We start from the raw sequence: 48,545 nt of genomic DNA, 5'->3' as shown, positions 1-48,545 counted from the left end.
TCGTCGCCGCAGTCCGCGATCCTGTCCGCGGTCGTCTTCAACGCGCTGATCATCATCGCCCTGGTGCCGCTCGCCCTGCGCGGTGTGCGCTACCGGCCGACCGGCGCCGACCGGATGCTCCGCCGCAACCTCGGGATCTACGGAGTCGGCGGCCTGATCGCCCCCTTCGTCGGCATCAAGCTGATCGACATGCTGATCTCCCTGCTCCCCGGATTCCACTGACGAAGGCGTACGGAGAACCATGAACGCGTCCGTAGCCCCCTCTGCCCGGCTGGTCTGGAGCGCCCTGCGTGCGCTGCTGATGCTGACCGTCGTCCTCGGCGTCCTCTACCCGCTCGCGGTGTGGGGGGTGGCCCAGACGGCCTTCCACAACCAGGCAAACGGGTCCGAGGTCAGAGTCGACGGCAAGGTCGTCGGTTCCGCGCTGATCGGCCAGAACTTCGCCACGGGCAAGGACTTCGCCCCGAACCCCAAGTGGTTCCAGCCCCGTCCCTCGGCCGCCGACGCCGACGCAGGAGCCGGGCCGTACGACCCGACCTACACCGGCGCCTCCAACCTCGCGGTCACCAGCAGGACCCTCACCGGCCTGGTGAAGGAGCGCAAGGCGGAGGTCGCCGCCTTCAACGGGGTCCCGCAGTCCGAGGTGCCCGCGGACGCGGTCCAGGCCTCCGGCTCCGGTCTGGACCCCGACATCTCCCCGGCGTACGCGCACATCCAGATCGCGCGGGTGGCCAAGGCCAACGGGCTGAGCACCGCCCAGGTCGCCCGGCTGGTCGCTGCGCATACGGACGGCCGGCAGTTCGGCATCCTCGGCGAGCCGACCGTCAACGTTTTGGAACTCAACATCGCCCTGGGGCGGCTGACCGGCTGACGGCCGCGGCGGCGCGGTGGTGTGCTTGATCGACGGGCAGGGCCGGACGAGTAGATCCGAAGTTCGCCCAAGGGCGGCGATGGCGGCCGGCATCCGGCACTACGACACGATCGGTGCCCCCGGGCGCCGGGCGCCTACGGCGATTCCGTATCGGTCAACCGCCCGATCACCGGGTGGACAGGCCGCCGTGCGGGCTGTTGACCCCCAGCGACACAGACCCGCCGACGAGGTGGAGGTGGTTCGGGAAGTAGTCATGTGAAGGTGGCCGCCGTCCTCGGCGGCGGCCATGGCACGCAGATCGTCCGCGAGTGCCGCCCTGGCAGACTCGTCACCACTGATCACCTGGACATGCCGCTGGGCATCGGTGTGGATGCGGACCCCAGGGCCGGACCCTTCCTGACGGCGACGCCCGCCAGGCTGTCGTCGCCCGGCGCACGAGCGGAGCTGAACAGCCTCCCATGGTGCCGCCAAGCAAGATCGCCCGTCCACCACCCAGGCCGGCACGATCCGTGAGAAGCAACCGAGCACCTCAGCGCTCATCGTCCGGCGGTGGCGAGGGAGCGCCGGCTGACCCCGGGCATCCCGCGCCCCGCTGCGGGAACCGGGACGGACGGCGTCAGAAAGGCGTCAGGCGGGGGGACGCGGGCGTCAAGGGACCGCCAGTAACCGCCCCTGGAGCCGGCCGGCGGGAGAGAGTGAAGGCACGGAGGGAGGCCTGCGCAGGCCGCTCGGCAACGCGGAGGGGGCGGCGGAAGGGCGCACACCGCCGTCGCCGAGCAGCGGCGGCGGGCGCCACCCGGTCCGGATCCTAATGCGGTGGGGATTCCGGGCCGGGAGAGGGCACCGCGTTCCGCGAAGGCCTCCCTTCGGTGGGGGATGTGTCGGGTCGGCCCCGCGTCGTACGGTGACGGCGTCGGCGTGCGGCCGCCCCGGCAGGAACTTCTCGACGGCAGCCCGCGCCGGGGTCCCGCGAGCACCGTCCGCTCAGGCCCCTGGATCACCGGACCCCGGAAAGTGGCCGCCCCGCAACCGACGCCTTGCGACGGTTGGTGTCATGCCTCCCTCGACCGCAGCGCGCCCCACGCGCTCGCGAGCGCCCGGTTCCGGCGATGCTCCGGCCCCAGCCGCGCCCTCGGCCCCGAATACCGCGGCATCACCACCCCGACCTGCGGCGATCCGCTCGCGCAGCATCCGCGCGAAGCGTTACCCCGCCAGGCTGGTCTCCTCCGAAAGGAGGCGTCAAGGACGCGTCAACGTGTTCCCGGAAGGGGCGCCTCGCCCGATTTGTCCGCTCCTGGGACCATAGGATTCCCAGTGTCGGACGGGCCCGGAAGGGGCACGCCACGAGGCGGAACGTGGAGCCATGGCACGCGGGACTTTGCGGATATACCTGGGGGCGGCCCCAGGAGTGGGCAAGACCTACGCGATGCTCTCCGAAGCCCACCGGCGACTGGAGCGCGGCACCGATGTCGTCGTCGCCCTCGTCGAGCACCACGGCCGCGCCCGCACCGAGGTCATGCTGCACGGACTGGAGGTCGTGCGGCGCAGGGAGATCGAGTACCGCGACACCGTCTTCACCGAGATGGACGTCGACGCGGTGCTCGCGCGCCGGCCCGAGGTCGCGCTGGTCGACGAGATGGCGCACAGCAACGTGCCCGGCAGCCGCAACGAGAAGCGCTGGCAGGACATCGAGGAACTCCTCCAGGCCGGCATCGACGTCATATCGACGGTCAACATCCAGCACCTGGAGTCGCTCGGCGACGTCGTCGAATCGATCACCGGGGTGCGGCAGCGCGAGACCGTGCCCGACGAGGTGGTCCGGCGTGCCGACCAGATCGAACTGGTCGACATGTCGCCGCAGGCGCTGCGCCGCCGCATGGCGCACGGCAACATCTACGCCTCCGACAAGGTCGACGCGGCGCTGTCCAACTACTTCCGGCCCGGCAACCTGACCGCGCTGCGGGAACTGGCCCTGCTGTGGGTGGCCGACCGGGTCGACGAGTACCTGCGGCAGTACCGCACCGACCACGACATCTCCGCCACCTGGCAGGCCCGTGAGCGCATCGTGGTCGGCCTCACCGGAGGCCCGGAGGGGCGGACGCTGATCCGGCGTGCGGCGCGGATGGCGGCCAAGGGCGCGGGCGGGGAGATCCTCGCCGTCCACATCGCGCGCAGCGACGGCCTGACGGCCGGCTCGCCGAAGGAACTCGCCGTCCAGCGCACGCTCGTCGAGGACCTCGGAGGTTCCTTCCACCACGTCGTGGGCGACGACGTCCCCGGCGCCCTGCTGGACTTCGCCCGCGGCGTCAACGCCACCCAGGTGGTGCTCGGCACCAGCCGCCGGCCCGCGTGGCAGTACGTCTTCGGGCCGGGCGTCGGGGCGACCGTGGCCCGCGAGTGCGGGCCCGACCTCGACGTGCACATCGTCACGCACGAGCACGCCGCCAAGGGGCGCGGACTGCCCGTGGCGCGCGGCGCGCATCTCGGCCGCAGCCGGGTGATCGCCGGCTGGGCCACCGGTGTGCTCGGTCCCGCGCTGCTCTGCCTTTTCCTCACCCAGTTGCATCCCGCACTGGGCATCGCCACCGACATGCTGCTGTTCATGACCCTGACGGTCGCGGCGGCCCTGGTCGGCGGCCTCTACCCGGCCTTGGTCTCGGCGGTGGGCGGCTCGATACTGCTCAACTACTTCTTCGCCGCGCCCCTGCACACCTTCACCATCGCCGAGCCCGAGAACCTGATCGCCATCACGATCTTCGTGGTGGTCGGTGTCGCGGTGGCCTCCGTGGTGGACCTGGCGGCACGCCGCACCCACCAGGCCGCCAGACTCCAATCCGAGGCGGAGATCCTGTCGTACCTGGCCGGCAGCGTGCTGCGCGGCGAGCACTCGCTGGACGCCCTGCTGGAGCGGGTGCGAGAGACCTTCGGCATGGAGTCCGTCTCCCTGCTGGAGCGGGCCGACGAGCACGGAGCGTGGACCTGCGCCGCGGGCGTCGGCGACCGGAGGTGCCCGCGTCCCGAGGACGCGGACGTGGAGGTGCCGGTCAGCGACAACCTCTCCCTCGCCCTCGTCGGCCGGGTGCTGCCCGCCTCCGACCGCCGGGTGCTCTCGGCCTTCGCGGCGCAGGCCGCCGGCGTCCTGGACCGGCAGCGGCTGGAGGACGAGGCAGCCAGGGCCCGTGAGCTGGCCGAGGGCAACCGCATCCGCACCGCCCTGCTCGCCGCCGTCTCCCACGACCTGCGCACCCCCCTCGCCGCCATCAAGGCGGCCGTCACCTCACTGCGCTCCGACGACGTGGCCTGGTCGCAGGAGGACGAGGCCGAGCTGCTGGAGGGCATCGAGGACGGCGCGGACCGGCTCGACAACCTGGTCGGCAACCTCCTCGACATGTCGCGCCTGCAGACCGGCACCGTCACCGCGCTGATCCGCGAGGTGGACCTCGACGAGGTCGTCCCCAAGGCGCTGCGCGGCGTCCCCGACGACAGCGTCGTCCTGGAGGTCCCCGAGACACTCCCGATGGTCTCCGTCGACCCCGGGCTCCTCGAGCGCAGCGTCGCCAACATCGTGGAGAACGCCGTCAAGTACAGCCCGCCCGGCGCCCAGGTGCTGGTCGCCGCGAGCGCCCTGGGTGACGGTGTCGACCTGCGCGTCGTCGACCGCGGCCCCGGCGTCCCCGACGCAGCCAAGGAACGGATCTTTGAGCCCTTCCAGCGGTACGGCGACGCCCCCCGCGGCAATGGCGTGGGCCTCGGCCTCGCGGTGGCCCGCGGCTTCGCCGACGCCATGGGCGCCACCCTGCGGCCCGAGGACACCCCGGGCGGCGGACTGACGATGGTGCTCACGCTCCGGGCCGCGCCCGGCAGTGCCCCCACCGCCCCGGACCTCCCGGCCGGGGCCACGACCTGACCCGCGTCCGCACCGCAACGCACCCCCGACGCTCCACCCCGCACTCCCGCTCCACCCCGCATCGTGAAGGAAAGGCAGGCTCCATGAACCGGGTGCTCGTGGTCGACGACGAGCCGCAGATCGTGCGCGCTCTCGTGATCAACCTGCGGGCCCGCAAGTACGAGGTCGACGCCGCGCACGACGGCGCCACCGCGCTGCAGCTCGCCGCAGCCCGCCACCCCGACGTCATCGTGCTCGACCTCGGCCTGCCCGACATGGACGGCGTCGAGGTGATCCGCGGGCTGCGCGGCTGGACCCGGGTGCCGATCATCGTGCTCTCCGCCCGGCAGGCCTCCGACGAGAAGGTCGAGGCCCTCGACGCGGGAGCCGACGACTACGTCACCAAGCCCTTCGGCATGGACGAGCTGCTGGCCCGGCTCCGCGCCGCCGTCCGCAGGGCCACGCCCGGCGGCCCGGAGGACGGCGCCGCGACCGTGGAGACCGAGTCCTTCGTCGTCGACCTCGCCGCGAAGAAGGTCAACCGCGGCGGCGCCGACGTCCGGCTCACCCCCACCGAGTGGCACCTGCTGGAGGTGCTCGTACGCAACACCGGCCGCCTGGTCAGCCAGAAGCAGCTGCTCCAGGAGGTCTGGGGCCCCTCGTACGGCACCGAGAGCAACTACCTGCGGGTCTACATGGCCCAACTGCGGCGCAAGCTCGAGGCCGACCCCGCGCACCCGCGGCACTTCATCACGGAGCCGGGCATGGGCTACCGCTTCGAGAAGTGATCAGTGATTCGTCCACCCCGGCCCGGTACCCTTCCAGGTATGAGTGGTTCCACCCGTTCGGACCGGCCGGCCGGCCGCTTCCGCAAGATGCTCGACCGATGGTCCAGCTCCCAGGAGGAGCTGCACTCCGACGAGCTGCGGCAGGACACCGCGGACGTCGGGTGCACCCGGATCTGCGACTGCTCCGATCGCGACATAGTGACGGTGACGGGTACGCTACGCGCTGTCACCCTGCGGCCGCGGGCCGGCGTGCCGGCCCTGGAGGCCGAGCTCTTCGACGGCTCGGCGCCGCTGGACGTGGTGTGGCTCGGCCGGCGCAGCATCGTCGGCATCGAGCCGGGCCGCAGGATCATCGCGTCGGGGCGGATCGCCATGAACCGCGGCCGCCCGGTGCTGTTCAATCCCAGATACGAGTTGCGTCCGGTCGGACAGGAGTAGCCGGTGGTGTCGATCGACAAGCGGACCGGGGCACAGCCCACGACCGGAGCCGAGGGGAGGCCAGGGCACGACGCGGCCGCCTCCAAGGCGGCGGCCGACCGCGCGCTGCTGGAGGCCTTCGGCGGCGTGTGGGGAATGATCGACACGACGGTGCCCGGCCTCGTCTTCGTCCTGATCTACACGATCAACCGGGACATCCACACCGCGGCGATCGCGGCGCTGGGCCTGTCCCTGGTGCTGGCACTGGCCCGCCTGGTGCGTCGGCAGACCCTCAAGCACGCCTTCAGCGGCGTCTTCGGCGTCGCGTTCGGCGCTGTGTTCGCGATGATGTCGGGCGACGCGAAGAACTTCTACCTGCCGGGCATGCTCTACACCCTCGGGCTCGCGGTCGCCTACGTGGTCTCCGCGCTGCTGAAGTACCCGCTGATCGGACTGCTGCTCGGACCGATCCTCAAGGAGAACCTGTCCTGGCGCACGCGGAACCCGGGCCGGCTCGTCGCGTACACCAAGGCCACCTGGGCCTGGGGTGTCATCCTGCTCGTCAAGTCGGCGATCCTGTTCCCGCTCTACATCTGGGGGAACGCCACCCAGCTCGGCTGGGTCAAGGTCGCCCTCGGCATCCCGCCCTTCCTGCTCTGCGTCTATCTGACCTGGATCTTCCTGGCCAAGGCCCCGCCGCCGATCGACGTGATCGCGGAGATGGAGGAGGCCGAGCGGCTCGAGAAGGCCGAGCGCGCCGCCAAGGAGGCCACCGGCAGCTGACCCGGCGCCCCGCGCCCGGCGCGCCGAACGCACGAGGGGCGGCTGGAACCCACGGGTTCCGGCCGCCCCTGTCCGTAGGACTACTCCTGGGCCCCGGTCCCGGCGCTGCGCACCGAGAGCAGGTCCTCCAACTGCTCCTCGCGGTGCGGGGAGGCCACGAAGAGCAGCTCGTCGCCCGCCTCGAGCGCGTCGTCCTTGGACGGGGTGAGCACGCGGTGCCCGCGGATGATGGTGACCAGCGAGGTGTCCTCCGGCCAGGCGACCTCCCCGACCCGGGTGCCCACCAGCGCGGCCTCCTCCGGGAGGGTCAGCTCGACCAGGTTCGCGTCGCCCTGGCTGAAGCGCATCAACCGGACGAGGTCGCCGACGCTCACCGCCTCCTCCACCAGCGCCGACATCAGGCGCGGGGTGGAGACGGCCACGTCCACGCCCCAGGCCTCGTTGAAGAGCCACTCGTTCTTCGGGTTGTTGACGCGGGCGACGACCCGGGGGACGCCGTACTCCGTCTTGGCGAGCAGCGAGACGACGAGGTTGACCTTGTCGTCACCCGTGGCGGCGATCACCACGTTGCAGCGCTGCAGCGCGGCCTCGTCCAGCGACGTGATCTCGCAGGCGTCGGCCAGCAGCCACTCCGCCTGCGGGACCCGCTCCACCGAGATCGAGGTCGGATTCTTGTCGATCAGCAGGACCTCGTGGCCGTTTTCCAGCAGCTCGCCCGCGATCGAGCGGCCGACCGCACCGGCCCCGGCAATGGCGACCCTCACAGTGCTCCCTCGTTCTTCCCCTGGGCCGCCGCCCGGGAGAGGCCCCCGTCCGTGCCCGCGCGGCGACCGCGCGCCCTGCCCGTCGTCTGCGGCCCGAGGGCCGTGTGTGCGCCGCTCACCGGTGGGCCTCCTCAGGGCCCTTCGCGCACGCGGCCTCCACCTGTTCGACCTCGTCCGTGCGCATCATCACGTGCACCAGGTCGCCTTCCTGAAGGACCGTCTCCGAGGTGGGAAGCATCGCCTCGCCCAGCCGCGTGAGGAACGCCACGCGCACCCCCGTCTCCTCCTGGAGCCGGCTGATCTTGTATCCCACCCAGGCGGTGTCCGTGTGCACCTCGGCGAGCTGCACCCGCCCGCTGGGGTCGCGCCACAGCGGCTCGGCGCCGGCCGGCAGCAGGCGGCGCAGCATCTGGTCGGCCGTCCACCGGACGGTGGCGACGGTGGGAATGCCCAGACGCTGGTACACCTCGGCCCGCCGGGGGTCGTAGATGCGGGCGGCGACATTCTCGATCCCGAACATCTCCCGGGCCACCCGGGCCGCGATGATGTTGGAGTTGTCACCACTGCTGACGGCCGCGAACGCGCCCGCCTCCTCGATGCCGGCCTCGCGCAGCGTGTCCTGGTCGAACCCGACCCCGGTCACGCGGCGCCCGCTGAACCCGGCGCCCAGGCGGCGGAACGCCGTCGGGTCCTGGTCGATCACGGCCACTGTGTGACCTTGCTGCTCAAGGGAGTGCGCGAGAGTGGAACCCACTCGCCCACACCCCATAATCACGACGTGCACGACCGTCCTTCCGGCTGCCAACAATTCCGGCCCGAACCCTCTCAGGGTCTCAGACCGCGCCCAAAGCTACACACGCACGTATTCCCGTGATAGGTGGGCGGGGGATCGGGAGTCTTGACGATCCTCTAACATCGCGGGGTGTCCAAACTGACCGACCTTCCGAAACGGATCCTGATCGGGCGGGCCCTCCGCAGCGACAGGCTCGGAGAGACGCTCCTCCCCAAGAGGCTGGCGCTCCCCGTTTTCGCCTCCGACCCGCTGTCCTCCGTGGCATACGCGCCCGGAGAGGTGCTTCTCGTCCTGTCGATCGCGGGAGTGTCGGCCTACCACTTCAGCCCCTGGATCGCTGCCGCGGTCGTCGTACTGATGTTCACCGTCGTCGCCTCGTACCGGCAGAACGTGCACGCCTACCCCTCCGGCGGCGGCGACTACGAGGTCGCGACGACCAACCTCGGCCCGCGTGCGGGACGCACCGTGGCCAGCGCCCTGCTGGTCGACTACGTGCTCACCGTGGCCGTGTCGGTCGCCTCGGGCGTCGAGAACCTGGGCTCGGCCGTGCCGTTCTTCGTCGAGCACAAGGTGCTGGGCGCCATCGGCATGATCGTCCTGCTCATGGTGATGAATCTGCGCGGGGTGCGCGAGTCGGGCACGATCTTCGCCATCCCCACCTACGCCTTCGTCTTCGGCGTCTTCTGCATGCTCGCCTGGGGCATCTTCCGGATCGCCTCCGGCCACGAGATGCACGCCCCCACCTCCGACTTCACGATCAAGGCCGAGCACGGCCACCTGGCGAGCCTCGCGCTCGTCTTCCTGCTGCTGCGGGCCTTCTCCTCGGGCTGCGCCGCGCTCACCGGCGTCGAGGCGATCAGCAACGGCGTGCCCGCCTTCCGCAAGCCGAAGTCGAAGAACGCCGCCACCACGCTGGCGCTGATGGGCGTGCTGGCCGTGACGATGTTCTGCGGCATCATCGCGCTCGCCATGAACACCGGCGTGCGGATGGCCGAGAACCCTGCTGTCGACCTGCTGGTCGACGGCAGGCCGGTCGGCCCGGGCTACACCCAGGACCCGGTGATCGCGCAGGTCGCCTCCGCCGTCTTCGGCGAGGGATCGATCCCCTTCGTCTTCCTGGCCGGAGCCACCGCGCTCGTCCTGTTCCTCGCCGCGAACACCGCGTACAACGGATTCCCGGTGCTGGGCTCGATCCTTGCCCAGGACCGCTATCTGCCGCGCCAGCTGCACACCCGCGGGGACCGGCTCGCCTTCAGCAACGGCATCGTGCTGCTCGCCGCCTTCGCGTGCGTGCTGGTCTACATCTACGGCGCCGACTCCACCCGGCTGATCCAGCTCTACATCGTCGGCGTCTTCGTCTCCTTCACTCTCAGCCAGACCGGCATGGTCCGGCACTGGAACCGGCACCTGGCCACCGAGACCGACCCCGCCGTGCGCCGCCACATGATCCGCTCCCGGGCGATCAACACCTTCGGCGCCTTCCTCACCGGGCTCGTCCTCGTCGTCGTACTGCTGACCAAGTTCACGCACGGGGCCTGGGTCGCCGTCCTGGGCATGGTCCTCTTCTACGGCATGATGACGGCCATCCGGCGCCACTACGACCGCGTCTCCAACGAGCTCGCGGCCACCGAGCAGCGCGGCGAGGAGGAGGTCAAGCCCTCCCGCGTGCACTCGATCGTCCTGGTCTCCAAGGTGCACAAGCCCACGCTGCGGGCCCTGTCGTACGCCAGGCTCTTCCGGTCGGACACGCTGGAGGCGCTGAGCATCAACGTGGACCCCGCCGACACCAAGGCCCTGCAGGCCGAGTGGCAGCGGCGCGGCATCGACGTGCCCCTCAAGGTGCTGGACTCGCCGTACCGCGAGATCACCCGGCCGATCATCGACTACGTCAAGGGCCTGCGCCGCACCAGCCCCCGCGACGTCGTCTCGATCTTCATCCCGGAGTACGTGGTCGGCCACTGGTGGGAGCACCTGCTGCACAACCAGAGCGCGCTGCGGCTCAAGGGCCGGCTGCTGTTCACTCCCGGCGTCATGGTCACCTCCGTGCCCTGGCAGCTGGAGTCCTCCGAGCGTGCGAAGCTCCGCGCCCGCAAGGGAGCCGAGTGGAGCGCTCCGGGCTCCGTGCGGCGCGGAGAAGTGGGGCGGCTCACCCGGGGCCGGGAGCCCGGCGGCCGGGCGTGAAGCGCGGGCTGCCGCGAGCCGTAGACTTGTCAGCTGCTCGTTCTTCCCGTCCGCGGTTCCCCTCGTGACCCGTGTCCCTTCGTGACCCCCAGGAGCCCGTCCCGCCATGCAGCACCGTACGAAGGCCCCTGAGGCCGACGCGCTCGTCGGCGAGCGCTACGAGGTCGAGGTCGGCCCGGTCGCGCACGGCGGCCACTGCATCGCGCGGACGGTCCTGCCGGGCCACGAGCGGCCGCAGGTGATCTTCGTCCGGCACGCGCTGCCCGGCGAGCGGGTCGTCGCCGAGATCACCGAGGGCGGCCCGGACTCGCGCTTCCTGCGCGCCGACGCCGTCGAGGTCCTCAAGGCCTCCCCGGACCGCGTCGAGGCGCCCTGCCCGTTCTCCGGTCCCGGCAAGTGCGGCGGCTGCGACTGGCAGCACGCCGCCCCCGGTGCCCAGCGGCGGCTGAAGGTGCAGGTGATCACCGAGCAGTTGCAGCGGCTCGCCCACCTCACGCCCGAGGGGGCCGGCTGGGACGGCACCGTCGAGCCCGCCCCCGGCGACAAGGTCGCCAAGGGCGAGGTCCCGGCCTGGCGCACCCGCGTCCAGTACGCCGTCGACGCCGAGGGCCACGCGGGTCTGCGCCGCCACCGCTCGCACGAGGTCGAGCGCGTCGACCGCTGCCTCATCGCCGCCCCCGGTGTCTCCGAGCTCGGCGTCGAGTCGCGCGCCTGGCCCGGCATCGCCTCGGTCGAGGCCATCGCCGCCACCGGCTCCTCCGACCGCCAGGTGATCGTCACCCCCCGTCCCGGCGCCCGGCTGCCCATCGTCGAGCTGGACCGCCCCGTCTCCGTCCTGCGCGTCGACGAGCAGGGCGGCGTCCACCGCGTGCACGGTCGCGGCTTCGTGCGCGAGCGCGCGATCGACCGCACCTGGCGGGTCGGCTCCGGCGGCTTCTGGCAGGTCCACCCCATGGCCGCCGACCTTCTGGTCGAGGCCGTCATGCAGGGCCTCATGCCGCGCAAGGGCGAGACCGCACTCGACCTCTACTGCGGCGTGGGTTTGTTCGCCGGGGCGCTGGCCGATCGGGTCGGTGAGACCGGTGCCGTCCTCGGTATCGAGTCCGGCAAGCGTGCGGTGGAGGACGCCCGGCACAATCTGACCGACTTCGACCGCGTCCGCATCGAGCAGGGCAAGGTCGAGTCCGTACTGCCGCGCACCGGGATCACCGAGGCCGACCTCGTCGTCCTCGACCCGCCCCGCACCGGCGCGGGCCGCGCCACCGTGGAGCACGTCGCCTCCCTCGGCCCCCGACGCATCGCCTACGTCGCCTGCGACCCCGCGGCCCTCGCCCGCGACCTCGGCTACTTCGCGGCCGCGGGCTACACCCCGCGGCGGATGCGGGCGTTCGACCTCTTCCCGATGACGCACCACGTGGAGTGCGTGGCGATCCTTGAGCCTGCCGTGAAGGGCGCTTGACCTGAGGCTTTGTGGCGCAGGCGGCGGATTTTAGCGCGCAAGTCCAGCAGTCTCACCGCGACTCATTTGGACGTATCAGCCGATGTCCGGATCATCGGCCTCTTCGAGGAGGCGGGCCGCGAGGTCGTCGGCCCACTCCACGGCCCAAGCGCGGAGCGCGGTGATCGTGGCGTCATCGAGCCCATAGGCGGCGAAGGCTTCATCGTCGGTCCACTCGGCGCCCGTGAGGTTCGCCTGCAGATCCTCGCGCTCGAAGCGGCCGTGGGCGTGGCGACGGCCGAACTCCTCGAGCTCGGCATTGGTCCAGCGGCGGGAGGCCGCGAACACGTCGATCAGGTCGCGGGGGGCTCCGCGGTCGGCGAGGGCGCGGACCTTGGTCCCGATCACATCCTCCTCCGCGAGGACGGGACCGTACGGGCTCTGGGCGACCGGCCGCGAGAAGATCTCCTTGAGGATGTCGACTTCGCACTCCTGCCCGGTGGCGGGGTCGGACACGGTGAAGCGGGCGGACAGCGGGGCGGTTTCCAGCGCGTGCACCGTCCAACCGCGGGCTTCCAGGCCGGCGCGGAGCGTAGCGGCGATGTCGGCCATGGGCGCCGGGTTCTCGGTGGCGACGTCGAGGTCTTGGCTGGGGCGGTTCACGAGGCGATGCGCCCGCACGGCGTATCCACCGGTGAGAACCAGGGGATACGGGGAACCGAGCGCGATCACGTCCGCCAGGAGCCGCGTGTGCAGCTCCGGCATGTCAGTCACGCGGCTGCCCGGGTGCGTGAGGCCAGCTGGGGGAAGGCGTCTTCCCATACGGCGCGCACGGTGCGGCCGACGAGGGTGCGCAGTACCGGCCACAGCTGGAGGAGGAGGTCCTGGTTGAGGTAGCGGGGAAGGTCGTCGTGCAGGCCCTCGTGCAGGACGGTGCGGTACAGCCCCATGCGCTGGCGCGGTTTGCCCAGGTCGTACGAGGTCATCCCGGACCAGGCCATGTGCAGTGGTAGCTCCACGACCCCCTGGGTCGGACCGTGCAGCTCGTTCAGCGACTCCGGTAGACGCCGCCGGAACTTTTCCCGGTACAGCCCCAGGTCGTCGGCGTCCGCGCCAGGGAGGTCCCTCGGCGGGGGTGCGGCGTGCTGTGAGCTGGGGGGCATGAGTCCATTATGGCGGCCGGAGGAGGGGTGCGGGTCATGATGAGCGAGCCGAGTCTGGAGCGCGAGGGGCAGATCCTGCTGGGGGAGCCGGTTGTGACAGCTTGGTCTGCCCCGAGGTAGGCGGGATGAGCTTTCGGCCGTGACGCTCGTTTGACGCTCTGGGCCTCTGCACGCCTCGTGATGAGCCGTGAAGGCGTCTCTGACCTGGCCTTTTCCCTCACTCGCTCAGGCTGACACCTTCCCTATGACGCATCACGTGGAGTGCGTGGCGACCCTGGAGCCGGTTGAAAAGGTTCGCTGTCCTGAAGTCTTGTGGTGGTCGTGATCCGCTCACCTGTCTTTGCCAGGCCGACACATGAAGCGCTGGGCTGGGCAGGGGCCTCGGGACAGGGGCCGGCTCTCCTTGAGCGGGAGCCTTGCGCGCTGCTTCCTTCGCGGCGACCGCGGGCGGCCGCGAAGCTGAACGCCACGTACGGGACCCCCTGCACCACGAGGCGGGACACGACGGTCCGCTGCCCGGTCGGTACGCGTCGCTCATGGGGGGTCAGAGTCGACGGACATACATCATTGTGGTACATGGACTAGTCTTGGTACATGACGATGAAGCGCACCAACGTCTATGCGGATCCGGAAGACCTCGAGATCATCAAGGAGGCGGCGAAGCGGCGGGGCGTCAGTGAGGCGGAGATCATCCGCCAGGGCATCCATCTCGCGGCCATGGCCAACCGGGTATGGGACGAGCCTTTGTTCTCCCGTACCTTTCGGGGATCAGGCCGCACCCCCGGCAAGCATGACGTGCGGGACACCGTCGCCGATGCGGTATGCCGCGAGACCGGGGCCGCCGGGACCGCTGCGTGATCGTCGTCATCGCGGACACCTCCGGGCTGCTTGCGGCGCTCGACTCCGGCCACCCCAAGCACCAGGCGTCGAACGAGGCGATCATGGCTGCTGGGCTCCTGGTGATGTCCCCGCTGTTGCTCGCGGAGATCGACCACGTTGCGACGTGCGAGCTCGGCCGGGAGGCGGCGCTCAGCGCGGTCGACGACATCGGGCATTGGGTGCGTCGAGGCCGCGTCGTTCTGCCCGAGATCACGGACAGCCACCTTGGTGTCGCCCAGTCGGTGCGCGCCCGCTATCGCGACCTGGACCTGGACCTGACGGACGCGGTGAACGTGGCCCTTGCCGCCGAATACGATACCGACGCCGTACTTACGCTCGACCGTCGCGACTTCCGGGCTGTGCGCCCATTGGGCCGGCACAAGGTCTTCCGGGTGCTGCCCGATGATCTTCCGATCTGATGTCGGACGCCGCCCGAGAGTGTCATCGGATTTTTCGTGGGTCGTGACGCCCGCACACCTGTGGAGCCTTGGGTGGCAGATGCCGCTGGTGGTGTCCGTCGGCGTCCGGGGCCTTGAGGGCCCCGGGGCTCTCGACACGCGACAGGAGCCCGCACGCATACAGCCTCACCTCCGGGGGGCCGGGAGCGGCTGATGTGCCCATCACAGCCGACGCCCGGCCCGCACGCGGGGGAGCGGAGCACTCAGCGCCAGCCGAGCTCCGGTGCCACGTGTGTGAGGATGCTCTCCAAGACGTGGACGTTGTAGTCGACCCCCAGCTGGTTCGGAATCGTCAGCAATATGGTGTCCGCGGCCTGGACGGCCTCGTCCTGCTTGAGCTCCTTCACCAGCACCTCGGGTTCGGCGGCGTAGGAGCGGCCGAAGATCGCCCTGGTGTTCTCGTCGATCATGCCGACCTGGTCCCGCGAGTTGCGGTCCCGACCGAAGTAGATCCGGTCCATGTCCGTGGTCAGGGCGAAGATGCTGCGGCTGACGGACACCCGCGGTTCGCGGGTGTGGCCCGCCGCCTTGTACGCCTCGTGGTAGGCCTCGATCTGCTTGCGCTGCTGGACGTGCAACGGCTCGCCCGTCTCGTCGTCCTTCAGCGTGGAACTCTGCAGGTTCATCCCCAGCTTCCCGGCCCAGACGGCTGTCGCGTTCGAGCCGGAGCCCCACCAGATCCGCTCGCGAAGCCCCGGCGAGTGCGGTTCGACACGCAGCAGGCCCGGCGGGTTGGGAAACATCGGCCGCGGGTTCGGCTGCGCGAAGCCCTCGCCGGTGAGTGCCGTGAGGAACTCCTCGGCGTGTCGGCGCGCCATGTCGGCGTCCGTCTCGCCCTCCGCGGGGCGGTAACCGAAGTAGCGCCAGCCGTCCACCACCTGTTCCGGTGAGCCGCGGCTGATGCCGAGCTGCAGCCGGCCGCCTGAGATGAGGTCGGCGGCGCCGGCGTTCTCGGCCATGTAGAGCGGGTTCTCGTAGCGCATGTCGATGACGCCGGTACCGATCTCGATCCTCGAGGTCCGCGCACCGATGGCCGACAGCAACGGGAAGGGGCTGGCCGCCTGCCGGGCGAAGTGGTGCACGCGGAAGTACGCGCCGTCCACGCCGAGTTCCTCGGCGGCGACCGCCAGATCGATGGACTGGTGCAGGAAGTCGGCGGCCGATCTGGTGCCCGAGTGCTCGCTCGGTGACCAGTGGCCGAACGAGAGAAACCCAATCTTCTTCACCTTTGTTCGAACCGAGCGGCGACGACGTTTGATTCCCGCGCCGGCAGGGCCGACATCAGCGGACACCGCACGGTGCCTGGCACGTGAGTACGGCTGCCTGCTCGGCAGGGACAGGTCGTCGGCGTTCGCAAGAGGTGGCCCCGCTGACAAGGCTCGATGTGCGGAACTCGCTGTCGGAGCCCAGGGTTGGGGAAAACCTCAGGGAAAGACCCGATCTCCGGCGGTGGGGCCCCTGTCAGCCCCAGGGCCCGGGAACGTCGCGCCGCCGGTTCGGTCACGCACTCCGTGCAGGCGCCTGCCGTGCCCCTGGCTCGCTCCCGCCGGACAGGCGGTGGTGGCTGGGGAGCGCGTCGCGTTCCCTGGAACCGGCCGTGAAGGGCGCCCGACCAGGGCCGGGCGGTGCGCGTCGGGCGGGGCGATAAGATCACGCATGGCGTGATGGAAGTCAGCGCCTGTGCAGCACCCGGGCGGAAGCGGCTCAGCGTGCCCTCGCCGCCGGTCCGGCCGCGTGCGAGCACTGACTCGCCGGGTGGGTGCGCCCGCTCCCGCCTTGTCGGGAGCGCGTTCTTCTGACAGTGCGCCGCCGGCGTCGATCCGCACTGCCCGCACGGGCCTCGTCGATCCGTCGTCGACCGGAGCATGAGGCCCCCGTCCTGGAGACGACGTGAAGATCCTCCCCGAGATTTCCCGCACGCTCAGCGAGTACCTCCTCATCCCGGGCCTCACCACGGAAGACTGCACGCCGGACACCGTGGATCTCGGGGCGCCGATGGTGCGTCACCGGGTCGGGGAGGATCCCGCGGTCCGTGTCGCCACGCCTCTGGTGAGCGCCATCATGCAGGCGGTGTCGTCACCGGCGCTGGCTGTGGCGCTGGCGCAGGCCGGTGGCCTGTCGTTCATCCACCAGAACCAGCGGATCGAAGAGCAGGCCGCGGATGTACTGGCGGTCAAGCGGCACAAAGCCGGCTTCCGTACCGTCGACGTCACCGTCGCCGCGCAGACGCCCCTCGGTGAGCTCGCGCGCCTGCTGGCCGACACCGAGCACGGCCTGGCCGTGGTGACGGAGAACGGGGAAGCGGACGGCGCGTTCCTGGGGATCATCAGCCGGGACGACTTCCACCTGGAGCGCCACGGAGCCCTCGAGACCGCCGGCAACCGGATGCGGGGCAGGGAGGGACTGATGACCGCGCCGGCCTCGGTCTCGCTGTCGGACGCGAACGAACTGATCTGGAGGCACCACCTGGACGTCCTGCCGGTGGTCGAAGGGGGCCGGGTCGTCTCCCTGGTGCTCAAGAGCGACTACCAGGCCCACAAGACGTACCACCGGGCGAGCGTGGACGGCGAGAAGCGTCTGCGGGTCGGGGCCGGCATCAATTCCCGGGACTACAAGGACCGTATCCCCGCCCTGATGGAGGCCGGTGCCGACGTCCTGTGCCTGGACTCCTCCGACGGCTATTCCGTGTACCAGGCCAAGACCCTCGAATTCGCCCGGGACGCCTACGGCGAGGACGTCTTCGTCGGTGCGGGTAACGTCGTCGACGGTCGGGCCTTCCGCTACCTCGCCGAGGCCGGTGCGGCGTTCGTGAAGGTCGGGATCGGCGGCGGCGCCATCTGCACCACCCGGGAGCAGAAGGGCATCGGCCGCGGACAGGCCTCCGCGCTGCTCGACGTGGTCCAGGCGCGCGACGCCTACGCCCGGGAGACCGGGGTGTACGTGCCCCTGTGCTGCGACGGGGGCCTGCTGAGCGACGCGCACATGGCGGTGGCGCTGGCGATGGGAGCCGACTTCGTCATGCTCGGCCGCTACTTCGCGCGGCTCGACGAGAGCCCGTCGCGCAAGCTGCAGATCGACGGCCAGTGGTACAAGGAGTACTGGGGTGAGGGCTCGCGGCGCGCACAGAACGCCGCCCGGTACGGCCAGCGCGGCCGGATGGCGTTCGAAGAGGGCGTCGACGGCTATGTGCCCTACGCCGGCAGCCTGTACGACACGGTGGAGCGCACCCGGGCGAAGCTCACGTCGACGATGATCAGCTGCGGGTCGACGAACCTGCGGGACTTCCACCGCGACGCGGTGCTGGTCCCGGTGTCCGCCGAGTCCTTCAAGCAGACGGGGGCGGAGGTGCAGTTGCGCCGTCCCGCCATCGACGCCGGGGAGTGAGCCGAGGGGCGGGCCGCCGCGGGGACGGGACGCGATGCTCGCGCGAAGATCGCCCGGGAGGGTCCCTCAGGGACGGCCTGACGCCCCCTCGCTCACCCGTTCGGGCGTCGCTCGCGGTACCGCCTGGGCGCGCGGGCCGCGGGCGGTGACGTCCGGCTCGACCGGGCCTGCCGGCAGGTCGCCCGGCGAGCCGGCGCCCTCGATGACGCCCCGCGTCACGGCGTGCCGCTGACGCTCTGGGCCTCGATCATCAAGATCACGCGCACCTGGTCCCGGCCCCCGTACCACGGGTACGGCCCGCCGGTGTACCTGTGCGAGAGCTTCTCGATGTGCTCCTCCGCGCCCTGCGTGGTCACCTCGAGCACACGTCCGCGGACCTGGAAGTAGCGGGACGGGTCGTCGGGGTCGCACACGGCGACGGCCACCCGCGGGTCACGAGCGATGTTCCGCGTCTTCACGTGGCTCTGAACGCTGTTGACGAGCAGGTGCTCGCCGTCGGTGTCCACCCAGGTCTGCGTCACCTGCGGGGAGCCGTCCGGCATGGTGGTCGCCAGGAAGCACGGACTCGGACGGCGCAGCAGGTCCAGGAGGTCGGCGGGGGGCTTCACGGTCGTCCTTCCGTCTGCTGGGCGCAGCCTACGCTCCCGGCGGACGGGCGAGCGCCGCTCGACGCGAGAAAAACCGGTCCCCGGGTCACGATGAGTGGAAGGGCGCTACGCGCCGCGACTCCTCACACAGCGGACGGGCAATGAACTCCATGCGGGTGGCCCAGGTCTCGGAACCGGGCGGACCATTCGACATCGTCGAGCGCGAGATGCCGGAGCCGGGACCCGGCCACGTACGGATCGCCGTCGAGGCCGCGGGCGTCTGCCGCACCGACGCCGACTTCGTCCACAACGCGTTCCCGGGGCAGACCTTCCCGCTCGTCACCGGCCATGAGGTGGCCGGGCGCATCGACGCCCTCGGGGAGGGAGTGCGGTACTGGAAGGTGGGCGACCGCGTGGAGGTCGGCTGGTTCGGTGGGAACTGCGGCCACTGCCCGCCCTGCCGGGAGGGCGACTTCATCGACTGCCAGAACCTGCGGGTGCCCGGATGGGCGTACGACGGCGGCTACGCCACCCACATGGTCGCGCCGGTCAACGCGCTGGCCCGGATCCCCGACGAGCTGAGCGCTGTGGAGGCCGCCCCGCTCGGTTGCGCCGGCGTCACCACGTACAACGCCTTCAAGAGGAGTTCCGCCCGGCCCGGTGACCTCGTCGCGGTGATCGGCATCGGCGGCCTCGGTCATCTGGCGGTGCAGTACGCGGCCAAGTCCGGCTACGAGACGGTCGCCGTCGCCCGCGGCGAGGACAAGCGGGCCCTGGCCATGGAACTCGGCGCCCACCACTACGTCGACAGCGCCGCGGCCGACCCGGCGAAGGAACTGCAGGCCCTCGGCGGTGCCGCCGTCGTGCTCGCCACCGCCTCCAACTCGCAGGCCATGGCGGCCGGCGTCGACGGTCTGCGACCCCGCGGCCAGCTGATCGTCGTCGGCGTCGACGATCGGCCGCTGCCCATCAGCCCTGGCCAGCTGATCCTCGCGTCGCGTTCGGTCGTCGGCCACCCGTCCGGCACCTCGCGCGACGTCGAGCACACGATGAACTTCAGCGCGCTCACCGGGATCCGGCCGATGACCGAGACGGTACCGCTGGCGGAGGCCAATGAGGCGTTCGCCCGCATGATGTCCGGAGCAGCGCGTTTCCGCATGGTCCTCGTGCCCTGAGCGGGCCTGGGCAGCGCCGCGGTTCGCCCGGGTGCGCGGCGCGCGGTCGCGCCTGGGGCCGCCTCCAGCCGGCAGATGACCGCTCGCCAGGTCGCCGACACCGGCGCCGATCCGTCCCGGGTGTACGTCACAGGGCTCTCCGCGGGGGCGCCATGACCGCGGTGACGACGGCGGCCTACCCGGACGTCCACGCGGCGGGCGGCGTGGTCGCCGGGATGCCGTACGGCTGCGCACACGCGGCGCCCTCGCCGTACCCGTGCATGCAGCTCGGCGCGACGCGCGGGGCGGCCCCGTGCGGCACGGCAGCGGCCTCCATGCTGGACGTGGACCTCTGCGCCGCGTACCGGCTCGGGACGGGCTGGGTCCTGGGCTGAGCCGGGCATCCGGGTGGCGCCGGCCGACGGCGCGGCGGCCGGCTCACGCGCGCTCGCCGGCCCCGCCCGTCACCGCGCGGCCATCGCCACCAGGCGGGTCACGGTGTTCCAGTTGCGGGCCGTGGCCGTCAGCCTCAGATGCTTCTCCCACAGCGTGTGGGACAGCCGGGTCTTCTGCACCCCGCCGGGGCAGTGCACGTAGATCTCCCGCGCGCCCGGGCGGAACTCGTCGGGTGCGAAGCCGTCCGGGTCGAGCCCGGCGATCCGGTCCGGCTCGACCGGCCCCGACAGGAAGACGACCAGGAAACGGGCGGCGTCGACGCCCGTCATGTCGAACGGGTTGTGTTCGACGACCCGGGTGAGGTCCGCCGCCTCACGCACGAGGCACGGCACCTTCCGGCCGTCGAAGGCGGCGGCGACGGCCGACTCCAGGGCCTCGGCGAGCTTTCCCGGGTCGGCGCCCTCGTGCTCGAACAGGGCGTTGCCGCTGCGCAGATGGGTGCGTACGGACCGCCCGCCGATCTCCTCCAGCAGCCGACGCAGGTCCTGCATCGGCAGCTGGGTCGTCGGCCCGACGTTGATCCCGCGCAGGAGCGCCACGTAATCCGTCACCCGGCCACACTAACCGCCGCCTCGCCGCGGCTTACCCCCTTTCGGAGGACCACGGGCCCGGCGGAACGGTTCGGCACCGGCTCCCGCCGCTACGTTCACGTCCATGAGCACGAAGCGTGACCGCCCGATCGTCACCGAACTGCGGCTCTCCGCCTTCAAGTCGCACCGAGGCGCGAGCTTCCCGCTCGGGCCGCTCACCTTGCTGGCGGGGGCGAGCGGCACCGGCAAGTCCAGCGTCCTGGAGGGGCTGGGCCTGCTCGGCCGGCTCGCCGCCGGCGAGGAGCTGGCCATGGCGTTCGACGGCGTGCGCGGGGGAGTGGCGGCGTGCGTGCCCCACGCGGCCAGGCCGGACGCCGAGGGCCGGCGCGGTTTCCGCATCGGGTGCACGGTGGACGGCGGGGTCGGTCCCGTCGCGCTCGACGTGGCCGTGCAGACCGAACCCGAACTTCGCATCGTGGGCGAGCGGCTGACCGGCGCCGGGGAGACCCTGCTCGCGACCGCGCTGCGCGACCCGGGTCGGCGTACCGTCCAGGCGGCCTGGCACACCGCTGGGCTGGTCCAGGTGACCCGCGCCCCGCTGCCCGACGACCGGCTGGCGACGTCCCTGCTGCCGCTGCGTGTCGCGGGCACCACCGAAGGACAGCGGCTGGTGCTCGCCGCCGCCGAGCAGATGGTGCTCGCGCTGCGCGGCGTGTTCCCCGTCGATCCCCGGCCGCACACGATGCGGGAGCCCGCCCGGGTGGCCGACGGCCTGCTCCGCGGCGGCTGCGACAACCTCTCGGCGGTGCTGCGCCGCACCCAGGGCGAATGCCGCACCCGGCACGCGGCGCTGGTCGGTGCGCTGCGTGCGGTGTGCAGCCCGCCCGTCGAGGGGCTGACGGTGATCCCGGCCGCGGCGCCGCCGGAGCCGGGGACGGGGGCGTACGCGGAGTCCGTGGTGGCGGCGATCGACCGGGGAGCGCAGGGGCTGGTGCCCGTGGACCGGCTCGGGGACGGGGAGTTGCGCTTCCTGGCGCTGGCGCTGGTGCTGCTCACCGGGCCGGGCGTGCTGGAGGTGGACACCAGCGGCGAGGTGCCGGACGCGGTGCAGGTCCTCACGGTGCTGGCGGACGGGCTGGACGCCGGCCTGGACGCGGTGCAGTCGCGGCAGTTGCTGGCGCTGGCGGCGCAGGTCGCCGAGCGCGGTCACATCAGGCTGCTGGGCACGGTGCACGACCCCCGGGTGGCCGAGGGGGCGCAGGGGGTGACCCTGCTGCGTCTCGGGGACGCCGCGGCCGACCGGGAACGGGCGCCGGCGCAGGGGACGGGACCGCAGCACCACGCGGCGGCGGCGATGGGGTAGACCTGCGGGTGTGACCGAGGACCTGCACGCTCTGCAGCGCCGGCTGGCCGCCTTCGCGGCCGCCCGGCGCTGGGAGCCGTACCACACGCCCAAGAACCTGGCCGCGGCCCTGAGCGTCGAGGCCGCGGAGCTGCTGGAGATCTTCCAGTGGCTCACGCCCGAAGAGGCGCGCGCGGTCATGGAGGACGCCGACACGGCGCGGCGGGTGCGGGACGAGGTGGCGGACGTCCTCGCGTACCTGCTGCAGTTCTGCGAGGTGCTCGGCGTGGACGTGCTCGAGGCCCTGTCCGCCAAGATCGACCGCAATGAGTCGCGCTTCCCGCTGCCGGGGGACGGGGACTGAGGGGGCGGCCGCCGGTGCGCCGCGCCTACCGCGCGTGTCGGCGCCCTGTGCCGCGCGACGGTGATGCCAGGCGGGGTGCCGCGTCCTCGTCGGCCCGGTACTCCGCGCCGTTCACTCGGGCGGGTGATGGCGTTGTCCACAGGGAAAACGCACCCCTTCCCTCTCGCGTCACGGCCGGTCACTCTGAGTGAAGAACGGGATCGACGGGGAGACGGGGCGGAGGTGCGTCGACGATGGACGCGGTACGGCTGATCCGGGCCACGCGGGAGGCGCTGAGGAGCGGCGGGACCGAGCGGGAGCTGATGGCCGAGGCCTGGCAGGTGCAGGCGCTGACGGAGGCGATCGGCAGCCACCTCGCCCTCCACGGGGCCTCCGAGCTGCGGACCCCCGGCTTCTCCGTCTGCGAGGCCGGTGGCCGGGCCTGTGGCGCCGCGTGGCCGCCGGGGGTGGCGTCGGGACCGTTACGCGCGTCCATGCTCACCGGTGTGCGCGAACCGGCCGGGACCTTGCGCGAGCTGCGTGAGCTGTTGTCCGAGCTGGGGATGGCCCTGGTCTCGGTGGCCTGCACCGCCGAGAGCGAGACGGAGTACTGGCAGTGCATCGAGGCGGTCGACGCCGCCGACGAGTCCAAGGACCGGGTGGGTGTGCTCCTGCGCGCGGTCGAGGCATGGCAACGGGAGAGCGCATGACCGGCAAGTCGATCCTGCGGCGGTGGAGTTGGTTGGTCGCGGCCGTTCCGGGTGCGGGAGAGTGCCGTATGCGCGGGGGTGTCGACCGGTCCGGGGCGAACGGGTGCAGGATGGAGCCATGGATCTTCGCATCTTCACCGAGCCCCAGCAAGGGGCCTCGTACGACACCCTGCTCTCCGTCGCCAAGGCGACCGAGGAGCTCGGGTTCGACGCCTTCTTCCGCTCCGACCACTACCTCAAGATGGGTGACGTCGACGGTTCGCCGGGGCCGACCGACGCGTGGATCACCCTGGCCGGTCTCGCCCGCGAGACCAAGCGGATCCGGCTCGGCACGCTGATGACGGCCGCCACCTTCCGGCTGCCCGGTGTGCTCGCCATCCAGGTCGCGCAGGTGGATCAGATGTCGGGCGGGCGCGTCGAGCTCGGCCTGGGCGCCGGGTGGTACGCGGAGGAGCACACCGCGTACGGCATCCCGTTCCCCAAGGACAAGTTCGCCAGGCTCGAGGAGCAGCTGGCCGTCGTCACCGGCCTGTGGTCGACACCGGCGGGCGAGACCTTCGACTTCAAGGGCACCTACTACACGCTGGAGAACTCTCCGGCTCTGCCCAAGCCGGCCCAGGCCAAGATCCCCGTCCTGATCGGCGGGAACGGTCCCACGCGCACCCCGCGGCTCACCGCCCGCTACGCCGACGAGTTCAACATGCCGTTCGGCTCGCTGGAGGACACCGCCCGGCAGTTCACCCGGGTGCGGGAGGCCGCCGAGGAGTTCGGCCGGGGCAAGGACGAGATCGTCTACTCCAACGCGCTCGTCGCCTGCGTCGGCAAGGACGACGCCGAGGTCGCCCGCAGGGCCGCGGCCATCGGCCGCGAGGTCGACGAGCTCAAGGCCAACGGCCTCGCGGGTTCGCCCGCCGAGGTCGTCGACAAGATCGGCCGCTACGCCGAGCTCGGTGCCACCCGCTTCTACCTGCAGATCCTGGACCTGAGCGACCTCGGGCACCTGGAACTGATCGCCTCCGAGGTCCAGTCGCAGCTCGGCTGAGCCCCGGCACACCGCACAAGGAGCACCCGCGATGCCCGCACCCGGCCGGCCCCTGGCGCAGGCGCTTGCCGAGGGCGTCGTCGTCCTCGACGGCGGGCTGTCCAACCAGCTCGCCGACCAGGGCTGCGACCTCGGCGACGCCCTCTGGTCCGCCCGGCTGCTCGCCGACGCGCCGGAGCAGATCGAGGCGGCCCACACCGCCTATGTGCGGGCGGGCGCGCGGGTGCTCATCACCTCCAGCTACCAGGCCACCTACGAGGGCTTCGCCGCACGCGGCATCGGACGGCGGGAGGCGACCGCCCTGCTGCGGCGCAGCGTCGCCCTCGCCCGTGCCGCCGCCCGAGACCGGGACGACATATGGGTAGCGGCGTCCGTGGGACCGTACGGCGCGATGCTCGCGGACGGCGGGGAGTACCGGGGCCGCTACGGGCTGAGCGTCGCGGAGCTGGAGCGCTTCCACCGGCCCCGGATGGAGGCGCTGGCGGAGGCCGGTCCGGACGTCCTGGCGCTGGAGACCGTGCCGGACACCGACGAGGCGGAGGCGCTGCTGAGGATCGTCGAGGGCCTCGGGATGCCGGCCTGGCTGAGCTACACCGTCGCCGGCGTGGCGACCCGGGCCGGGCAGCCCCTGGAGGAGGCCTTCCGGATCGCTGCGGACACGAAGGCGGTGATCGCCGTCGGCGTCAACTGCTGTGATCCTGCGGACGCCACCCGCGCCGTGGAGACGGCGGCGGCGACCGTGGACCGGCCCGTGGTGGTCTACCCCAACAGCGGCGAGACATGGGACGAGCAGGCCCGCGACTGGCGTGGCGGATCGGTCTTCGATCCGGCCCTGGGGCCCGCCTGGCACCGGGCCGGCGCCCGGCTCATCGGGGGGTGCTGCCGGGTCGGGCCCGGGCAGATATCCGCCCTCGCCCGCTCACTCGCCCCGGGCCGCGAAAACCGCTGGTAGAAGCGGCGGCGAGCGGGCGATACTCGGGCGGTGTTCCTGACGATCACCACCACCGGCAGCGGCGGCACGCCCGCCACGGACCTCGGCTTCCTGCTGCACAAGCATCCGGAGAAGGCGCAGGTCTTCTCGACCTCCTACGGCGACGCCCACGTCTTCTACCCCGAGGCGTCCGAGCAACGGTGCACCGCCGCGCTGCTGCTGGAGGTCGATCCGGTGGCACTCGTGCGGCGCGGCAAGGGCAAGGGCAGGGGCGGAGCCCCCGACTCAGCGCTCGGCCAGTACGTCAACGACCGGCCGTACGCCGCGTCGTCGCTGCTGGCGGTCGCCCTGCGCACGGTGTTCGCCAGCGCTCTGAGGGGCGTCTGCGACGCCCGCCCCGAGCGGGCAGCGCAGCCGCTGCCCCTGCGGATCGAGATCCCCGCCGTGCCCGCGCGCGGCGGCGCCGCCCTCGTCCGCCGGCTCTTCGAGCCGTTGGGCTGGGCCGTCGAGGCGGAACCGGTCGAGCTGGACGAGCGATTCCCCGCATGGGGCGAGTCCCGCTACGTGCGGCTGGCGCTCGAAGGTGAGCTGCGGCTGTCCGTGGCCCTGCGGCACCTGTACGTGCTGCTGCCGGTCCTGGACGACGCCAAGCACTACTGGGTGTCGCCGGACGAGGTCGACAAGCTGCTGCGGATGGGCGACGGATGGCTCGCCGCCCACCCGGAGCAGCGGCTGATCACCAGCCGCTACCTCGCACGTCGCTGGTCGCTGACCCGGCAGGCCACGGAGCGGCTGGAGCTGGCCCGGCTCGCCGAAGCCGACGACAGCGAGGCCGGGGAGCTGGACAACGCCGTCGACGAGGAGGTGGACACCGAGGAGAAGCCGCTGCCGCTGGCGGTCCGGCGCCGCGAGGCGATCCTCGCGGAGCTGCGCGAGGCCGGGGCGAGCCGTGTCCTCGACCTCGGCTGCGGCCAGGGGCAGCTGGTCGGCGCGCTGCTGAAGGACCCGCGCTTCACCGAGATCCTCGGCGTCGACGTGTCCTCCCGCGCCCTCGGAGAGGCCCGCCGGCGGCTGCGGCTCGACCGCATGGGCGAGCAGCAGTCCTCCCGCGTCCGGCTGGTGCAGGGCTCCCTGACCTACACCGACGCCCGCCTCAAGGGCTACGACGCCGCCGTGCTCAGCGAGGTCGTCGAGCACCTCGACCTGCCCCGGCTGCCCGCGCTGGAGTACGCCGTCTTCGGCTCGGCCCGCCCCTCGACCGTCGTGCTGACCACGCCGAACGTCGAGTACAACGTGCGCTGGGAGACGCTGCCGGCCGGGCACGCCCGGCACGCGGACCACCGCTTCGAGTGGACGCGTGAGGAGTTCCGCTCGTGGGCCGAGCGGGTCGCCGGACGCTACGGCTACGGCGTGCGCTTCGTCCCCGTCGGCCCCGAGGACCCCGAGGTCGGCCCGCCCACCCAGATGGCCGTCTTCACCCTGACCACGAAGGAGGTCACGACCGCATGACCGGCAAGCGCACCCTCCCGGTGACCGACCTGTCCCTCGTGGTCCTGATCGGCACCACCGGCTCCGGCAAGTCAACCTTCGCCCGGCGCCACTTCAAGCCCACCGAGGTGATCTCCTCGGACTTCTGCCGCGGTCTCGTCAGCGACGACGAGAACGACCAGGGCGCCAGTGGCGACGCCTTCGACGTGCTCCACTACATCGCGGGCAAGCGGCTCGCCGCCGGCCGGCTGACCGTCGTCGACGCCACCAGCGTGCAGCGGGAGAGCCGTCGCCGGCTCGTCCGTCTCGCCCGCGAGTACGACGTGCTGCCCATCGCGATCGTCCTGGACGTCCCCGAGCAGGTCTGCGTCGAGCGCAACGCGGCGCGACCCGACCGCGCCCACCTGCCCCGGCACGTCGTCCAGCGCCAGCAGCGGGAGCTGCGCCGCTCGCTGCGGCAGCTGGAGCGCGAGGGCTTCCGCAAGGTGCACATCCTGCGCGGCGTCGAGGAGGTCGACGCGGCCGAGGTCGTGCTGGAGCGCCGCTACAACGACCTGCGCCACCTGACCGGCCCGTTCGACGTCATCGGCGACGTCCACGGCTGCGGCTCCGAGCTGGACACCCTGCTCGGCAAGCTGGGATACGTCGACGGCGTGCACCCGCAGGGACGCACCGCCGTCTTCGTCGGCGACCTCGTCGACCGCGGCCCCGACAGCCCCGGTGTGCTGCGCCGCGTCATGGGCATGGTCGCCGCAGGCAGTGCTCTGTGCGTGTCCGGCAACCACGAGAACAAGCTGGGCCGCTGGCTCAGGGGCAAGAACGTCCAGCACAGCCACGGCCTCGCGGAGACCATCGAGCAGCTGGAGAAGGAGGACGAGCACGACCCCGCCTTCCGGGAGCAGGTGCGCACGTTCGTCGCGGGACTGGTCAGCCACTACGTGCTCGACGGCGGGAAACTGGTCGTCTGCCACGCGGGCCTGCCCGAGAAGTACCACGGCCGCACCTCCGGCCGGGTCCGCTCGCACGCCCTGTACGGAGACACCACCGGCGAGACCGACGAGTTCGGGCTGCCCGTGCGCTACCCGTGGGCCGAGGACTACCGCGGCCGCGCCGCCGTCGTCTACGGCCACACCCCCGTGCCGAGCGCCACATGGCTCAACAACACGATCTGCCTGGACACCGGCGCCGTCTTCGGCGGCCGGCTGACGGCCCTGCGCTGGCCCGAGCGCGAGATCGTCGACGTCCCCGCGGAGCGGGTCTGGTACGAGCCGGCCAAGCCGCTCGCCTCCGAGGCGCCCGGAGGGCACGAGGGGCGGCCGCTCGACCTGGCCGACGTCAGCGGCCGCCGCGTCGTGGAGACCGCCCACCACGGCCGGGTCGCCGTCCGTGAGGAGAACGCGGCCGCCGCGCTGGAGGTCATGAGCCGCTTCGCGGTCGACCCCCGCCTGCTGATGTACCTGCCGCCGACGATGTCGCCGTGCGCGACCTCGCAGCTGGAGGGCTACCTGGAGCACCCGCACGAGGCGTTCGCCGCCTACCGGGCGGACGGCGTCGGCCAGGTCGTCTGCGAGGAGAAGCACATGGGCTCCCGCGCCGTGGCGCTGGTGTGCCGCGACGCGGAGGCGGCCGGCGAGCGCTTCGGGGTGACCGGCGGAGTGACGGGCGCCCTGCACACCCGCACGGGCCGGCCGTTCTTCGACGACCCCGGCGTCACCGAGCAGGTCCTGGACCGGCTGCGGGCCTCCGTCACCGCCGCGGGGCTGTGGGAGGAGCTCGGCACGGACTGGCTGCTGCTCGACGCCGAGCTGATGCCCTGGTCGCTGAAGGCCTCCGGCCTGCTGCGCAGGCAGTACGCCGCCGTGGGCGCCGCCTCAGGCGCGGTCTTCCCGGGTGCGCTCGCCGCCCTGGAGTCCGCCGCCGCGCGGGGCACCGACGTCGCGGGCCTGCTGGAGCGGCAGCGCGGCCGGTCCGCCGACGCCGCCGCCTTCACCGAGGCGTACCGGCGCTACTGCTGGACGACCGAGGGCCTGGACGGGGTGCGGCTGGCGCCCTTCCAGATCCTGGCCGTCCAGGGCCGCAGTCTCGCCGCCCTCCCGCACGACGAGCAGCTGGCGCTGATCGACCGCCTGGTCGCGGGCGACCCGACGGGGCTGCTGCAGGAGACCCGCAGGACGCTGGTCGACACCCGCGACGAGGAGTCGGTGGCCGCCGGCACGCGGTGGTGGCTGGAGCTGACCGAGGCCGGCGGCGAGGGCATGGTCGTCAAGCCGCTGCAGGCCCTGGTGCGCGACCAGGACGGCAACCGCCTGGTCCAGCCCGGTGTCAAGTGCCGGGGCCGGGAGTACCTGCGGATCATCTACGGTCCCGAGTACACCCGTCCCGACCAGCTGGTCAGGCTCCGTTCGCGGGCCCTGGGCCACAAGCGCTCCCTCGCGCTGCGCGAGTACGCGCTGGGCCTGGAGGCGCTGGACCGGCTGGCCGCGGGCGAGCCCCTGTGGCGCGTCCACGAGGCGGTCTTCGCCGTCCTGTCCCTGGAGTCGGAGCCGGTGGACCCCCGGCTTTGAGGGGTCGGGGGCGGGCGCCCGTGTGCCCGCCCCGCCCAGGAGGTGAACCCCTGCCAAGTGGGAATGTCTAGTTCCATGGCATTCCATGTGGACTCCGAGGCAGGGCGGCTGCACCGCGTCATCCTCCACCGCCCCGACCTGGAGCTGAAAAGGCTCACGCCGTCGAACAAGGACGCCCTGCTCTTCGACGACGTCCTGTGGGTGCGCCGGGCCCGTGCCGAGCACGACGGCTTCGCCGACGTGCTGCGCGACCGGGGTGTGGTCGTGCACCTCTTCGGTGACCTGCTGCGGGAGACGCTGGGCCTGCCCGAGGCCCGGCGCATGGTGCTCGACCGGGTCTTCGACGAGAAGGAGTACGGTCCGGTGGTCACCGACCACCTGCGCGCCGCCTTCGACGAGCTGTCCGCGGGCGAGCTGACCGAGGCCCTGGTCGGCGGCATGACCAAGCGGGAGTTCCTCGACCGTTTCGCCGAGCCGGTCTCGGTCCGCTTCCACGTGATGGACCTCGACGACTTCCTGCTCGACCCGCTGCCCAACCACATCTTCACCCGGGACACCTCGGCCTGGGTGTACGACGGGGTCAGCATCAACGCGATGCGCTGGCCCGCCCGTTGGCACGAGACGACGCACTACGAGGCGATCTACCGCCACCACCCGCTCTTCGCGGGCGCCTCCTTCCATGTGTGGTCCGAGGGCCAGGCCGCCTATCCGTCCACCATCGAGGGCGGCGACGTCCTGGTGATCGGCAACGGCGCCGTCCTCATCGGCATGAGCGAGCGCACCACTCCACAGGCGGTGGAGATGCTCGCCCAGCGCCTTTTCACCTCGGGATCGGCCAGCACGATCGTGGCCCTGGACATGCCCAAGCGCCGCGCCTTCATGCACCTGGACACCGTGATGACCATGGTCGACGGCGACACCTTCACCCAGTACGCGGGCCTGGGCATGCTGCGCTCGTACACCATCGAGCCCGGCGTGGGAGAGCGCGACCTCAAGGTCACCGACCACCCGCCGGAGGACATGCACCGGGCCATCGCGGCGGCCCTGGGCCTCGACGGCATCCGGGTGCTCACCGCGACCCAGGACGTCCACTCCGCCGAGCGCGAGCAGTGGGACGACGGATGCAATGTGCTCGCCCTGGAGCCGGGTGTCGTCCTGGCGTACGAGCGCAACGTCACCACCAACACCCACCTGCGCAAGCGCGGCATCGAGGTCATAGAGATCCCGGGGAGCGAACTGGGGCGCGGCCGCGGCGGTCCGCGCTGCATGAGCTGCCCCGTCGAGCGGGACCCGGTCTGACCGGGCGGTCCGCGCCCGGGTCCGCGGGAGCCGCCACACGAGAATCTGTATAAGGATGCAAGACTTCGTATAGACTTCCGCAAGTCCCGGCGCACTCATGTTCGGCACCCGGCCGACCTCGACCTAGGAGCCCCCATGGCCATCGACCTCACGGGCCGCCACTTCCTCAAGGAGCTGGACTTCGCCCCGGAGGAGTTCCGCCACCTGGTGGAGCTGGCCGCCGAGCTGAAGTCGGCCAAGAAGGCGGGCACCGAGGTCCGGCGGCTCGCCGGCCGGAACATCGCACTGATCTTCGCCAAGACCTCCACCCGCACCCGTTGCGCCTTCGAGGTCGCCGCGTCCGACCAGGGCGCGTCCACGACCTACCTGGACCCGGCCGGGTCCCAGCTCGGCCACAAGGAGTCGGTGAAGGACACCGCCCGCGTGCTCGGCCGGATGTTCGACGGCATCGAATACCGCGGGACGGGCCAGGAGGTGGTCGAGGAGTTGGCGGCCCACGCCGGGGTACCGGTCTGGAACGGCCTCACCGACCAGTGGCACCCGACGCAGACGCTCGCCGACGTGCTCACCATGGCCGAGCACTCGGCCTCGCCGCTGGAGGAGACCGCCTACGCCTATCTCGGCGACGCCCGCTCCAACATGGGCAACTCGCTGCTGGTCACCGGCGCCCTCCTCGGGATGGACGTGCGCATCGTCGCCCCGGAGCAGTTGTGGCCGCAGGAGTCGGTCGTCGCCGAGGCCCGGCGCCTGGCGCGGGCCAGCGGCGCGCGCGTCACCCTGACCGAGGACGTCGCCGAGGGCGTCGCCGGCGCGCAGTTCGTCCACACCGACGTGTGGGTGTCGATGGGAGAGCCCGCCGAGGTCTGGGACGAGCGCATCACCCTGCTGAAGCCGTACGCCGTGACCATGGACGTGCTGCGGGCCACCGGCCGTCCCGACGCGAAGTTCATGCACTGCCTGCCCGCCTACCACGACCTCGGCACCACCCTGGCCCAGCAGATCCACGAACGGCACGGGCTGGCCTCGCTGGAGGTCACGGACGAGGTCTTCGAGTCGGCGCACTCCATCGTCTTCGACCAGGCCGAGAACCGGATGCACACCATCAAGGCCGTCCTCGTCGCCACGCTGGCAGGCGCCTGAGGCGCCGCGCGCGTATCGCGCACTCGTGACGGCAGTCACGAAGGAGTGATAACTTCACGGTGCTGGCAAGCCTGCCTCCACCGTGAAGGAGGACGTGCCCATGAGCCCCTACCGAGGCTCCGCAGGCCGGACCGAGGAATGGCGGCACCTGCGGGTGGAGCGCGCCGACGGCGTCGTCACCGTCACCCTCGACCGCCCCGACAAGCTCAACGCGCTCACCTTCGGCGCCTACGCCGACCTGCGCGACCTGCTCACCGAGCTGCCGCACCACGGCGACACCCGTGTGCTGGTGCTCGCCGGGGCCGGACGCGGCTTCTGCTCGGGCGGCGACGTCGACGAGATCATCGGCGCCACGCTCGCCATGGGCGCCGGGCAGCTCCTGGACTTCACCCGCATGACCGGGCAGGTCGTCCGCGCCATCCGCGAGGCGCCCTTCCCCGTCGTCGCGGCCGTGCACGGCGTCGCGGCGGGAGCCGGTTCCGTCATCGCCCTCGCCAGCGACTTCCGGATCGTCGAGCGCTCGGCGCGCTTCGCCTTCCTGTTCACCAAAGTCGGCCTCGCCGGCGCCGACATGGGCGCCGCCTACCTGCTGCCCCGCATCGTCGGCCTCGGCCACGCCACCCGGCTGCTGATGCTCGGCGACACCGTGGGCGCCGAGCAGGCCGACCGCATCGGCCTGGTCAGCGAGCTCGTCGACGACGGCCAGGCCGACGCGAGCGCCGCCGCCCTCGCCAAACGCCTGGCCGCCGGCCCCGCGCTGGCGTACGCCCAGACCAAGGCCCTGCTCACCGCGGAACTCGACATGCCGCTCGGCGCCGCCGTGGAGATGGACGCCGCGACCCAGGCGCTGCTGATGACCAGTGAGGACTACGCCGAGTTCCACGCCGCGTTCACCGGGAAGCGCAGCCCCAACTGGAAGGGCCGGTAGCCGTGCGGGCGGCCATCATCGGCGGCGGCCCGGGCGGGCTCTACACGGCCGCGCTGCTCAAACGCCTGGACCCGGAACGGGACATCACCGTCTGGGAGCGTGGTGCGCCCGAGGACACCTTCGGCTTCGGCGTCGTGCTCTCCGACGAGACGCTCGGCGGCATCGAGCACGCGGACCCGGTCGTCTTCCGCGCTCTGGAACGGGAGTTCACCCGCTGGGACGACATCGACGTGCGCCACCGCGGCCGTGCCGTCACCTCCGGCGGCCACGGCTTCGCGGCGGTGGACCGGCGCACCCTGCTGGCGATCCTCCACGACCGCTGCCGGGATCTCGGCGTGACCGTCCGCACCCGCGAAGCCGCCCCGGCGGCGGAGGCGCTGGCCCGCGACCACGACCTCGTCGTCGCCGCCGACGGAGCGGGCAGCGCCACCCGAGCCGCCCACGCCGGCGTCTTCCGGCCGACCCTCACCGGGCACGGCTGCCGCTACATCTGGCTCGCCACCGACCTTGTGCTGGACGCCTTCCGCTTCGAGATCGCCGAGACCGAGCACGGCGTGATGCAGGCCCACGGCTACCCGTACCGGCAGGACGCCAGCACCTTCATCGTCGAGATGCACGAGGACGTCTGGCGGCGCGCCGGACTGGACAGGCTCGACGAGGCCGAGTCCGTCGCCCGCTGCGAGAAGATCTTCGCCGAGGCACTGCACGGCCACGGCCTGCGCGGCAACCGCTCCCGCTGGATCGCCTTCACCACCGTCGTCAACGAACGCTGGAGGCACGGCAACATCGTGCTGCTCGGCGACGCCGCCCACACCGCGCACTTCTCCATCGGCTCCGGCACCAAGCTCGCCATGGAGGACGCCCTCGCCCTCGCCGCCTGCCTGCACGAACAGCCCGGCGTCCCGGAGGCGCTCGCCGCCTACGAGGCCGAGCGCAAGCCGGTGGTCGCCAGCACGCAGCGCGCCGCACGGGCCAGCCTCGAGTGGTTCGAGCACCTGGGGCAGTACACCGCCCAGCCGCCCCGGCAGTTCGCCTTCAACCTGCTCACCCGCAGCCGCCGGGTCACCCACGACAACCTGCGGCTGCGCGACCGGGCGTTCACCGCCTCGGTGGAGCGGGAGTTCGGCACCGGGCCGGACACCCCGCCCATGTTCACCCCCTTCACCCTGCGCGGGCTGACCCTGCGCAACCGTGTCGTCGTCTCGCCGATGGACATGTACTCCGCCACCGACGGCACCCCCGGCGACTTCCACCTCGTCCACCTCGGCGCCCGCGCCCTCGGCGGCGCCGGCCTCGTGATGACCGAGATGGTCTGCGTCAGCCCCGAGGGCCGGATCACCCCCGGCTGCACGGGCCTGTGGACGGACGGGCACGAGGCCGCCTGGCGTCGCGTCACCGACTTCGTCCACGCCCGGCCCGGCGCCGCCATCGGCCTCCAGCTCGGCCACAGCGGCCGCAAGGGCTCCACCCGGCTGATGTGGGAGGGCATCGACCAGCCGCTCCCCGAGGGCAACTGGCCGCTTACCGCGCCCTCCCCGCTGCCGTACCACCCACGGGTCAGCCAGGTCCCGGACGCCCTGGACGCCGCCGGGCTCGCCGCGATCCGCGATCAGTTCGCCGCCTCCGCCGCGCGCGGCGCACGCGCCGGGTTCGACCTGCTGGAGCTGCACTGCGCCCACGGCTACCTGTTGTCGTCCTTCCTCTCGCCGCTCACCAACCGGCGCACCGACGCCTACGGCGGCGACCTGGCCGGGCGGCTGCGCTTCCCGCTGGAGGTCTTCGACGCCGTCCGCGAGGTGTGGCCCGACGACCGGCCGATGACCGTCCGCATCTCCGCCACCGACTGGGCCGAGGGCGGAACGACCGCCGGCGACGCGGTCGAGATCGCCCGGGCCTTCGCCGCCCACGGCGCCGACGCCATCGACGTCTCCACCGGCCAGGTCGTCCCGGACGAGGCCCCCGACTTCGGCCGTTCCTACCAGACCCCCTACGCCGACCGGATCCGCAACGAAGTGGGCGTGCCCGTCATCGCGGTCGGCGCCATCTCCTCCTGGGACGACGTCAACTCCCTGCTCCTCGCCGGGCGCGCCGACCTGTGCGCGCTCGGCCGCCCTCACCTCTACGACCCCCACTGGACGCTGCACGCCGCCGCCGAGCAGGGCTACTCCGGCCCCGGCGCCCCCTGGCCCCTCCCGTACCAGGCGGGCAGCCGCCGCCCGCCCACGGGCCGCACCGACGCCCCCCGGCCCCGGCTCACGCTGGACGTGTGAGGCGCGGCCGGCCCGGGGTCAGCCGAAGAGGGAGGTGTCGAGGGCGAACGCGAAGGGCTCGGGAAGCTCGAGCTCCTTGCCGAACAGCACCCGGACGTCCTGGCGGTAGTCCTCGGCGTCCGGCTCGCTGTAGAGGCTCACGGTGCCCTCGGTGCGGTCCACCAGCAGGTAGAAGGGGATGCCGGCGGCCGCGTAGCCGCGCCGCTTCGGGCCGCGGTCCTTGTCGGGTCGGGTCGGCGTCACCTCGACGGTCATGACCACGCCGTCAGGGGCGCACCACGAGTCCTTGCCGGCGAACACGCCTTCGGGGCCCACCGTCAGGTCGGGGATGAAGCGCCCGGCAGGAGTGATGAGCCCTCTGGCGCCGGAGGTGTAGAACTCTGCGGGGGACTTGCGGATCAATTGGCGGACGAAGCGGCCGAGGATGTCCTCGTGGTCTCCGTCGGGCGGCGGGGTCACGACGATCTCCCCCTCGATCAGCTCGGCGCGGTACCCCTCGGGGACCGTGAGGTCGAGGAAGGCGGCGAGCACCGCGTCGCCGCCGGAGCCCGAGCGTTCGGTCGCGGGCAGTGCCATCTCGCGTACCTCCTCGATCGTCATGGTTTCGCTCCGATGCGGCCAGGTTATGCCCCGCCGGGCGGCGTGGGCGTGCGTCGTGCCCAACGATCAGCCGCGGGGGCCGGTCACGTCATGCGATCGACTGACCGCGCGAACGCCGCTCCCGCGTCGCGCAGCCGCGCGTGCAGGTCCTCGAAGACCGCTGCCGCGCGCCCGCCGGGCCAGTCGGGCGGGAGGAGGGCGGGCGGCAGGCCGGGGTCGGCGTAGGGGAGGCGGCGCCAGGAGTCGAGGGCGCGCAGGTAGTCCGCGAAGGCCTCCTGCGGCGGGGTGGTCCGGCGGGCGGCCCAGGAGCGCAGCACCGGCTCGTGGGCGCCGAGGAAGGCGTGGTGGCGCTCGGCGACGGCGTCGAGGTCCCACCAGCGGCGCACGGCCGCGGCCGTCGGCTCGAAGCCGAGGTGGGCACCGGTGAAGAGGTCCACGTACGGGTCGAGGCCGAGCCGGCGCAGGGTGTGCTGCGCCTCCTCGCGGAGGCGGGCGGGCGCGATCCACACGCCCGGTGCGGCGGTGCCGAAGCCCAGCCGGGCCAGCCGGGAGCGGAGCAGGTGCCGCTTGTGGCGTTCGCTCTCCGGGACGGAGAAGACCGCGAGCACCCATTCCCCGTCCCCCGCACCGCCGGCCGGGTGACCGTAGATGCGCCGGTCGCCGTCGGCGAGCAGCTGCCGGGCGTCCTCGGACAGGCCGTAGCCAGCGGCGCCGCCGACCCGGTCCGGCTCCAGCAGCCCGCGGCGCTTGAGCCGGGAGACCGCCGAGCGCACCGACTGCGGGTCCACGTCGACGGCGCCCATCAGCCGGATCAGCCCGGCGACGGGTATCCGCCCGTCCCAGCCGTCGGCCCGGCCGTAGGCGCCGAAGAAGGTGAGGATCAGTGAACTGGGGGTGTGCTCGGTCACGCGATCACTGTAGGTCGCGCAGCCGGAAGCGCTGCAGCTTCCCGGTGGGCGTGCGGGGCAGGGCGTCGAGGAAGACGATTTCGCGCGGGCACTTGTAGCCCGCGATCTCCTCCCGGGTGAAGGCGCGCAGCGCCTCGGCCGTGTGCTCGTCGCGCGGCGGCCCGTCGCGCAGCACGACGCAGGCCCGGACGATCTGGCCGCGCTGGTCGTCCGGCACACCGATGACCGCCGCCTCCCGCACGTCGGGGTGGCGCAGCAGCGCATCCTCGACCTCGGGGCCCGCGATGTTGTACCCCGACGAGATGATCATGTCGTCGGCGCGGGCCACGTAGCGGAAGTAGCCGTCCGCCTCGCGCACGTAGGTGTCGCCGGTAAGGTTCCAGCCGTCCCGCACGTACTCCCGCTGCCGTTCGTCGGCCAGGTAGCGGCAGCCGGTGGGGCCGCGCACGGCGAGCAGTCCCGGCTCGCCGTCCGGTACGGGGGAGAGCGTCACGGGATCGACGACCCGGGCCTGGAAGCCCGGGACCGGCAGGCCGGTGGTGCCCGGGCGGATCGCGTCGTCGGCCGCGGAGATGAAGATGTGCAGCATCTCCGTGGCCCCTATGCCGTTGATGATGCGCAGCCCCGTCGCCTCGCGCCAGGCGTGCCAGGTCGCCTCGGGCAGATTCTCGCCCGCGGACACGCAGCGCCGCAGCGAGGAGAGGTCGCGCGAGCCGTGCGAGGCGAGTATCGCCCGGTAGGCGGTGGGCGCGGTGAACAGCACCGTCACCGAGTGCTCCGCGACGGCCCGGGCGAGCTGCTCGGGTCCGGCCTGCTCCATGAGCAGCGCCGACGCCCCCGCCCGCAGGGGGAAGACGACCAGGCCGCCGAGTCCGAAGGTGAAGCCGAGCGGCGGGCTGCCGGCGAACACGTCCACGGCGGTGGGCCGCAGTATGTGCGCCGAGAAGGTGTCGGCGATCGCCAGCACGTCCCGGTGGAAGTGCATGCACCCCTTGGGGCGTCCTGTCGTGCCGGAGGTGAAGGCGATCAGCGCGACGTCGTCGGACGAGGTCGGCACCGCGGCGTAGGAGTCCGGGCGCCCGGCGGCGAGCCGCAGCAGGTCGTCCGGCGCCTCACCGCCGTACGTGGTGATGCGCAGCCCCGGGGCCTCGCACTTGGCGAGGTCGTCGACCGCGCGGACGTCGCACAGCGCGTGCCGGACCGCGGCGATCTCGCAGATCGTCGCCAGCTCGTGCGGGCGGTGCGCCGCCAGCACCGTCACCGCCACCGCCCCGGCCTTCATGACGGCGAACCAGCACGCCACCAACCAGGGCGTGGTGGGGCCGCGCAGCAGCACGCGGTTGCCGGGCACCACTTTGAGATCGTCGGTCAGCACGTGCGCGATGCGGTCGGAGGCGGCGCGCAGGTCCGCGTACGACCAGACCTCGCCGCCCGGCATCCGCAGGCAGGGCGCCTCGGGCAGGCCGGCGGCGAGGAGTTCGGCACCGCAGTTGAGCCGGTCCGGATAGGCCAGCTCGGGGAGGTCTTGGGTGAGGACGGGCCACTGGTCACGCGGCGGCAGGTGATCCCGCGGGAACGTGTCCACGTGTGCTGACGGCAGCAGGTCCATGGCGGGTTCGCCCCTCGTTGGCCCCTGGTTGCGGACGGATTCAGCGTAACGTGTTTGTGACGGCAGTCAACGGTACGCGATACGGGAGGTGCCGCGTGGCATCGTTCGCGCTCGACCCGGAACAGCTCAAGTGGTGCGCACAGGTCCGCGACTGGGCCGCCGAACGGCTCCGGCCGCTCGCGGCGTCCGGCGAACCCGGGCGGGTCAACCGCCCGCTGCTCGCCGCCCTCGGCGAACTCGGCCTGCTGGGCCGCCTCTTCCCCGGCACCGCGCTGGAGCTCTGCCTGCTGCGCGAGTCCCTGGCCCGTGAGTGCACCGAGGCCGAGACGGCGCTCGCCCTTCAGGGCCTGGGCGCCCACCCCTTGCTGCAGTCCCCGGAACCGGCCGCGCGATGGATCCCGCGGGTCGTCTCCGGCGAGGCCGTCGTGGCCTTCGCCCTGACCGAGCCCGGCGCCGGCTCCGACGCCGCCGCCCTCGAACTGGCCGCGGAGCCCGCACCGGACGGCGGCTGGCGGCTCACCGGCGAGAAGTGCTGGATCTCCAACGCCCCCGAGGCCGACGTCTACACGGTCTTCGCCCGGACCGCCCCCGGCGCCGGCGCCCGCGGCGTGACCGCCTTCGCGGTCCCCGCCGACCGCCCGGGGCTCACCGGCGAACCCCTCGACATGCTCTCCCCGCACCCCATCGGGCGGCTGCGCTTCGACGCCGTACCGGTCGGGGAGCAGGACGTGCTCGGCGAGGTCGACCGAGGTTTCCGGGTCGCCATGACCACCCTCAACCGCTTCCGGCCCAGCGTCGGCGCCTTCGCGGTCGGGATGGCGCAGGCCGCTCTCGACGCGGCCACCGCCCACGCCGCCTCCCGGACCGCCTTCGGCGCGCCCCTGAAGGACCTTCAGGCCGTCGCGCACGTCCTCGCCGAGATCGCCACCCGTACCGAGGCCGCCCGCCTGCTGGTCTACGCCGCCGCCGAGGCCTACGACCGCGGCGACGCGGGGACCGCCCGCAGTTCCGCCATGGCCAAGCTCTTCGCCACGGAGACCGCCCAGTACGCCGTCGACGCCGCGGTGCAGATCCACGGGGCCCGGGCCCTGGAGCGCGGCCACCTCCTGGAGCACCTCTACCGCGAGGTCCGCGCACCGCGAATCTACGAAGGCGCCACCGAAGTCCAGCGGTCCATCATCGCCAAGGAGCTCTTCGCATGACCCTCCACCGGATCAACCCGCCCGAGCTCTCGCCGCCGACCGGTTTCAGCCACGCCGTCACCGCCACCGGCCGCACCCTCGTCCTCCTCGCGGGCCAGACCGCGCTGGACTCCTCGGGCAAGGTCGTCGGGGACACCCTGCCCGCCCAGTTCGAGCACGCGCTGATCAATCTGCTCACCGCGCTCGAGGCCGCCGGCGGGAGCCCCGCCGACCTCGCCCGGCTCACCGTCCACACCACCGATGTCGCCGCCTACCGCGACCACGCGCCCGAACTCGGCCGCATCTGGCGGGCCCTGGCCGGCCGCGACTACCCGGCGATGGCGGTCATCGGCATCACCCGCCTGTGGGACGAGGAGGCCATGGTCGAACTCGACGGCCTGGCCGTGCTGTCCTGACCCGGTAAGGCAGGTAAGGCAGGCAAAGCAGGCAAGGCAGGCAAGGCAGGCAAGGCAGGCAAGACAGGGCCTTTGCCGGGGCCGGCGACCAGGCCCGGTCCGGGCGAAGGCGACGCCGACCGGTGGGCTCGTCGCGTCGAGGTGCCGGCCGGTGCGGTGGTCGAGACCGCGGACGAAAACCGCTGTATCCGAGGTGTGTCCTTGAAGCCCGTCCGCCCCCGGACCCGCCCGGCGGGGCGGCCCACCACCCTCGGGGCGGACGGCGACCGCCCTCCGGGACGGTCGCCGTCTTCGTCCCGGGGCGTCAGCCCCGGCGGCGCGAGGAGACCTCGTCGGCGAGGCGGGAGAGGATCTCGACCGCGTGGTCGAGCCCGGCCTCCCGGCAGCGGACGACCGCCGCACGCAGGCGCGCCAGGGCGGCCTGAGGTCGGTCCAGCCCGTTCGCCTCGACCAGCGCGGCGACCCGGACGGCCTCGGCGCGCGGCGCCTCACCCCGGGGTCCGCCCTCCTCGTGGGCGGCGATCGCCCGCTCCAGTTCGGCGAGCGCCTCGGTGAAGCGCTCGGCGCCGGCGTAGACCCTGCCGCGCCGGTAGTGCGTGGAGCCGGTCTCGTACCAGAGGGCGATGTCCTCGTCGTCCGCAGGGACGGCCGCCACCACCTCGTCGGCTTCGCGCAGGTGGCCCAAGGCCGCCTCCAGGCCCTCGGGGCCACCGGCCGACACGGCGTGCGCCGCGAAGTCCCGCATCATCTCCGCGACCGCGTGCGGGTTCGGTCCCTTGGCGTGCGAGGCGACGGCGCGCTCGTACGCGGCGCGCGCCGCGTCCTCGCGGCCGGCCGCCAGCAGGGCGACGGCGGCCTCGGAGGCCACGAGCGTGTGGGTGGACTGCTCCTCCCACGGCTCGACGGCGTCGGCGAGCAGCAGGAACTGCTCGGCGCTCGCGCGGTGCTCCGCCAGCTCCCGCAGACCCCGTGCCAGCAGCAGCCGGGCCTGGGCCAGGGCGCGTTCGTCCATGGCGGCCGCGGCCGCGGCCTCGTCCGAGACCAGCGACTCCAGCACGGCGACGGCGTCCGCCTGCCGGTCGGCGCGGGCGAGCACATCCGCCAACTCCACCCGCAGCTCGGCGGCGCCGGGAGCGTCGCCCTCACGGTCCAGCCGCGCCGCCGCGTCGGACAGATGGCGCACGGCGGCGCCCAGGTCGCCCGCGTGGTGGGCGGCGTGGCCGAGCAGCGCGTGGGTGCGCGCCACCGGGAACGCGGTGTCGCCGTACGCGGCGGCCGACGCGAGCGCGCCGCGGAACTGCTCCATGGCCTCCTCGGGGCGGTGCTGCTGCAGCAGCACCTGGCCGAGCAGCCCCCTCGGGCGTGTGGCCCGCCAGGGCGTCCCGGCCTCCTCCACGGCCCGCAGCACGTTCCGCAGCTCCTGCTCGGCCCGGTCCAGTTCCCCGGAGCGCGCCGCGAGATCCGCAACGAACATCCGGGCGTTGGCGGTGCGCTCCGGGGAGCCCAGCCGCTCGGACTCCGCCACGGCCTCGGCCACCGCGGCCTCGAAGCGCTCGCGCGTCCGCTCCGGGACGTCGGGCAGCGCGGCCGTCGCCTCGGTGTGCGCGAGGAAGGCCCGGCACTGCAGCACCACGAGGTAGGCCCGCCGGACCTCAGAGGTGGCGGCACCGTCCACCACGGCACCGTCCACCAGCGCACGGGCCTCGGGCAGCACCGCGTCCAGTTCCGCCCACGCCCCGCCCGCCTCCGCGCCGGGCTCCTCGCCCACCGAGGCCAGCCGGGCACGGGCGGCCAGCACCCGCCCGGGCAGGCCGGCCTCGGCGAACAGCTCCCGTGCCTCGGCGAGTGCGGCCCTCGCCGCCGCCAGGTCCTCCTCCTCCAGGGCCGCGAAGGCGCGGTGCTCGGCCAGTTCGCCCCGCAGGCGCGCCTCCGAGCCCAGCCGGGGGTCGTGGACATGGCCTTCGGCCCCGACGCGCCCGGCGATCTCGCGCCACAGCTCCGCGTCCCCGGGACGGCCCGCGTCGTCCATCTCGCGGGCCCGCTCGACCAGTGCGACGAAGTCCTCCGGCACCTCCGGCACGGCCGCGGCCGCGGCAGGCGCCGGGACGGCGGGCGCGCCCTCAGGGGACGGCACGGTCGCGGTGCGCAGCCCGAGCGGCAGCGGCTCGGCGAGCGGCGGTCGCCGCTCGAGCCGGGCCCGGCGGCGGTCGCCGACGGTGGCGGTGCCGTTGCGCCGGTCGAAGGCCGTGGCCAGGGCGTCACCCTGCTCGCGCACGTGCTCCAGCAGTTCCCGGGCCGTCCAGGTGCGTCCCAGTGGTCCGGCGACGGGCGTCGTGTCGTACCCCTGGTCGACCAGGCGCCGGGTGAGCACCTCGACCCCGGTCAGGAAGCCGAGCAGCGACAGCGGTGCCCCGGTGACGTCGAAGAGGGCGCGGTTCTCGGCGAGGATCTCCAGCGCCCGGCCCTCGTTGCCCGACAGCGCGCAGAACTCCACGTGCAGTCCGACCTCTTCGGCCATGCCGACGCGGCCCCGGGCGTGCCGGTAGCCGGTCAGATGGTACGAGCGGGCCTCGTCGGTGCGGCCGAGGCGCAGCAGCGGCAGCAGGGCGTGGGCCTGGGTGACCCAGGGCTCCTCCTCGCAGCTCTGGACGCCGGTCAGGACCGGTTCCCAGACGCTCAGGGCCTGATCGTCGTCGCCCGCCGCCAGGTGGTGCAGCCCCTGGTGCCGGGTCTCGCAGGCCAGGCAGTCGCTGAGCGGTTCCCGGGGCCGGGTGACCCACAGGTCCCAGGCCGCGTCGAGGTCCGCGCCCGTGTGCGCGGCGATGCGGTGCCGCATCGCCGCCACCGGCTGCACGCCCTCGCCGGCGGAGCGGTAGCGCTCGCCCATCTGGGCGACCCACCCGTCGACCGCCGTGAGCGGGACGTCGGGCACCTGGAGCAGCGAGGTCGTGACCCACTTGTAACGCCACAGCACCTGGCGGGCCTCCCACTCGCTGAAGGAGCCGGGCGCCTCCTCCCACAGCTTCAGGATCCGGGCGAAGACCACCGGGGACTTGCGGTGCTCTGCGGCGTACTCGTACGCCGTCATGAGTTCGAGCAGCGCCGTGACGAGGACGTCCTTCTCCTCGAACTGCGCGGCCGCCTCCACCAGTTCCTCGGCCGTCACCGTACGCGGCGTCCCGTAGGGGCGCTCGTTGTTCTCGCGGAGCGCCTCGAACACGGCTTCGGGGGTGTCCAGCATCAGTGCTCCTCGGCGTCCGGACCGGACGTGGGCGTGTCCTGGTCGTGCATGGCATGGGTGAGCAGGCCGATGAAGGCCCGGTTGAGCAGCGCGCTCTCCGATGCCTTCAGCGGCCGCCGGGTGAGCAGCAGCGCCTGCCCGTACAGGGCCTCTGCCGTGGAGAGCGCCAGCCCCCGCTCGGTGATGCCGGCGGCCCGGCGCACCAGCGGGTTGAGGTGGTTGAGGACGAGCTGCGCCCGCGGGGCCTGCGTGCGCAGGGAGCCGAGGATGTCCGCCCACAGACCGTCGCTGCTCTCCGCGAGCCCGGCCCGGGTGCGCTCGTGGCGCGCCTCGCGGTTGTCCAGGAGCAGCGCGGGCGCCGTGACCGGCTGGAAGGCCCGCAGCACGACGTCGCAGTCGTACTGGCCGACGACCTCGCGGGCGACGGTCAGGAAGGAGGCGGCGGAGATCTCGGCGGCCGAGTCGACGGGGTCGAGGTGCGCCGTCACCGTGGCGGGGTCCAGGTCGGTGACCGTGGTGCCGGGACGGATCTCCGGCAGCCGGTGCACCAGGTCCCGGTCGTAGGTGTAACCGCCGTTGACGACGCCCAGCCCGGCCGCCGCCGCGATCGGGGCGACCTGCCGGAACTCGTCGACGCTGCGGGTGACCAGCACCGTGGGGTGGGCGCGGGCGAACTCCTCCAGGGTGACGTTGCCGTCCGTGGTCTCGAAGGGCAGCCACGGCAGCAGCATCCGCAGCAGCGCGTCGTCATAGCGGGCCAGCGCCTTGACGGCGAGGTGGTGGCTGTCGATGAAGCGCTGCAGCAGCACCGGGTCGCTGGCCGGGAGCCCGGTCAGCCAGTCCCGGATACGGGCGCCGAGGGCCTCGCGGACGGCGGCCAGCGTCTCGTCCTCGTACAGCGCCTCACGCGAGGCCGTCGGGCGCAGGCTGGTGACGTCCACGACGCAGCGGACGAAAAAGGCCCAGTCCGGGAGGAGTTCGGCGGCCCGGTCCGAGAGCAGCATGCCCTTCAGATGCACCCGGTGCCCGGCCCGCTCCGACGGGTTCACCGCGGTCGGCAGGACGTACGCCACACCGCGCAGCCCGGCGACGGGCAGGTCGAGGTCGATGGTGTCGAGCGGGGTGAAGCCGAACGTCGCGCGGCAGTGCTCGGCCAGCGCCTCGGCGCGGGCGAGCGGCGAGCCGTGGCGTCGTTCCCACGGCGGGGTCTCGTTGACCTGGGCGCTCTCGCCGCGCGGGTCGACGACGGTGACCTCGTGCCGCAGCAGGCTGCCGTAGTGCCGGGCCAGCGAGGCGACCCGCTCGGGCTCCGTCCACTCGCGGGCGTCCGCGCGCGGGGTCAGCGTCACGCGCGTGCCCGGCTCGGGCAGCGCGTCGGCGGGGAGCGTGCGGATCGTGTAGCTGCCGTCGGAGCGACCGCGCCATTCGACGGCGCCGGCGCCGGAGGCGGTGGCCGGGCGGCTGACCACGGTGATCTCGTCGGCCACCACGAAACAGGCGAGCAGGCCGATGCCGAACTGGCCGATGAAGTCGCCGCGGGCGGCCTCGATCTCCCCGTCTGCGGCGCGCTTGGAGCTGCGCCCGATGGTGGCGAGGAAGGTGTGCACATCGGCCTCGCTCAGCCCGACACCGGTGTCGGTGACGCTGAGCGTCTCACCGGTCCGCACGGTGATCCTCGCCGGCGCGCCCGGCTGGACCGCCTGCCGGGCGGTGATCGCGTCGACGGCGTTCTGCAGCAGTTCCCGGAGGTAGACGCGGGGGCTGGAGTAGAGGTGGTGGGAGAGAAGGTCGACCAGGCCGCGCAGGTCTACCTGGAAGGTGTGGGCTGTCTGGGACGGTGACGGGGACGTGGGCTGGGACACCTGGGTGGCCTTCTGGTCGGTGCGCGAACGCAGGGGTGCCGGCGTGGGCGGACGGGCGGTGGGGCGGCGGCGGTCAGTGGCGGCCGGCCGCGGAGCGCATGGCGCGGTAGGGCACCCGCGGGTCGGCGCTGTCGAGGTACTCCCAGGGGTCGGCGGTGACGAGTCCGCCGAGCGCCGCGAACACCGCGGCGGCGGACGGGTTCTCGCCGGTCAGGGAGAAGGACATGGCGAAGGTGTTGAGGACGTGCGCCCAGCCGGTGGGGCGCCCGAAGGCGGGGTGGCGGACCGAGCGGTCCGCGGCCTCGTGCAGTTGCTCCGCCACCGCGTCGCTCAGGATGTAGGCGCTGTCGCGACCGGGCTCGAGATCGAGCCAGTGCTCCAGATGAGCGACGGCGACAAGCACCCCGAGCGCGCTGCCCTCGGGGGCGCCGAGCATCGACTCCCGGGCGAAGGCGTGCATCTCCTCGTACGAGCCGCCCCACTTGCGGCACACCTGCTGCAGGCGCTCCAGATGGGCGCCCAGGTGCCCGGGGCAGCGCCGAACCGTCGCCTCGAAGCGGAGGCGCGCGAGGTCGGCGCCGACCCCCAGCCCCCGGCCGGACCGCTGCAGGAAGTACCACGGGGCGGCTGACTCCGGCTCGCGCTCGGCGGCCCGGTACAGCAGGTCCTCCGCCGCTTCGAGCCTCTCGTGGAACACCCGGAACTGCTCCTGGGACACCTGGGAGGCCCGGGCCCTGGTGCGGGCCTCCCAGGCCCATTGCACCTGCCGTGCCCCCGCCACCAGCAGGGCCGTCCCGCACTCGGGTTCCGCTTCGACGACCTTGGGCAACCACCGCTCGTAGCCGCCGACGTCGAGGGCGTTGTCGACCAGCCAGCTCAGCTCCCAGCCGTCCGTCACCGCGGACAACTGCTCCTTCACAGCGGGCCAGTCGGCGGCCGCGGCGGACGTGCGGAGCCGCGCGAGAGCGGGCTCGCCGAGCGCCGGGTCCACCCGGGCCGGCGGACGTGGCGCCCAACGCTTCAGCGAGAACGCGGGCGTGCGCTCCGGTATCCCCGGCGCCGCCGCGACGCCGGGATGCCGGCGGACCGAACTCATGAAGACCCCCTCCTGGCCTGGCCCTTCCCCCCGGGCCATGATCCGTGACGGAAGCATGACTATCACGGCTGCCTCGCGGGGAGCCAAGGGGTTCCCGGCCCCACCGGCACGCCCCCTGCTCCCGGCCGTCGCGACCGCGTGAGCCACCGGCATCGGCGGCAACTTCTCCGGGCCGGAGGACACTGCCGGCGGCACCGGGACCGCCTGGTGACGGCCCGGCATGGTGACACCCAGGACTTCTGGAAGCTCCCGCCGGGCCGCAACCGCCCTCGCGGTCACCTCGCGGGCTGCCGGATCGGTGGCTCCGGCACCGGCCTGCGCAACCTGGTGCCGCTGCACCGCGCCGCGAACACGCCGACGATGATTACGATCGAGAACCCATCGCCAACCAGATCAGGGGCAGCCCGGTAGTGCACTACGAGGGGACGCCCGTGTACCGGGACCGCATTCCGGAATCCTGAACGTAAGCCACGTGGAGGCGCACAGAAACCGCGGCATGGACGTCGACTGCCACGTGATCGACTCGGCGGCCGGCGAGGACCCGGTGTGCTCCTCCAAGACCCACGAGAGGTAACGGAGTTGCCGGGCCCCATCGAATCGCTCCTGGGGGAGCGGGAGCGTTTCCGCCCCGCCTCCCCCGAGTCCTGGCAGGCCGTGGAGGACTGGCTCGGCCGCGAACTCCCCGACGACTACAAGGAGCTCGTCGACGGATTCGGCGACGGTGTTCTCTTCGAGCACCTCTTCGTTCCGCACCCCCAGGGCGATGACCCGCTGCTGACTTTCATGCGTGAGTTGCGGCGGGACCTGCATGCCGCGTTCCAGGATGTGCCGGACATCGCCGCGCCGGTGGTGGCCGCGTGGGACAGCGTCGTACCTTGGGCGTATCACGGCTGGAACGGCGACGTCTGCCTGCTCGTACCCGGCGTGGCCGGTGAGCGATGGCAGGTCGCCGTGGCATTCCGTCAGTGCCCGGCCTTCCTGCTGGTCGACGGGGGAGTGACCGAGTTCCTGCGGCGGTTGCTGCGCGAGAAGTCGTTCCCGCGAGGGTGGCCGCCGAGGGAGCCGCGTTGGGAGTCCATGCCGGACAGCCCCCTCGTGTGACCGCGGACGACTCTCCGCGGTACATGCGAATGGCCCCGCGGAGACCAGACCGCGGGTCCTTCGGTGCGTCGGCTGCGCGGGGCCGCTTCAGCCGTGCCCCTTGCCTCCAAGGGGCACGGCACCACGCCGGTCAGATGTCGCGGAAGGTCTCGATCTGCGCCCCGATGGAGTTGAGGCGCTCGGCCAGTTCCTCGTAGCCGCGGTTGATGACGTACACGTTCCGCAGCACCGAGGTGCCCTCGGCGGCGAGCATCGCCAGCAGCGTCACCACGGCGGGCCGCAGGGCCGGCGGGCACATCATCTCGGCGCTGCGCCAGCGGGTCGGGCCCTCGACCAGCACCCGGTGCGGGTCCAGCAGTTTGACGTTGGCGCCGAGCCGGGTCAGCTCGGTGAGGTAGATGGCGCGGTTGTCGTAGACCCAGTCGTGGATGAGGGTCGAGCCCTGCGCGGTGGCGGCGATGGCCGCGAAGAAGGGCACGTTGTCGATGTTGAGGCCTGGGAAGGGCATGGGGTGGATCTTGTCGATGGGGGAGCGCAGCTTGGAGGGGCGCACGGTGAGGTCGATCAGCCGGGTGCGGCCGTTGGCGGCGGGGTACTCGGCCGTGCGCTCATGGTCCAGGCCCATCTCCTCCAGGACCGCCAGCTCGATCTCCAGGAACTCCACCGGCACCCGGCGGATGGTGAGCTCGGACTCGGTGACCACGGCCGCGGCCAGCAGGCTCATGGCCTCCACCGGGTCCTCGGAGGGCGCGTAGTCCACGTCCCGGTCGATGTCCTTGATGCCGTGCACGGTCAGCGTGGTGGTGCCGATGCCGTCCACTCGCACGCCCAGCTCCTCGAGGAAGAAGCACAGGTCCTGGACCATGTAGTTGGAGCTGGCGTTGCGGATCACGGTCACCCCGTCGTGCCGGGCGGCCGCCAGGAGCGCGTTCTCCGTCACGGTGTCGCCGCGCTCGGTCAGGACGATGGGCCGCCGCGGGGCCACCGAGGGGGTGACCCGGGCGTGGTACATCCCGCTGGTGGCGGTCACGTCCAGCCCGAAGTGCCGCAGCGCGGTCATATGCGGCTGGACGGTACGGGTGCCGAGGTCGCAGCCGCCCGCGTACGGGATGCGGAAGCGGTCGGTGCGGTGCATGAGCGGCCCGAGGAACATGATCACGCTGCGGGTGCGGCGGGCGGCGTCGGTGTCCATGGCGTCCAGCTCGAGCCGCGCGGGCGGGACGATCTCCAGGTCGTTGCCGTCGTTGATCCAGCGGGTGCGCACGCCGATGCTGCTGAGCACCTCCAGGATGCGGTAGACCTCCTCGATCCGCGCGACACGGCGCAGGGTGGTCCGTCCGGAGTTCAGCAGCGTGGCGCACAGCAGTGCGACGCACGCGTTCTTGCTGGTCTTGACGTCGATGGAGCCGGAGAGCCGACGGCCGCCGACGACGCGCAGGTGCATGGGCCCCGCGTAGCCGAGGGAGACGATCTCGCTGTCGAGCGCCTCACCGATCCGGGCGATCATCTCAAGGCTGATGTTCTGGTTACCGCGTTCAATACGGTTCACCGCGCTCTGACTCGTCCCGAGAGCCTCTGCCAGCTGGGCCTGTGTCCAGCCGCGGTGCTGGCGGGCGTCACGGATGAGCTTGCCGATACGCGCGAGGTAGTCGTCTCCCATGGGGGGAGACTATCTCACATGTGAGATGTCAACCCGCGCTCGAGGTCCAGCAGGTACCTCTTGCGCTCCAGCCCGCCCCCGTATCCGGTGAGGCTGCCGGACGCCCCGACCACCCGGTGGCAGGGCACGATGACGCCGACCGGGTTGCGTCCGTTCGCGAGCCCGACGGCGCGCGACGCGCCGGGGCTGCCGAGCTCCTCCGCCAGCTGACCGTATGTCACCACCGAGCCGTACGGGATGGACCGCAGGGCGGCCCAGACACGCTGCTGGAAGGGGGTGCCG

42 protein-coding genes and 1 pseudogene (1 of these 43 only partly in view) are annotated in these 48,545 nt (G+C 72.5%); 28 read left to right on the top strand and 15 right to left on the bottom strand.

Going from position 1 to position 48,545, the window contains the following annotated elements:
- The 6 genes and pseudogenes from AC3ET4_RS08405 to AC3ET4_RS08380 all read left to right on the top strand — a co-directional run.
- Window positions 1–222, top strand: a pseudogene (locus AC3ET4_RS08405) (potassium-transporting ATPase subunit B); the annotation flags it as partial.
- Window positions 223–241: 19 nt separating this feature from the next.
- The gene (gene kdpC, locus AC3ET4_RS08400) at window positions 242–871 is read left to right on the top strand and encodes a potassium-transporting ATPase subunit KdpC (RefSeq protein ID WP_431947581.1); all 630 of its coding nucleotides are present in this window, start codon (window positions 242–244) and stop codon (window positions 869–871) included.
- 1,363 nt (window positions 872–2,234) lie between these two features.
- Complete coding sequence (locus AC3ET4_RS08395) at window positions 2,235–4,778, top strand: DUF4118 domain-containing protein (protein WP_431947579.1); 2,544 nt, start codon at window positions 2,235–2,237, stop codon at window positions 4,776–4,778.
- Between the two features lie 83 nt (window positions 4,779–4,861).
- A complete protein-coding gene (locus AC3ET4_RS08390) occupies window positions 4,862–5,545 on the top strand; it encodes a response regulator (RefSeq protein WP_431947577.1) in 684 nt (227 codons plus the stop codon).
- 39 nt (window positions 5,546–5,584) lie between these two features.
- A complete protein-coding gene (locus tag AC3ET4_RS08385; protein ID WP_431947575.1) occupies window positions 5,585–5,983 on the top strand; it encodes an OB-fold nucleic acid binding domain-containing protein in 399 nt (132 codons plus the stop codon).
- A 3-nt stretch (window positions 5,984–5,986) separates the two neighbouring features.
- Complete coding sequence (locus tag AC3ET4_RS08380; protein WP_431947573.1) at window positions 5,987–6,745, top strand: DUF3159 domain-containing protein; 759 nt, start codon at window positions 5,987–5,989, stop codon at window positions 6,743–6,745.
- 80 nt (window positions 6,746–6,825) lie between these two features.
- Here AC3ET4_RS08380 and AC3ET4_RS08375 read toward each other — a convergent pair whose 3' ends face one another.
- Window positions 6,826–7,509, bottom strand: coding sequence for a potassium channel family protein (locus AC3ET4_RS08375; RefSeq protein ID WP_431947571.1), 684 nt, complete (start codon window positions 7,507–7,509; stop codon window positions 6,826–6,828).
- 115 nt (window positions 7,510–7,624) lie between these two features.
- The gene (locus tag AC3ET4_RS08370) at window positions 7,625–8,293 is read right to left on the bottom strand and encodes a potassium channel family protein (protein ID WP_431947569.1); all 669 of its coding nucleotides are present in this window, start codon (window positions 8,291–8,293) and stop codon (window positions 7,625–7,627) included.
- Between the two features lie 138 nt (window positions 8,294–8,431).
- On the opposite strand from AC3ET4_RS08370, the gene AC3ET4_RS08365 reads away from it, so the two are divergent.
- Window positions 8,432–10,483 (top strand): APC family permease, encoded by a 2,052-nt coding sequence (locus AC3ET4_RS08365; RefSeq protein ID WP_431947567.1) that lies wholly within the window; start codon window positions 8,432–8,434, stop codon window positions 10,481–10,483.
- A 106-nt stretch (window positions 10,484–10,589) separates the two neighbouring features.
- Entirely contained in the window at window positions 10,590–11,942 is a 1,353-nt protein-coding gene (locus tag AC3ET4_RS08360; protein WP_431947565.1) for a class I SAM-dependent RNA methyltransferase, read from the top strand.
- A gap of 75 nt (window positions 11,943–12,017) precedes the next feature.
- On the opposite strand, the gene AC3ET4_RS08355 is transcribed toward AC3ET4_RS08360, so the two are convergent.
- Window positions 12,018–12,686, bottom strand: coding sequence for a nucleotidyl transferase AbiEii/AbiGii toxin family protein (locus AC3ET4_RS08355; protein ID WP_431947563.1), 669 nt, complete (start codon window positions 12,684–12,686; stop codon window positions 12,018–12,020).
- Between the two features lie 5 nt (window positions 12,687–12,691).
- Window positions 12,692–13,084: a hypothetical protein gene (locus AC3ET4_RS08350; protein WP_431947561.1), complete on the bottom strand. Its 393-nt coding sequence runs from the start codon at window positions 13,082–13,084 to the stop codon at window positions 12,692–12,694.
- Between the two features lie 594 nt (window positions 13,085–13,678).
- On the opposite strand from AC3ET4_RS08350, the gene AC3ET4_RS08345 reads away from it, so the two are divergent.
- Window positions 13,679–13,942, top strand: coding sequence for a ribbon-helix-helix domain-containing protein (locus AC3ET4_RS08345; protein WP_431947559.1), 264 nt, complete (start codon window positions 13,679–13,681; stop codon window positions 13,940–13,942).
- The gene (locus AC3ET4_RS08340) at window positions 13,939–14,382 is read left to right on the top strand and encodes a PIN domain-containing protein (protein ID WP_431947557.1); all 444 of its coding nucleotides are present in this window, start codon (window positions 13,939–13,941) and stop codon (window positions 14,380–14,382) included. The genes AC3ET4_RS08345 and AC3ET4_RS08340 overlap by 4 nt, the downstream gene beginning before the upstream one ends.
- Before the next feature lie 242 nt (window positions 14,383–14,624).
- Here the strand turns inward: AC3ET4_RS08340 and AC3ET4_RS08335 are convergent, their stop codons facing one another.
- A complete protein-coding gene (locus tag AC3ET4_RS08335; RefSeq protein WP_431947555.1) occupies window positions 14,625–15,647 on the bottom strand; it encodes an LLM class flavin-dependent oxidoreductase in 1,023 nt (340 codons plus the stop codon).
- Window positions 15,648–16,311: 664 nt separating this feature from the next.
- On the opposite strand from AC3ET4_RS08335, the gene AC3ET4_RS08330 reads away from it, so the two are divergent.
- Window positions 16,312–17,805, top strand: coding sequence for an IMP dehydrogenase (locus tag AC3ET4_RS08330; protein WP_431947553.1), 1,494 nt, complete (start codon window positions 16,312–16,314; stop codon window positions 17,803–17,805).
- A 215-nt stretch (window positions 17,806–18,020) separates the two neighbouring features.
- On the opposite strand, the gene AC3ET4_RS08325 is transcribed toward AC3ET4_RS08330, so the two are convergent.
- Complete coding sequence (locus AC3ET4_RS08325; protein WP_431947551.1) at window positions 18,021–18,413, bottom strand: PPOX class F420-dependent oxidoreductase; 393 nt, start codon at window positions 18,411–18,413, stop codon at window positions 18,021–18,023.
- A gap of 140 nt (window positions 18,414–18,553) precedes the next feature.
- On the opposite strand from AC3ET4_RS08325, the gene AC3ET4_RS08320 reads away from it, so the two are divergent.
- On the top strand, window positions 18,554–19,567 hold the full coding sequence (locus tag AC3ET4_RS08320) for an alcohol dehydrogenase (protein WP_431947549.1): 1,014 nt from the start codon (window positions 18,554–18,556) through the stop codon (window positions 19,565–19,567).
- A gap of 152 nt (window positions 19,568–19,719) precedes the next feature.
- Window positions 19,720–19,941 (top strand): hypothetical protein, encoded by a 222-nt coding sequence (locus tag AC3ET4_RS08315; RefSeq protein ID WP_431947547.1) that lies wholly within the window; start codon window positions 19,720–19,722, stop codon window positions 19,939–19,941.
- 69 nt (window positions 19,942–20,010) lie between these two features.
- On the opposite strand, the gene AC3ET4_RS08310 is transcribed toward AC3ET4_RS08315, so the two are convergent.
- Window positions 20,011–20,553: a DUF1697 domain-containing protein gene (locus AC3ET4_RS08310; RefSeq protein WP_431947545.1), complete on the bottom strand. Its 543-nt coding sequence runs from the start codon at window positions 20,551–20,553 to the stop codon at window positions 20,011–20,013.
- A gap of 103 nt (window positions 20,554–20,656) precedes the next feature.
- Between AC3ET4_RS08310 and AC3ET4_RS08305 the strand changes: the two genes are divergently transcribed.
- The 11 genes from AC3ET4_RS08305 (at window position 20,657) to AC3ET4_RS08255 (ending at window position 34,589) form a co-directional block, all read left to right on the top strand.
- Window positions 20,657–21,895 (top strand): AAA family ATPase, encoded by a 1,239-nt coding sequence (locus AC3ET4_RS08305; protein ID WP_431947543.1) that lies wholly within the window; start codon window positions 20,657–20,659, stop codon window positions 21,893–21,895.
- 10 nt (window positions 21,896–21,905) lie between these two features.
- On the top strand, window positions 21,906–22,238 hold the full coding sequence (locus AC3ET4_RS08300; RefSeq protein ID WP_431947541.1) for a nucleotide pyrophosphohydrolase: 333 nt from the start codon (window positions 21,906–21,908) through the stop codon (window positions 22,236–22,238).
- Window positions 22,239–22,471: 233 nt separating this feature from the next.
- The gene (locus AC3ET4_RS08295; RefSeq protein WP_431947539.1) at window positions 22,472–22,927 is read left to right on the top strand and encodes a DUF6099 family protein; all 456 of its coding nucleotides are present in this window, start codon (window positions 22,472–22,474) and stop codon (window positions 22,925–22,927) included.
- 118 nt (window positions 22,928–23,045) lie between these two features.
- Window positions 23,046–23,969, top strand: a complete 924-nt coding sequence (locus AC3ET4_RS08290; RefSeq protein ID WP_431947537.1) for an LLM class F420-dependent oxidoreductase — start codon at window positions 23,046–23,048, stop codon at window positions 23,967–23,969.
- 31 nt (window positions 23,970–24,000) lie between these two features.
- Window positions 24,001–24,921: a homocysteine S-methyltransferase gene (gene mmuM / locus AC3ET4_RS08285; RefSeq protein ID WP_431947535.1), complete on the top strand. Its 921-nt coding sequence runs from the start codon at window positions 24,001–24,003 to the stop codon at window positions 24,919–24,921.
- Between the two features lie 30 nt (window positions 24,922–24,951).
- Window positions 24,952–26,409, top strand: coding sequence for a 3' terminal RNA ribose 2'-O-methyltransferase Hen1 (locus AC3ET4_RS08280; RefSeq protein ID WP_431947533.1), 1,458 nt, complete (start codon window positions 24,952–24,954; stop codon window positions 26,407–26,409).
- Window positions 26,406–28,952, top strand: coding sequence for a polynucleotide kinase-phosphatase (locus tag AC3ET4_RS08275; RefSeq protein WP_431947531.1), 2,547 nt, complete (start codon window positions 26,406–26,408; stop codon window positions 28,950–28,952). Before AC3ET4_RS08280 ends, AC3ET4_RS08275 begins: the two co-directional genes overlap by 4 nt.
- Window positions 28,953–29,027: 75 nt before the next feature.
- Window positions 29,028–30,251 (top strand): arginine deiminase, encoded by a 1,224-nt coding sequence (locus AC3ET4_RS08270; RefSeq protein ID WP_431947529.1) that lies wholly within the window; start codon window positions 29,028–29,030, stop codon window positions 30,249–30,251.
- A 135-nt stretch (window positions 30,252–30,386) separates the two neighbouring features.
- Window positions 30,387–31,391 carry an ornithine carbamoyltransferase gene (gene argF, locus AC3ET4_RS08265; protein ID WP_431947527.1) on the top strand — a complete coding sequence of 335 codons (1,005 nt, stop codon included), beginning with the start codon at window positions 30,387–30,389 and terminating at the stop codon, window positions 31,389–31,391.
- Between the two features lie 100 nt (window positions 31,392–31,491).
- The gene (locus tag AC3ET4_RS08260) at window positions 31,492–32,319 is read left to right on the top strand and encodes an enoyl-CoA hydratase family protein (protein ID WP_431947525.1); all 828 of its coding nucleotides are present in this window, start codon (window positions 31,492–31,494) and stop codon (window positions 32,317–32,319) included.
- A 2-nt stretch (window positions 32,320–32,321) separates the two neighbouring features.
- Window positions 32,322–34,589, top strand: a complete 2,268-nt coding sequence (locus tag AC3ET4_RS08255) for a bifunctional salicylyl-CoA 5-hydroxylase/oxidoreductase (RefSeq protein ID WP_431947523.1) — start codon at window positions 32,322–32,324, stop codon at window positions 34,587–34,589.
- Between the two features lie 18 nt (window positions 34,590–34,607).
- On the opposite strand, the gene AC3ET4_RS08250 is transcribed toward AC3ET4_RS08255, so the two are convergent.
- The 3 genes from AC3ET4_RS08250 to AC3ET4_RS08240 all read right to left on the bottom strand — a co-directional run bounded on the left by AC3ET4_RS08250 (window position 34,608) and on the right by AC3ET4_RS08240 (window position 37,706).
- Complete coding sequence (locus tag AC3ET4_RS08250; RefSeq protein ID WP_431947521.1) at window positions 34,608–35,189, bottom strand: Uma2 family endonuclease; 582 nt, start codon at window positions 35,187–35,189, stop codon at window positions 34,608–34,610.
- A gap of 83 nt (window positions 35,190–35,272) precedes the next feature.
- A complete protein-coding gene (locus AC3ET4_RS08245; RefSeq protein WP_431947519.1) occupies window positions 35,273–36,097 on the bottom strand; it encodes a PaaX family transcriptional regulator in 825 nt (274 codons plus the stop codon).
- A 4-nt stretch (window positions 36,098–36,101) separates the two neighbouring features.
- Entirely contained in the window at window positions 36,102–37,706 is a 1,605-nt protein-coding gene (locus tag AC3ET4_RS08240; protein WP_431947517.1) for an AMP-binding protein, read from the bottom strand.
- A gap of 95 nt (window positions 37,707–37,801) precedes the next feature.
- Here AC3ET4_RS08240 and AC3ET4_RS08235 point away from each other — a divergent pair, with 95 nt between their 5' ends.
- The gene (locus tag AC3ET4_RS08235) at window positions 37,802–38,908 is read left to right on the top strand and encodes an acyl-CoA dehydrogenase family protein (protein ID WP_431947516.1); all 1,107 of its coding nucleotides are present in this window, start codon (window positions 37,802–37,804) and stop codon (window positions 38,906–38,908) included.
- Window positions 38,905–39,303, top strand: coding sequence for a RidA family protein (locus tag AC3ET4_RS08230; protein ID WP_431947514.1), 399 nt, complete (start codon window positions 38,905–38,907; stop codon window positions 39,301–39,303). The genes AC3ET4_RS08235 and AC3ET4_RS08230 overlap by 4 nt, the downstream gene beginning before the upstream one ends.
- A 304-nt stretch (window positions 39,304–39,607) precedes the next feature.
- Here the strand turns inward: AC3ET4_RS08230 and AC3ET4_RS08225 are convergent, their stop codons facing one another.
- The 3 genes from AC3ET4_RS08225 to AC3ET4_RS08215 form a co-directional block, all read right to left on the bottom strand.
- Window positions 39,608–42,544 (bottom strand): hypothetical protein, encoded by a 2,937-nt coding sequence (locus AC3ET4_RS08225; RefSeq protein WP_431947512.1) that lies wholly within the window; start codon window positions 42,542–42,544, stop codon window positions 39,608–39,610.
- Window positions 42,544–44,406: an HSP90 family protein gene (locus tag AC3ET4_RS08220; protein ID WP_431947510.1), complete on the bottom strand. Its 1,863-nt coding sequence runs from the start codon at window positions 44,404–44,406 to the stop codon at window positions 42,544–42,546. Before AC3ET4_RS08220 ends, AC3ET4_RS08225 begins: the two co-directional genes overlap by 1 nt.
- A gap of 73 nt (window positions 44,407–44,479) precedes the next feature.
- Window positions 44,480–45,502, bottom strand: a complete 1,023-nt coding sequence (locus AC3ET4_RS08215; protein ID WP_431947508.1) for a hypothetical protein — start codon at window positions 45,500–45,502, stop codon at window positions 44,480–44,482.
- A 138-nt stretch (window positions 45,503–45,640) separates the two neighbouring features.
- Here AC3ET4_RS08215 and AC3ET4_RS08210 point away from each other — a divergent pair, with 138 nt between their 5' ends.
- The gene (locus AC3ET4_RS08210) at window positions 45,641–45,913 is read left to right on the top strand and encodes a DNA/RNA non-specific endonuclease (protein WP_431947505.1); all 273 of its coding nucleotides are present in this window, start codon (window positions 45,641–45,643) and stop codon (window positions 45,911–45,913) included.
- 168 nt (window positions 45,914–46,081) lie between these two features.
- Complete coding sequence (locus AC3ET4_RS08205; RefSeq protein ID WP_431947504.1) at window positions 46,082–46,603, top strand: SMI1/KNR4 family protein; 522 nt, start codon at window positions 46,082–46,084, stop codon at window positions 46,601–46,603.
- Between the two features lie 130 nt (window positions 46,604–46,733).
- Here the strand turns inward: AC3ET4_RS08205 and AC3ET4_RS08200 are convergent, their stop codons facing one another.
- Together AC3ET4_RS08200 and AC3ET4_RS08195 are read right to left on the bottom strand one after the other, a co-directional pair.
- Complete coding sequence (locus AC3ET4_RS08200) at window positions 46,734–48,263, bottom strand: UDP-N-acetylglucosamine 1-carboxyvinyltransferase (RefSeq protein ID WP_431947502.1); 1,530 nt, start codon at window positions 48,261–48,263, stop codon at window positions 46,734–46,736.
- Window positions 48,264–48,277: 14 nt separating this feature from the next.
- On the bottom strand, window positions 48,278–48,545 hold the 3' portion of the coding sequence (locus AC3ET4_RS08195; RefSeq protein ID WP_431947500.1) for a methylated-DNA--[protein]-cysteine S-methyltransferase. 233 nt of this gene lie beyond the right edge of the window; 268 of the gene's 501 nt are visible here — the last part of the coding sequence; its start codon lies beyond the right edge, outside the window; the stop codon is at window positions 48,278–48,280.

This window comes from Actinacidiphila sp. bgisy167 (genome assembly GCF_057707665.1).
Note: the sequence above shows the minus strand (reverse complement) of the source record. Positions and strands in the feature narration are given on the sequence as shown.

What these genes read in the sequence shown, in the direction of transcription:
- kdpC (WP_431947581.1), top strand. Translation starts at nt 242, where the DNA reads ATGAACGCGTCCGTAGCCCCCTCTGCCCGGCTGGTCTGGAGCGCCCTG.
- AC3ET4_RS08395 (WP_431947579.1), top strand. Translation starts at nt 2,235, where the DNA reads ATGGCACGCGGGACTTTGCGGATATACCTGGGGGCGGCCCCAGGAGTG.
- AC3ET4_RS08390 (WP_431947577.1), top strand. Translation starts at nt 4,862, where the DNA reads ATGAACCGGGTGCTCGTGGTCGACGACGAGCCGCAGATCGTGCGCGCT.
- AC3ET4_RS08385 (WP_431947575.1), top strand. Translation starts at nt 5,585, where the DNA reads ATGAGTGGTTCCACCCGTTCGGACCGGCCGGCCGGCCGCTTCCGCAAG.
- AC3ET4_RS08360 (WP_431947565.1), top strand. Translation starts at nt 10,590, where the DNA reads ATGCAGCACCGTACGAAGGCCCCTGAGGCCGACGCGCTCGTCGGCGAG.
- AC3ET4_RS08355 (WP_431947563.1), bottom strand. Translation starts at nt 12,686, where the DNA reads ATGCCGGAGCTGCACACGCGGCTCCTGGCGGACGTGATCGCGCTCGGT.
- AC3ET4_RS08350 (WP_431947561.1), bottom strand. Translation starts at nt 13,084, where the DNA reads ATGCCCCCCAGCTCACAGCACGCCGCACCCCCGCCGAGGGACCTCCCT.
- AC3ET4_RS08345 (WP_431947559.1), top strand. Translation starts at nt 13,679, where the DNA reads ATGACGATGAAGCGCACCAACGTCTATGCGGATCCGGAAGACCTCGAG.
- AC3ET4_RS08320 (WP_431947549.1), top strand. Translation starts at nt 18,554, where the DNA reads ATGAACTCCATGCGGGTGGCCCAGGTCTCGGAACCGGGCGGACCATTC.
- AC3ET4_RS08315 (WP_431947547.1), top strand. Translation starts at nt 19,720, where the DNA reads ATGACCGCGGTGACGACGGCGGCCTACCCGGACGTCCACGCGGCGGGC.
- AC3ET4_RS08305 (WP_431947543.1), top strand. Translation starts at nt 20,657, where the DNA reads ATGAGCACGAAGCGTGACCGCCCGATCGTCACCGAACTGCGGCTCTCC.
- AC3ET4_RS08295 (WP_431947539.1), top strand. Translation starts at nt 22,472, where the DNA reads ATGGACGCGGTACGGCTGATCCGGGCCACGCGGGAGGCGCTGAGGAGC.
- AC3ET4_RS08290 (WP_431947537.1), top strand. Translation starts at nt 23,046, where the DNA reads ATGGATCTTCGCATCTTCACCGAGCCCCAGCAAGGGGCCTCGTACGAC.
- mmuM (WP_431947535.1), top strand. Translation starts at nt 24,001, where the DNA reads ATGCCCGCACCCGGCCGGCCCCTGGCGCAGGCGCTTGCCGAGGGCGTC.
- AC3ET4_RS08275 (WP_431947531.1), top strand. Translation starts at nt 26,406, where the DNA reads ATGACCGGCAAGCGCACCCTCCCGGTGACCGACCTGTCCCTCGTGGTC.
- AC3ET4_RS08270 (WP_431947529.1), top strand. Translation starts at nt 29,028, where the DNA reads ATGGCATTCCATGTGGACTCCGAGGCAGGGCGGCTGCACCGCGTCATC.
- argF (WP_431947527.1), top strand. Translation starts at nt 30,387, where the DNA reads ATGGCCATCGACCTCACGGGCCGCCACTTCCTCAAGGAGCTGGACTTC.
- AC3ET4_RS08260 (WP_431947525.1), top strand. Translation starts at nt 31,492, where the DNA reads ATGAGCCCCTACCGAGGCTCCGCAGGCCGGACCGAGGAATGGCGGCAC.
- AC3ET4_RS08250 (WP_431947521.1), bottom strand. Translation starts at nt 35,189, where the DNA reads ATGACGATCGAGGAGGTACGCGAGATGGCACTGCCCGCGACCGAACGC.
- AC3ET4_RS08240 (WP_431947517.1), bottom strand. Translation starts at nt 37,706, where the DNA reads ATGGACCTGCTGCCGTCAGCACACGTGGACACGTTCCCGCGGGATCAC.
- AC3ET4_RS08230 (WP_431947514.1), top strand. Translation starts at nt 38,905, where the DNA reads ATGACCCTCCACCGGATCAACCCGCCCGAGCTCTCGCCGCCGACCGGT.
- AC3ET4_RS08225 (WP_431947512.1), bottom strand. Translation starts at nt 42,544, where the DNA reads ATGCTGGACACCCCCGAAGCCGTGTTCGAGGCGCTCCGCGAGAACAAC.
- AC3ET4_RS08215 (WP_431947508.1), bottom strand. Translation starts at nt 45,502, where the DNA reads ATGAGTTCGGTCCGCCGGCATCCCGGCGTCGCGGCGGCGCCGGGGATA.
- AC3ET4_RS08200 (WP_431947502.1), bottom strand. Translation starts at nt 48,263, where the DNA reads ATGGGAGACGACTACCTCGCGCGTATCGGCAAGCTCATCCGTGACGCC.